The following is a 55,947-nucleotide window of genomic DNA, read 5'->3' on the forward strand; positions in this document are numbered from 1 at the left end:
GTCGGGATCGATGAGGGGTTTGTCGGGTTCGTCGGACAGGGCCTGTTCGACGCGATCGAGGACCTGCCGGCGGTCGAGGCCGAGTTTCCTGGCCGCCTCGAGCAGGCCGGCGAGTTGCGACTGGAATTCCTGGGCGGCGAGCATCTGCGTGGCGTCGAGACTCTCGGCCACGAACGAGCCTTTGCCCTGCCGCGTCACGATGACGCCGGCCCGTTCCAGTTCCAGGTAGGCCCGCTTGACCGTGATCACGCTGACCCTGCTGCCCGCTGCCAGCTCGCGGATGGACGGGAGCGGCGCGCCGGCCTTCCATTCGCCGGCCATGACCTTGGCGACCACCTGCGCGATGATCTGCTCGTACATCGGCGTGATCGAATGGGGAGACAGCAGCAGGTCCGTATCCATTCAACCCCCGTGCGCGTGAGGCACGCTGCGTGGCGATGCAGCGGTGGCGAGGGAAGCCCCCCTATCGGTTTCGCGAGCCAAGCGTAGAAGTCCCAAGTCGGCATCTGTGTATAGTGAGTATACACAGTAGTTCATTGCCGTCAATGCATCGCTCGCCGGCGGATCGCTGCCCGCGGCCGACGTGCTGAGGCGTGGACCGGGTGGGGTGGGTGCGACCCGGCTGATGCACAATGCGACCCCCTGCCGGACCCGGACGCACCATGGACCTCGAGACCCTCCTGACCGCCGCATTGCGTGAAGCCGGCTATGGCCAGGACGCCATCGGTTCGGCCATGCCGAGGATCCTGCGCATCCTGGAAGCCGAAGACGTGCGCATCGAGGTCGGTCGCGCGCTGTCGCGGAAGGAGCGCGAGTACGTGCGTCTCCAGCTCGAACTCGGACTGAGCGTGCGGGAAGTGGCTGCCGGGCTGAAGAAGTAAAGCGGCGCCATGCCTGGCCCTGCGCCGCGCTCCGGGCGGCGTGTTCGCCCCCCCGACATCGACGGACTGTCGCCCGGCACGCTGCAGTTGCCGCCCGGCGCATGGCCGACGGTACTGGATTGCCTGTGCGAACGTTTTCCCGCCATTCCACGCGTGCAATGGATCGAGCGGATGGCGCGCGGGCGCGTCGTGGATGGCGACGGGAACCCGGTGACCCCATCCCGCTCCTATCGTGTGGGGCTGGACATCCATTACTACCGCGAAGTCGCCGACGAGCCCGTCATTCCGTTCGACGAAATCATCCTGCACCTGGATGACGACCTGCTCGTTGCGGACAAGCCGCACTTCCTCCCCGTCGTGCCCGCGGGCCGGCACGCCCGTGAAACGCTGCTGGCGCGCCTGGTCCGCCGCACCGGCAATCCCGCACTGGTGCCACTGCACCGGATCGATCGCGAGACGGCGGGGGTGGTGATGTTCTCCACCCGGCCGGAAAGCCGCGCGCGTTACCAGGCGCTGTTCCGCGAGCGAAGGATCGAGAAGCGCTATCAGGCGATCGCGCCGGCGCTGCCGCACCTCGTGTTCCCCTGCATCCGCACCAGCCGGATCGTCGCCGGCGAACCGTTCTTCCGCGTGCAGGAAGTCCAAGGGGTGGCGAACAGCGAAACACGCATCGATGTCATCGCGCGCGGCGGCAATCGCTGGCGCTACGCGCTGACGCCGGTCACCGGCCGCAAGCATCAGCTGCGCGTGCACATGGCGGCACTCGGCGCGCCGATCGCTGGCGATACGTTGTATCCCTCAGTGCGCCATCGCGCTGTCGGCGACCATGCGGCGCCCTTGCAACTGCTGGCCGAGCGGCTTGCGTTCATGGATCCGCTCCTCGGGATCGAGCGCTGTTTCACCAGCGGCTTTGCGCTTGACGCGTGAGCACCATCGTCACGGGCCCGCGGCGCTTGCTCGCTTGCTGCCCAGCCAAGGCAGGGCGAACAGCCAAAGCCCGGTGATCAACTGCAGGAACAACGGCGGCAGGGGCGAGTACGTCACCCACGCCGGTGGTTCGCCCGTCATCGCCGCCCGCCAGGCGAAGTTGAGCACGACAGTCAGGGTGAACACGATGGATAGCCCGCGATGGCTCTGGCGGGAAAGACGCGCGATGCTCACGGCATCTCCTTGTGCTGGCGTTCAATCATCTTCCAGCCGTTGCCGGAAGGATCGCGGAAGCCCGCATCGACCTGGCCGTAGCGGCTGATGGGCGCCTGGATGAACTCAACGCCGTTCGCGCTCAGGGCTTCGTAGGTGGCCTTGCAGTCCTTCACTGTCAGCACCAGCGGCGGCATCGCGCCCTTGGCGACCAGGCTGTCCAGCGCGGCGGTGGTGGCGGCGTCGTGCAGCGGCGGGCCTGGCATGAACAGACCGAGTTGCACCGAGGGCTGTTCGGGATGCTGCACCGTCAGCCAGCGGTAGTCGCCGTTGCGTATGTCCGCCTGCACGCGGAAGCCGAGCTTGTCCACGTAAAACGCGAGCGCCTCGTCCTGGTCGCGGACGTACACGCCGATCACATCGATGCCCTGGATCATGGGACCTCCTTCGTTGGTGGCGCCACCGTAGCTGCGACGGCCTGCCTGCGCTTCTCCAAAACTGCGGTCTTCAGGTCAGGACGTTCGGCCGCACGCAGCACGCACTCGGGGATGGCGCCGGCCAGGGTCGCGGATGCGCGTGCGCGCTGGCGATACTCGCGCGGGCTTTCACCGGTGATGTCGCGGAAGATGCGGCCGAAGGTGCCGATGCTGGTCCAGCCGGTCTTCAGGGCGATGTCGATGACCGGCGCGTCGGTATCGCGCAGCAGGGATGCCGCGCGTTCGATGCGCCGCGTCAGCAGGTAGCGGTGCGGCGGCAGGCCGAAGGCCTGCTTGAACGAACGCGCGAAGTGCGCGGGCGAAACGGCGCTGACCTCCGCCAGCCGCTCGACCGCCCACGCCTGGTCGGGGAAGGCATCCATCCGGTCCTTGGCGCGCAACAGCCGGCGCAGCAGTTCTGGGCTCTGGGTCATGGGCAACAGGCTACTGGAGGTGATCACGAGGCGAGGGTGGCCGGACGTGATGGCTGCGCATAGTCTGCCCCCTCGTTGTCGCTTGGAGCGGTCGCTGGTCGCCATAATGGGCATCGCCGCAGGGCACGGCCGTGATGGAAATTCCGCATGATCCGCTGCACGATCCTCTTGTTCGCAGGGCTGCTGACGATGGCGGTGTCGACGGCCCGCGCAGCGCCGCCCGCGGCCGCGTCTCATCCTCCGGCGACTCCGCTGGAACACCTCCCCGCCCTGAAGGGCGACTACTTCCCGCTGACCGATCCGGGTTCCGGTCGCGTGCACCACGTCTACGTCCGCTATCCCGAGAGCTATGACGCCCGATCGGCCACGCGCTACCCGGTGGTGTACGTGCTGGACGGCGACAGCCTGTTTCCGCTGCTGGCGCCGACGCATCTGTTCCTGCATTATGACGAGCGATTGCCCGAAGCGATCATCGTCGGCATCGCCTACGGTGGCTTCGACCCGGCCATCAACAAGCGCCACGTCGATTTCACGGCGCCGGGCAGCGATCCCACCGCAGAGCAGGGTGGAGCGCCGGGCTATCTCGCGTTCCTGCGCGCGCACCTGGTGCCCGAAGTCGAGCGTCGCTATGCCGCCGACCCGGCGCGGCGCGTGCTGGTGGGACAGTCGCGCGCCGGTTACTTCGTGCTGTGGTCCGCATTACAGGATCCGGACCTGTTCTGGGGACGAATCGCCAGCAATCCCTCACCCGGGCCGGCGCGTGAAGCGCTGTTTGTCGCAGCGCGCCCGCACACGCGCGCCGACCTGAGGGTGGCAGTCGCCAGCGGCACGCGCGATACGGCCGAGCGCCAGCGCATCGCGCGCGACTGGACCACGCACTGGTCCACAGCGTCGATGGGTGCACCATGGCGGGTGACCCTGCTGACGATCCAGGACGGCACACATGCGGCGACGATCGGCGAAACCTACCGGCGCGCGATGCTGTGGCTGTTCCGCGAAGACATCCCCACGCCGTGACCGCGGTGCCCCGGCGTGGCGCAGCGCGTCATTCCTGCGTACAGCGGTCGCGATTCGGATGCATCGCCGGGCGCGATCCGTAACCGGCTTCACAGAACCGCGCCGATCGTCGGAAATCGACGTCTCGTGTCACACGATGGGCATCCAAGCGGCTTAGTCTCGAGGCATGGAGACCTTGGCGGACATTCGGGCCATCCTGGCCGCGGCGGGTCAGCGCATCGAGCGCGGGGCGCTGCGCGAGGATCCGCGCGCGTTCATGGATGCGCTGTGGCGGCAGGTCTACGACCGCGCGCCGGATGACCTGCAGCCCTATGTCTGGTCGCGGCTGGCGGATTTCTCGGCGCAGCTCGGCGTCATCGAGGATGTCGCGGCCGAACGCAGCCCGGTACGCGCGCCGCCCGAGGTGTTCGCGCGACGCTAGCCGTGCTCTGGTGAGCCCCTGGTCTCGGCTGGTGAAGGTGCGCTGACCTCTCCGTGTGCGTGCCTGCGTTGTCTTGGGGATGGAAACAGGCAAGACTTACGGCATGAAAGCCGGTATCACCGTTCGCCCCGCACGCCCTTCCGAAGCCGCCGCCCTGTCCACGATGATGCGGCGCACGTTCCTTGCCACCCACGGCCACTGCAGCACGCCGGAGAATGTGGCGGCGCACGTGGCGGCGATGTATTCGCCCGAGCGCCAGGCCGAAGAGATCCGCGACCCCGACACGCTGACCCTGATCGTCGAACAGGACGGCGTGTGGGCCGGCTATGCGCAGCTGCGGTGGGGCACGGTGCCGCCGACCGAGGTGGTGCTGCGGCCCACCGTGGAACTGGCGCGCATCTACCTTGACGAGGCCTTCCACGGCAAGGGCATCGCCGCCGTGCTGGTCTCGCACCTGCTGGCGGCGGCCAAGCTGCGAGGCTCGCGTTCGGCATGGCTTACCGTCTGGCAGGAGGCGCCGCAGGCAATCCGCTTCTGGCGCAAGCACGGCTTCCAGAGCGTCGGCCGGTCCATCTTCTACATCGGCGACGACCCGAAGGAAGACTGGGTGATGACGCAGGCGTTGCCTGAGGGCTGACATCTTCGCCCCACGCTGGGCGCGGGAAGAGAAAGGCCGCTCGGGAGCGGCCTTTTTCATGCGCGGATCAGACCGTTGGCTGACGGAGTGCCGGGTTGTCCCAGCCCGGGCGCGGCGCGAAGCGGTCGCCGTGGCGCGCCTGCAGTGCCTTGAGCTTTTCCCGCAATGCGTCGGGGCCGACCGCTTTCACGTGCTCGATGGGGCCGCCGCGGAACGGAGCGAAGCCGGTGCCGAAGATCACGCCGGCATCGAGCAGGTCGGCATCGGCGACCACGCCGTCGTGCAGGCAGGCGACCGCTTCGTTGAGCAGTGGGAGGATCAGGCGGTCTTCCAGATCGTCAGGCGCCTTGTACTCCTGCGGCACCTGCGGCTTGACGGCCTTGCCGTTCTCCCACTTGTACAGGCCCTGGCCGTCTTTCTTGCCGCGCTTCCCGGGTTCCACCGTGGCCAGTGCCGCGGGCAGTTGCAGGCCGAGGAAGGGCGACAGTTCCGCACCCACGCCCTGCGCCACGTCCAGGCCCACGGTGTCGATCAGTTCGATCGGGCCCATCGGCATGCCGAACTTCACCGCGGCCTTGTCGATCACCGGGCCGGGGATGCCTTCGGCGTAGGCGGTCGCGGCTTCCAGCATGTACGGGAACAGCACGCGGTTGACCAGGAAGCCCGGCGTGCCGGCGACCGGCACCGGGAACTTGTCCAGCGCCTTGCAGAACGCGGCAAGGCGTTTGACGTTCGCTTCGTCCAGCGCGTCGTGCTGCACGATCTCCACCAGCGGCATCAACGCCACCGGGTTGAAGTAATGCAGGCCGGCGAACTGCGCCGGACGCTGGATGTGCTCGCGCAATTCGGTCAGCGGAATCGACGAGGTGTTCGTGGTCAGCAGCGCATCGGCTTTCAGGCGCGGCTCGACGGTCTGGTAGAGATCGCGCTTGGCCTCGGGGTTCTCGATGATCGCCTCGATCACCAGATCGGCCTGCGGCACGCCGTCGCCGGCCAGGTCGCCCTTCAGGCGGGCGGCCACGGCGGGGCGCTTGCTCTCGTCCTTCACCTTCTTGGCGAACAATTCCTGCGCACGCGAGAGCGCGCCATCGATGAAGCGCTGCTCACGGTCCTGCAGGGTGACGTTGAAGCCCTTGTAGGCGGACCACGCCGCGATGTCGCCGCCCATCACGCCGGCACCGACGACATGCACATTCGCGATGCCGTGGTCCCTTCCACCGAGGCCCTTGAGCCGTTCGGTGAGGAAGAAGATGCGGATCAGGTTGCGCGCGGTCGGCGTGCCGGCCAGCTTCACCACCGCCTTGCGCTCGGCATCCAGGCGCGCCTGGATGCCCTTGCCGCCGGCGGTCTTCCAGACGTTGATCAGTGCGTAGGGCGCAGGGTAGTGTGCCTTCGGCGCCTTGCGAGCGACCTGCTTGAGCATCTGCGGCGCCAGCAGTTGGCGCGCGAGCCAGCTGTTGCTGATCCAGCCGGTGAAGCGCTGCTTGAAGGGGCGTTGCGGGCGCGACGCGATCAATGCGACGGCGGCGTCGACCAGCACGGCCGGTTCGGCGATCTTGTCGACCAGGCCCATCGCCTTGGCCGAGCTCGCCGACAGGGTGCGGCCGGTGAGCATCATGTCCATCGCCTTCGGCGCACCCACCAGGCGCGGAAGGCGCGCGCTGCCACCCCAGCCGGGGAAGATGCCCAGCTTCACTTCGGGCAGGCCGATGCGGGTGGACGGATCGCTGCTGGCCACACGGTAGTCGCACGCCAGCGAAATCTCGGTGCCGCCGCCCATGCAGAAGCCGTGGATCGCTGCCACCGTTGGGCAGGGCAGGTCGGCCAGTTTCTGGAAGACGGCCTGGCCGCGGCGGATCGCATCGTTGACGGTGCCCTTGCGGTCGAACTCCTGGAATTCCTTCAGATCCGCGCCGGCGATGAAGCCCGACGCCTTCGCCGAACGCAGCACCACGCCCTTGGGCGGATCGATGGCCAGGCGTTCGATGATGTCGGCCAGTTCGATCAGGACATCCTGCGAGAACGCATTGACGCTGGCGCCCTGGCGGTCGAACGCGAGCACGACGATGCCGTCGGCGCGCAGCTCGGTCTGCCAGTGACTGAATCGCAGCCCATCGAAGTTCGCGGCCATGCAGGGGACCATCCGTTCACGTATGGAGAAGGCCGCTATCATCCCGAGGTTGTTTCGTCCCCGTCAAATCCACATATGGAAAGGGAACGCCGTCACGGGCGTGACCACGGCACCGGGGATGTTCCCGTTGCGCCGGTTAAATTCTTGATAGGGCAACGGTTTGGACAAGGCGTTGAACTTTCCCCCGCTAGCGCGGTCACAGGGCCCGGCCACCGCCGAGCCGACAGGAGTGCGGCCCGGCATGGCCGAAGTTGATCCAACCCAGGAGCTGGACCTCGAGCTGGTCAGGCGCGTGCAACGCGGCGACAGCGCGGCCTTCGACCTGCTGGTGCGCAAGTACCAGCATCGCGTGGTGGCGCTGATCGGGCGTTACATCCATGACTGGAGCGAGTGCCAGGACGTGGCCCAGGAGACGTTCCTGCGTGCTTATCGCGCGCTGGGCAATTTCCGGGGCGATTCCCAGTTCTATACGTGGCTGCACCGCATCGCCGTGAATACCGCCAAGAACCACCTGGTCGCGCACAATCGACGCCCGCCCACCGCGGACGTGGATGCCGCCGACGCCGAGCAGTACGACATCGGCTCAAGGCTGCGCGACACCGACACCCCAGAGCGCGAACTGATGCGCCAGGAGATGGAGGCGACGGTGATGAAAGCGGTCGATGGCCTGCCGGAGGAACTGCGGACCGCGATCACCCTGCGCGAGGTCGAAGGCCTCAGCTACGAGGAGATCGCGCAGAAGATGGACTGCCCGATCGGCACCGTGCGTTCCCGCATCTTCCGCGCGCGCGAGGCGATCGACGAACAACTGCGTCCCTTGCTGGACGTGGACAGCACAACCCGGGAGCGTGCCCGCTCATGACCGCCCGCAACGAGACACCGATCATCGACAAGCTCGACATCCACCATCGCCAGCAGCTCTCCGCCCTGATGGACGGCGAGCTGATCGCCGACGAGGCGCGCTTCCTGCTGCGCCGCCTGCAGCACGACCACGAACTGGCAGGCTGCTGGGAGCGCTGGCAGCTGTGCGGCGATGTACTGCGCGGGCGGGGCCGCGCACCGGCGCCAGCCGGTTTCGCCGGGCGCGTGGCGCAGGCGATCGCGGCGGAAACCGCGCCTGCGGCCGCAAGCGCGCCCCAATCCATGCCGACGCGTCCGCGCGGCCTGCTCGCGCGCTGGGGCGGCGGCGCCCTGGCGGCGTCCGTCGCGCTGGTCGCGCTGTTCATGGCGCGCCAGCAGTCCCCGCAAGAGGTTCCCGTCAGCAGCGGCACGTCGATGGCGTCGGCCCAGGCCACATCGCCAGCCGCAATGCCCGAAGCGCCTTCCGCGCCTGCGCCGGATGCCGAAGCCTATGCGGCGGCGGCCGTCGCGGTGGCGGCAAGCGTGCCGCGCCGGCAGGAAGCGGCGCGTCGCAGCGCGACCCGCAACCAGCAGGCCGCACGAAGTGCCCAGCGCGTGGCGCGTGCCGACGCCCCGGTTCGCGCAAGCGCCACCTCGCGTGGCGTGTCTTCCGACCCTGTCGCCGCCCTGGCGTCCGCCTCGCCGCTGCCGTCGACAATCAATCCGTTCTCCCATCGCAGCCAGGAGACCGCGTCCGTCGCCTCGCGTCCCTGGCCGCGATCCGCCCTGTCCGCCTATCCGTCTGCAACCGGTGGCGTGACGACGGGTTACGCCTCGGATTCGGCCATGCGGACGTTCTACCCCTTCGAGCCCCGCCTGCCTTCCGCGCCCCCGGTCTTCGCCCCGGTCGACGCGCCGCGCGACTGACACGCGCGCATGCGGCGATCTGCCGGATGCGAGTTCTCCCGTACTTCCCACTTATCGAGGCATGCGTTCGATGACTCCTCACGCCCGTAACGGCCTGCTGGCCATGCTGATACTCACCGCGCCACTCGCTGCCTGCGCGCAACAAGCGGAGGCGCCTGCCTCCGTGGCGGCGGCCCCGGCGGTCGCGCAGTCGGCGGCGCCGCAACTCGTGACCGGGCTGCCCGATTTCACTCAACTGGTCGAGCAGGTGGGCCCGGGGGTGGTCAACGTCGAGGCCAGGATCGGCACGCGGCGCAGCGCGGGCACGGACGAGGAGGCCGATATCCCCGAAATCTTCCGCCGCATGCTGCCGCCCGGCTTCCAGATGCCGGGTCCGGGCCCTCAGGGGCCGCAGCGTAGGGGCACCTCGATGGGGTCGGGCTTCATCATCTCGGCCGACGGTTACGTGCTGACGAACCACCACGTGGTCGATGGTGCGGACGAGGTGAAGGTGACCCTGCCGGATCGCCGCGAGCTGACCGCCAAGGTGGTGGGCAGCGACCAGCAGTACGACGTCGCCCTGCTGAAAGTGGATGCCAAGGGCCTGCCGACCGTACGCATCGGCAACTCGACCACGCTCAAGCCCGGTCAATGGGTGGTGGCGATCGGCTCGCCGCTGGGGCTCGACCACTCCGTCACCGCAGGCATCGTCAGTGCTGTCGGCCGCAGCGCATCCCCCGAACAGCGCTACGTGCCGTTCATCCAGACCGACGTGGCGATCAACCAGGGCAATTCCGGCGGTCCGCTGCTCAATACGCGTGGTGAAGTGGTCGGCATCAATTCGCAGATCTTCTCGGTGTCCGGCGGCTACATGGGCATCAGCTTCGCGATCCCGATCGACCTGGCGATGAGCGCGGTGGAGCAGCTGAAGTCAACTGGCAAGGTTAGCCGCGCCATGCTTGGCGTCAGCATGCAGAACATCGGTGCCGACGAGGTCAAGGCGTTCGGCCTGCCTGATGCCAACGGTGCACTGGTGGTCACGGTGGAGCCGACCAGCGGCGCCGCGAAAGCCGGCATCGTGCCGGGTGACGTGATCACCGCATTCAACGGACGCAAGATCGGAACCCGCGAAGAGCTCCCGCCGTTGGTGGGACCGCTGGGTGCGGGCAGCAAGGCGGTCGTCACCGTGTTCCGGGATGGCAAGGCGCGCGACATCAATGTAATCCTCAGTGCGCTGGAAGAGTCGACGGAAACGGCCGGAACGCCGCAGACCCTCCCGGACCAGCCGGCGGCGCCTTCGGGCACCAATGCGCTGGGCATCCAGACCCAGCCGCTGGACGCGGCGACCCGCAAACGCATGGGGCTGGAGGGGCAGGGAGGCGTCATCGTCAGTCGGGTCGATGGTGCGGCTGCGCGCGAGGCGGGCCTGTCTCCCGGCATGGCGATCCTGCAGGTGGGCCGCACGAAGGTGGAGACGCCCGCTGAGCTGGACCGCGAACTTGCCCGGGCGAGGGCCGGCGATACCGTCATGTTGCTGGTCCAGCACCCGAACTACGGGACGCGGTTCCTCGCCATCACGCTCGACAAGCGCTGAGGCCCTGCGCAGGCGGTCGCCCCGCCCCACGGCGGGGCGTCGCCATTTCGGTCTGTCTGCCCCTTGGATCGGGAAGCCGAGCCGCCGTCCGTGCGATAATCGCCCGTTATTCCTGACGACGGCACAGGCCGCCGCCCCCCATGTCCTCCGATTCCATGCGGAATATCCGCAACTTCTCCATCATCGCGCACGTCGACCACGGCAAGTCGACCCTGGCCGATCGCATCATCCAGCTCTGCGGCGGCCTCGAGGCCCGCGAGATGGAAGCGCAGGTGCTCGACTCCAATCCCATCGAGCGCGAGCGCGGCATCACCATCAAGGCCCAGTCCGTGTCCCTGCCGTACAAGGCGAAGGACGGGCTGGTCTACCAGCTCAATTTCATCGACACTCCCGGCCACGTCGACTTCTCGTACGAAGTCAGCCGCTCGCTGGCCGCCTGCGAAGGCGCGTTGCTGGTGGTGGACGCCGCCCAGGGCGTGGAAGCCCAGTCGGTCGCCAACTGCTATACCGCGGTGGAGCAGGGGCTGGAAGTGGTGCCGGTGCTCAACAAGATCGACCTGCCGACCGCCGACATCGAGCGTGCCAAGCGGGAAATCGAGGCGGTCATCGGCATCGACGCGGACGATGCCGTCGCCGTCAGCGCCAAGACCGGCCTCAATGTCGACCTGGTGCTGGAAGCCATCGTCCAGCGCATCCCGCCGCCTCAGCCGCGCGACACCGACAAGCTGCAGGCGCTGATCATCGACTCGTGGTTCGACAACTACCTGGGCGTGGTCTCGCTGGTGCGGGTGATGCAGGGCGAGATCGGGCCGAAGAGCAAGATCCTGGTGATGTCCACCGGCCGCACCCACGAGGTGGACAAGGTCGGCGTGTTCACGCCCAAGCGCAAGGAGCTGAAGAAGCTCGGCGCGGGCGAGGTGGGCTGGATCACCGCGTCGATCAAGGACGTGCACGGTGCGCCGGTCGGCGACACCCTGACGCTGGCCGGTGATCCCGCGCCGGGTCCGCTGCCCGGTTTCCAGGAAATGCAGCCGCGCGTGTTCGCCGGCCTGTTCCCGGTCAATGCCGAGGACTACCCGGCGCTGCGCGAGGCGCTAGAGAAGCTGCGCCTGAACGATGCCGCGCTGCGCTTCGAACCGGAAAGCTCCGAGGCCATGGGGTTCGGCTTCCGCTGCGGCTTCCTCGGCATGCTGCACATGGAGATCGTGCAGGAGCGGCTGGAGCGCGAGTACGACCTTGACCTGATCAGCACCGCCCCGACCGTGGTGTATGAAGTCCTCAGGACCGATGGCACGGTGCTGTCGCTGGACAATCCGGCGAAACTGCCGCAGTCCAACCTGATCGACGAGGTGCGCGAGCCCATCATCCGCGCCAACATCCTGACGCCCGAAGCCTACATCGGCGCGATCATCAAGCTGTGCGAAGAAAAGCGCGGGGCGCAGATCGGCATCCAGTACCTCGCCAGCCAGGTGCAGATCAGCTACGAGTTGCCGATGGCCGAAGTGGTGCTGGATTTCTTCGACAAGCTGAAGTCGGTCAGCCGCGGCTACGCCTCGCTGGATTACTCGTTCCTGCGCTTCCAGCCCGGCCCGTTCGTGCGCCTGGATACGCTGATCAACGGCGACAAGGTCGATGCGCTCAGCCTGATCGTGCACCGCAGCCACGCCGATCGGCGCGGTCGCGAGCTGTGCGAGAAGATGAAGGACCTGATCCCGCGGCAGATGTTCGACGTGGCCATCCAGGCCGCCGTCGGCTCGCAGATCATCGCGCGCAGCACGGTCAAGGCCATGCGCAAGAACGTGCTGGCCAAGTGCTATGGTGGCGACATCACCCGCAAGAAGAAGCTCCTCGAGAAGCAGAAAGAGGGCAAGAAGCGGATGAAGCAGGTGGGCCGCGTGGAGATTCCGCAGGAAGCCTTCCTGGCGGTGCTGCAGGTGGATAGCAAGTAGCGTCTTCCTTCTCCCGCGGGAGAAGGTGGCGCGTAGCGCCGGATGAGGGTACGGCGAAGTCCGCGAAGCTGTGAGCGCGAGGACTTCGACTTAGCCTCACCCCAACCCCTCTCCCGGCGGGAGAGGGGCCATTCAACGGAGTGTGTATGGTCTGGTTCGAAACGATCCTCGTGGTATTGACGCTGCTGACCGGCGTGGTGTGGCTGGCCGACAAGCTTTTCCTGGCCAAGCGGCGCCAGGCCAGGGGAGGGCTGCTGGACGAGGAGCCCGTGCTGGTCGACTACTCGCGCGCGTTCTTCCCGGTACTGGCCGTGGTGCTGGTGCTGCGCAGCTTCATCGCCGAGCCCTACAAGATCCCGTCCAGCTCGATGATGCCGAACCTGCTGATCGGCGATTTCATCCTGGTCAACAAGTTTTCCTACGGCCTGCGCCTGCCGATCACCAACCAGAAGGTCGTGGCCCTCGGCGAGCCGGCGCGCGGCGACGTGGTGGTCTTCAAGCCGCCGCACGACCCGAAGAACAACTGGATCAAGCGCGTCATCGGCCTGCCGGGCGACAGGATCGGGTTCCATGGCGATACCGTCTCGATCAACGGCCAGCCCCTCGCGTACCAGAAGCTGGGCGACTACGTGGGCAAGGGCAGCGGTGCAGGCGAAACGGGGGCTTCGCTGCTGAAGGAGGAGCTGCCGGGGCGCCCGCACACCGTGCTGGAATGGCTGGGCAGCGCCCGTCCCGAAGGCCAGGGCGAGTGGGTGGTCCCGCCGGGGCACTACTTTGTCATGGGCGACAATCGTGATAATAGCGAGGACAGCCGGTTCTGGACCCAGACCCACTTCCTGCCGGAAGAGAACCTGCGGGGCAAGGCGTTCCTGGTCTGGCTGAACTGCGAGGGCTGGGTCTGCAAGAATGGCTTCGATGCCTCGCGCATCGGCAATGGCATCGAGTAAGCAACCAACGCTAACGGGGATCGACGGGGGAATGACGATGAAGCGCAATCAGAATGGCATGACGTTGTTGAGCTTTGTGATCGTACTGGCTGTGGTCGGTTTCGCCGCCTATATCGCCATGCGCCTGTTTCCGATGTACCAGGAATATTACGCCGTCAAGTCCTCACTGAAGGGACTTTCAAACGAGCCGGGGGTTGCCGACATGGATCCTGCCCGTATCCAGGAGTTGTTCTTCAGGCGTCTGGACATCAACTACTCCGACAACGTCAAACCCTCCCATGTGAAGATCGAGCGTATGGAGGGGGGTTGGAACATGAAGGTCAGCTACGAGGTGCGTCGGCCGCTGGTGGGCAATCTGGACGTGGTCGGTAACTTCAACACCGAGCAGGCCATGACCAATCGCGGCGCGGACTAAGGGCTTGGCGGTTGATCGCATCGGTCATGCCTTCACCGATCAGGGCCTGCTTGCGCAGGCCCTGACGCATCGAAGTGCGGGGGCGCCGCACAACGAACGCCTGGAATTCCTGGGCGACAGCATCGTCAATTTCCTCGTCGCCGAAACGCTTTTCCAGCGTTGGCCCAAGGCGGACGAGGGCGCGCTGACGCGCGCACGCGCCGAACTTGTGCGCGAAGGCGCGCTGGCGGCCATCGCGCGCGAGCTCCAGCTGGGCGAGCGCCTGACGATGGGGCCCGGCGAAATGAAGTCGGGTGGCCATCGCCGGGATTCGATCCTGGCCGATGCGCTGGAAGCCGTCGTCGCGGCCATTTACCTGGACAGCAGCTTCGAAACCTGCCGCACCGTGGTGCTGCCGTGGTTCGAGGCGTCGCTGGCCGCACTCCCCGTCGGTCGCCCGGAAAAGGATGCCAAGACCCGCCTGCAGGAATGGCTGCAGGGGCGCCAGCGTCCGCTGCCGGTGTACGAACTGGTGTCCGAAAGCGGCGACGATCACGCCAAACTCTTCCTCGCGCGCTGTACCACGCTCGACCCGCCGCTTGCCGCGGACGGCGAGGGGACCTCGCGCCGCAATGCAGAACAGGTCGCCGCGGCGGCGCTGCTCGAGAAGCTCGACATTTCGAAATGAGTACGTCAGGTGAGTAAATCCTCCTCTTACCGCAGCGGCAGCGTCGCCGTCATCGGTCGCCCCAACGTCGGCAAGTCCACCCTGACGAATGCGCTGGTGGGCGCCAAGGTCAGCATCACGTCCAACCGGCCGCAGACAACGCGGCATCGCCTGCTGGGCATCGCGACCTTCGCTGCGGGCAAGGACCGTCCCGCCGGCCAGATCGTGCTGGTGGATACGCCCGGCCTGCACAGGCAGCAAGGCAAGTTCTCGGCGTCGGCGATGAGCCGGGTGATGAACCGCGCCGCGCGCGGTGCGCTGGAAGAGGTCGATGCCGCCCTGATGGTGGTCGAGGCCGGCCGCTGGGACGAGGAAGATACGCTGGCCTACAACGTCCTGCGCGACGCCGGCATTCCCGTGGTGCTGGTGGTCAACAAGGTCGACCGGATCAAGGAGAAGGCGGCGCTGCTGCCGTTCCTCGCCGAGGTCGGGCAGGGCCGCGAATTCGCGGCGCTGCATCCGGTGTCGGCGTTGAAGCGGAATGGCCTGGACGCCTTGGTGAAGGACGTGCTGGCACTGCTGCCGGAGCAGCCGCCGATGTTCGGCGAGGACGAGATCACCGACCGCAGCGAACGCTTCCTCGCCGCCGAACTCGTACGCGAGCAGCTGATGCGCCAGCTCGGCGCCGAACTGCCGTATGCCACCACCGTCGAAATCGAGAATTTCACCACCGAGGCGTCGCCGAAGGGCGACCTGGCGCGCATCGGCGCGGTGATCTGGGTGGAACGCGAAAGCCAGAAGGCCATCGTGATCGGCAAGGGTGGGGCGCGCCTGAAGGACATCGGCAGCAAGGCGCGCCAGCAGATGGAGCACCTGTTCGGCCGCAAGGTCTTCCTGGAAACCTGGGTACGCGTGCGCGAAGGCTGGTCCGACGACGAGACCGCGCTGAAGGCCTTCGGGTACGAGTGAACCTCCGGCGACACCCGGCTCCATGCGCCTGAGCGACACCGCCTTCGTCCTGCACGCGCGTCCCTGGCGCGAAACCAGCCTGCTGGTCGAGGTCTTCGGTCGCGACCACGGGCGCCTGGGCCTGATCGCTCGTGGAGTACAGGGCCCGAAGAAGCACGTGGTGCGCGCGGCACTGCAGCCCCTGCAATTGATCCGTCTGGAGGGCGATCAGCGTGGCGAACTGGCCAGGCTGGTCAGTGCGGAAGCGCTCGATGCCGCCCCGCAGCCTGCCGGCGACGCGATGCTGGCCGCGTTCTACCTCAATGAAGTGGTGCTGCGCCTCGCGCCTCGCCATGATCCCTTGCCCGACCTGTTCGACGCCTACGCCCGCACGCGCGAGCAGTTGCGCCAGCGCGACGGGCTGGCGTGGTCGCTGCGGCGCTTCGAGCGCGACCTGATCGAAGCGCTGGGCTTCGGCTTCGCCCTGGATTGCGATGGCGATGGCGAACCGGTCGACCCCGCCGCACGCTACCGGCTTGATCCGGAGCATGGCCCGCGCCGCCTGCACAGCGATCGCGGGCACCACGAGCGAAGCCAGACGGCCACCGGTCGGGCGTTGCTGGCGCTGGCCGATGATGTCGCGCCGCCCCCCGACGACCTGGCCAGCCTGCGGCTGCCGATGCGATCGGTACTGGCGCACCACCTGGGGCCGCGCGGGCTGAAGTCGTGGGAGATGATCGGCGATCTGGGGCGGCTGAAGCGCGCCGAGCGCACGAGCGACTGACGCCGTCAGGACCCGGTCGCCAACAGGCGATCGGTGGCGGCGACGAACGCGTCGCGCAGGCCTTCGTCGCCGGGGGCCGCATGCCAGCGCGATGCGACGCCCGACAGCGCCGTGGCGCCGGCGAAGCCGCAACTGGCCTGCAGCCTGTGCAAGTGCGCGCACAACGCGGCGCGGTCGCCACGTCCGAAGGCATCCAGGCAGGACGACCGGGTGGCGGGCAGTTCGGACAGGAACAGCTGCCTCAGCAGGGCCACATGGGCATGGTTGCCACCGAGCGCGCCGAGCGCCGCGGTATCGTCCCAGTCCGGCGATGCAGCGCCTCCTCGCGGATCCAGCGCAGCGCGAACGGCGTCCCGCAGCGCCTGCGCGGCCAACGGCTTCGTCAGGACGTCGGCGAAGCCTGCCTGAAGCAACCGGTCGCGCATGGCGGGCGTCGTATCGGCCGTATGCGACAGCGCGACCGCGGACGCGTCGCGCATGCGCAGGTGCTGCAGCAATACCGTGCCGGTACCGTCCGGCAGGTTGGCATCGATGAGCCAGACATGGAACGCGTCTTCGAAGGCCAGCGCCTCCGCGCAGCTGCCGGCGACGCGCACGTGGGCGGGCAGCGCTTCGAGTGCCGCCGACAGGAAGAGGGCGCTGACGGGATCGTCTTCCACCAGCAGTATCGACGGCATCGTGCCGGGGAGGGCGGGCATGGTCGGGCTTCCTGCGGGACTGGCCCATCTTAGCGTCGGCGGACGCTGCCGATGGCCATGCGACAATGCGGCCCCGCCAAACACACGCAGCCTGACGCCACGTGGCACGACCCCGCTCCCCCCGCATCGACAAGACCCCTTTCGAAGCCCTCATCACCGACCTGACCCACGACGGCCGCGGTGTCGCCCGTCGCGAGGGGAAGGCCGTCTTCGTGTCCGGCGCCCTGCCCGGCGAGCGCGTGATGGCCGAGCAGACCGCCAAGAACCGCCACTTCGACGAAGCGAAGGCGCTCCAGGTGCTCGACGCCTCGCCCGACCGCGTGACGCCGCGCTGCCCGCACTTCGGCACGTGCGGCGGCTGCGTATTGCAGCACCTGGATGAAGCGCGCCAGATCGAAGCCAAGCAGCGCGTGCTGCTGGAGAACCTGGAACGCATCGGGCACGTGGCACCCAAGACCGTGCTGCCGCCCCTGACCGGCGCCAACTGGGGTTACCGGCGCAAGGGGCGGTTCTCGGTACGCCGGGTCAACAAGAAGGACAAGACGCTGGTCGGTTTTCGCGAACAGGATCCCCGCTTTGTCGCCGACCTGCGCGAATGCCACACCGTCATTCCCGAGATCGGGGGCAAGGTCGCCGATCTCGCCACGCTGGTCGAAAGCCTGGACGCGCGCGAACACATCCCGCAGATCGAGTTCATCGCCGGCGATGCCAGCGAAGGCGCCAGTGGCGTCGCCCTCGTGTTCCGCCACCTGCAGCCCCTGAGCGACGGCGACCGCGAGAAACTCGTCGCCTTCGCACGCGCGCACCGCTTCGCCATTTTCCTGCAGCCCGGCGGGCTGGAGAGCGTGCATGCGCTGTGGCCCGAGGCGCCGCAGCTGGCGTTCGCGCTGGCGCCGTGGGACGTGTCGCTGGCATTCCGTCCGCTGGACTTCATCCAGGTCAACGCGGCGCTCAACGAGAAGATGATCGCGCGTACGTTCGACCTGCTCGATCCGCAGCCGCAGGACCGCGTGCTGGACCTGTTCTGCGGGCTCGGCAACTTCACGCTGCCGATGGCGCGCCGGGTGGGCGAAGCGGTCGGCGTCGAAGGCGATGCCGGGCTGGTGGCGCGTGCGCGCGAGAATGCACAGCGCAATGGCCTGGCGAATGCGCAGTTCCATGCCGCCGACCTGACCCAGGACCAGCGCGGCACGGCCTGGATGCGGCAGGGTTTCGACAAGCTGCTGCTGGACCCGCCGCGTTCCGGCGCCATCGAGGTGCTGCAGCAGCTGCCGCTGAAGCAGTTCGACCGTATCGTGTACGTCAGCTGCCATCCTGGCTCGCTGGCGCGCGATGCCGGCTACCTGGTCAACGAGCAGGGTTATGCGCTGGTGTCGGCGGGTGCCATGGACATGTTCCCCCACACGGCGCACGTCGAGTCGATCGCCTTGTTCGAGCGGCGCTGATGGGCATCGAGATCGAGCGCAAGTTCCTGGTCGCGAGCGATGCCTGGCGCGAGGCCGCGCATGACGTCGTGCCGATGGCGCAGGGCTATCTCAACGACAGCGGCGCGATCGAACGCGGCGAACAGCAGGCGTCGGTGCGGGTGCGCATCCAGGGGGGCGGAGCCTACCTCAACCTCAAGTCGCGCGAACTCGGCCCAACCCGGCAGGAGTTCGATTACGCCATTCCGGTGGAAGATGCCCGTGCGCTGCTCGCGTTGTGCGTGGGCGGACGGATCGAGAAGCATCGACACCTGGTGCGGCATGCCGGACATCTCTGGGAAGTGGATGAATTCCTCGGCGACAACGCCGGCCTGGTGGTGGCGGAGATCGAGCTGGGCCACGCCGACGAGGCCTTCGAGCGGCCCGGCTGGCTGGGCGCCGAGGTCACCGACGATCCGCGCTATTACAACCTCGCGCTGGCCAGCTACCCGTATGGGCGCTGGCCGCGCGAGTGAGTCCGCCGTTGCCGCATCCATCGGCGGCGCGCCCACGTACGAGCGGTGACACGCCACCGTCCCGACCATGCGCCGCAAATCCGACCTGCCCAGCAAGCCCTGCCGCACGTGCGGTCGTCCCTTCACCTGGCGGCGCAAGTGGCGCGAAATCTGGGACGAAGTCGCCCACTGTTCTGAGCGCTGCCGGCGACAGCGCAAGGCGCGTGCATGATGCCGCCCGGGCAGGACACGTCGCCGGCCCATACGCTGAGGCTGGTGCTCCGCGACCAGTTGGATCCGCAGCACTTCTGGTTTTCCCGCCTCGATCCGGGCGTGGTCCATGTGCTGATGGAGATCCGGCAGGAAACTGACTACGTGCTGCATCACGCGCAGAAGATCCTTGCGATCTTCGCCGCCATGCGCGCATTCGCCGCGCGCCTGCGCGCCGCTGGCCACCGCGTGCACTACGTGGCGATCGACGATCCCGGCAATCACCAGCACCTGACCCGCAACCTGGATGCGCTGCTCGCGCGCCATGGCGCCAGCACCTTCGCCTATCAGCCCGCGGACGAGTGGCGTCTGGATGCCCAGCTCCTGGCGTGGACGGCGTCGCTCGATCTGGCCGTCGAACGCGCACTCGATGTCCACTTCCTGGCCGCCCGGGACGAGGCCGCCCGGCAGTTCGGAGCGCGACGGCAGTGGCGCATGGAGACCTTCTATCGCGCCATGCGGCGACAGCATCACGTGCTGCTGGAGCCCGACGGCACGCCCGCCGGAGGACGCTGGAATTTCGACCACGACAACCGCGCGGCCTGGCCGGGCACGCCTGCCGAACCCGCGGACTGGCGCCGGCCGCACGACCATCGCGGGCTGTGGGCGACCATCGAGGCGGCCGGCATCGCCAGCTTCGGCGAGCCGCAGGCCCGTGCGTTGAGGTGGCCCCTCGATCGCGACGAGGCGCTGGCCGACCTGGAGGCATTCGTCGTCCACGCGCTGCCGTGGTTCGGCCAGTACCAGGATGCCATGAGCACGCGGGCGCCGCGGCTGTTCCATTCGCTGCTGTCCTTTGCGCTGAATACCAAGATGCTGCGACCGGCCGAGGTGATCGCGCGTGCGGAAGAGGCCTGGCGCGAGGGGCACGCACCGCTGGCGTCCGTCGAGGGCTTCATCCGCCAGATCCTGGGATGGCGCGAGTACGTGCGCGGCGTCTACTGGGCCAGGATGCCGGACTATGCGGCAATGAACCACTTCGGCCACGACACGCCACTGCCGGACTGGTTCTGGACCGGGCGCGTGCGCATGCGATGCCTGGCCGAGGCCGTGGGCCAGTCGCTGTCGCAGGCGCATGCGCACCATATCCAGCGATTGATGGTGATCGGCAATTTCTCGCTGCTGGCAGGGCTGGACCCGCAGGCGTTGCACCGCTGGTACCTGGGCGTCTACATCGATGCCTTCGAATGGGTGGAGCTGCCCAATACGCTGGGCATGAGCCAGTTCGGCGATGGCGGCCTGCTGGCCAGCAAGCCGTACGTCGGCGGCAGCGCGTACCTGGATCGCATGAGCGACTATTGCCGGGGTTGCCCGTACGACCGTCGGCAGCGTACCGGCGCACGTGCCTGTCCGTTCAATGCGCTGTACTGGGATTTCCTGGAGCGCAACCGCGCCTCGCTGGCACGCAACCCGCGCATGGCGTTGCCCTATCGCCAGTGGGCGCGGATGGACACGGTGACCCGTGAAGCACTGTCCGCGCACGCACGCCACGTGCGCGGCGCGCTGGCATCGCTCTGAGGCGACGCGGCCGCCGTGTGAACGGCGCGGTCTGACGGCTGCACGGGCATCTGCGACAATGCAGGCCCCGCGCCCCCGGGCGCCGCCCATGAGGCTTCCACCGCAATGCTCGTCATCGGCATCGCCGGCACCGAACTCACCGCGCAGGAGCGCGACTGGCTGCAGCACGACGCCGTCGCCGGCGTCATCCTGTTCACCCGCAACTTCGCCTCGCGCGCACAGGTGGCGGAACTGTCGCAGGCCATCCGCGCCGCCGCGCCGCGTCCGCAACTGGTCTGCGTGGACCAGGAAGGCGGCCGCGTGCAGCGCTTCCGCGAGGGTTACAGCGACCTGCCCGCGCTGGAAGGCTTCGGCAAGCTCTACGCGCAGGATCCGTCGCTCGCCCTGCAGCGGGCGGAGGAACACGCCTGGCTGATGGCCAGCGAGATCATCGCCAGCGGCGTCGACCTGAGCTTCGCGCCGGTCGTGGACCTGGCGCGCGGCAATCGCGCCATCGGCAACCGCGCGTTCGATGCCGATCCGCAGGTCGTGGCCGAGTTCACCTGCGCCTACGTGCGCGGCATGCACAGCGCCGGCATGGCCGCCACGCTGAAGCATTTCCCGGGCCATGGCACGGTGCTGGAAGATACCCACTTCGACGATGCCGTCGATCCGCGCCCGCTGGACGTGCTGCGGGCCGAGGACCTCGTGCCCTTCGTCGCCGGCATCGAGGCCAAGGCCGATGCGGTGATGATGGGGCACGTGAAGTATCCCGCCGTCGCCCCGGAACCGGCCGGCTATTCGCCGTTCTGGATCCAGCAGGTGCTGCGCGAAGAGATGGGTTTCCGGGGCGTGGTGTTCTCCGACGACATCGGCATGGCCGCGGCGTTCTCCGCCGGTGGCGTGAAGCAGCGCATCCACGACCACCTCGATGCCGGCTGCGACGTGGTGCTGGTCTGCTCGCCGAAGCTGGTCGACGAATCGCTGAAGGCGGTGGAAGGCCGCGCGCTGAACACCGCCGCCGTCCTCGGCGTGCTGGGGCGCGGTGCGCTGGGATGGGACGGGCTGATCGCGGATGACCGCTACGGCCAGACGCAATCGCGCGTCATCGACAGTCTGAAGGGAGTGGCTTGATGGAAACGCTGGGCAATCCGCGGCCGAAGCTGGTCGACGCGCTGGCCAACGCCGACCTGTTGGTCGACCGCGCGACGATCGACCGCGCCATCGCGCAGATGGCCGCGCCGATCGCGCGCGACTACGCCGGCGAAGTGCCGGTCTACCTGACCATCATGCATGGTGCGCTGCCGTTCGCCGGCCAGCTGTCGCTGGAACTGGGTGCGTTGGGGCTGGACCTGGAATTCGATTACCTGCATGCCACCCGCTACCGCGGCGAGACCACCGGTGGCGAACTGGTGTGGAAGCACCGCCCGGCGACGGCGCTGTATGGCCGCCGCGTGCTGCTGGTCGACGACATCCTCGACGAGGGCCACACGCTGCTTGCCGTGAAGCAGTGGTGCCTGGAGCAGGGCGCCACCGACGTGCGCATCGCCGCGCTGACCACCAAGCAGCATGACCGCTGCGTGGCGGGCATCTGCGCGGACTACGTGGGGCTGGAGGTGGCGGACCGGTATGTGTTCGGGTTCGGCATGGACTACCACGAGCAGGGCCGCAACCTGCCGGGCATCTACGCATTGAAGGACTGAGCCATGGGCGACATCGCGCTCGCCGTCATCGGCGGTACCGGCGTCTACAAGCTGGCGGACCTGCAGGACGTGCAGGCCCATGACCTCGACACGCGCTTCGGCGCGCCGTCCGGTCCGGTCCGTGTCGGGCTGCTGGACGGCCAGCGTGTGGCCTTCCTCGCGCGCCATGGCGAGGGTCATTCGGTGCCGCCGCACAAGATCAACTACCGCGCGAACCTGCAGGCGCTGAAGGACCTCGGCGCGACGCGCGTGCTGGCGTTGAACACCGTGGGCGGCATCACCGATGCCTGCGGTCCGCGCGTGCTGGCATGCCCGGACCAGCTGATCGACTACACCTGGGGTCGTGTCTCGACCGTTTGCGAGGAGCCCGGGACGGACGTGCTGCATGTGGACTTCGGTGATCCGTACACGCATTTACTTCGTCAGCAGATCCTGGCGGCCGCGCATGAGGCGGGTGTCGCCCTGGTCGATGGCGGTTGCTACGGCGCTACCCAGGGGCCGCGCCTGGAGACGCGTGCGGAGATCCGTCGGATGCGTCGCGACGGATGCGACCTGGTCGGCATGACGGGCATGCCGGAAGCAGGCCTGGCACGGGAAATGGGCCTGGAATACGCCTGCCTCGCGATCGTCGCGAACTGGGCCGCCGGCTGCGGCACCGATGAAGAGATCACGATGGAGGAGGTGCTGGCGAACGTCGCCGCCGCCTCTGCCGGCATCCCCGCCCTGGTGGCCGCGTTGGCGCGAGGGTGATTGTCAACGCGCGCCGGGCTTTGCATACTCGGCGGGTGTGACGTCATGCCACACATTCCACCCGCATCCAGATAAAGGAAATACAAGCGCTATGCCGTACGGTACCGTGAAATGGTTCAACGATGCCAAGGGCTTCGGATTCATCGCGCCAGAAGATGGCAGCGCCGATGTCTTTGCGCACCACACCGCCATCAACAGCAAGGGCTTCCGCAGCCTGCAGGAAGGCCAGCGCGTCAGTTACGAGCTGACCCAGGGCCCGAAGGGCGCACAGGCATCCAACATCACGCCGGCAGCCTGATCCAAGACGATTTTCTTGAACCCCGCTCCGGCGGGGTTTTTTAACGCCTGTCGTTTCCGCTGCACCGGTTCGCCGCACGACCAAGGGACGCTTCGCGCCATGGATGCCCAGCACATCGCGATCATCGGCTACGGCACCGCGGGCCAGGCCGCAGCCGTGCTGCTGTCGCGTGACGGACACCGGGTGGAGGTGTTCGAGCGCGCACCGGAACTGGGGCCGGTCGGCGCCGGTTTCCTGCTGCAGCCCACCGGACTGCAGGTGCTGTGGGAACTGGGGTTGCTGCAGGACGTGATGGCGCACGGCCGACGGGTGAACCGCCTGTACGGTGAGACGCCCTGCGGTCGCGCGGTGATGGACATGCGCTACGCCGGGCTGGATGCCCGGCTGTTCGGCCTGGGCATGCAACGTGGCGCGTTGTTCTCGCTACTGTCGGAGGCCTGGGCGGCGCACGGTGAGGTGCATCGGGGCCACGCCATCGAAGCGGTCGGTGACGATACCCGCCGCATCCGCGACCAGCACGGCCGCTGGCATGGTCCGTTCGATCTGGTGATCGCGGCGGACGGATCGGCGTCGAAGCTGCGCGGCGCCACCGGTGCGGTGAAGCGCGAAGCAGTCTACCCCTGGGGCGCACTGTGGCGGCTGGTGCCGCAAGGCGACTGGGCCTGGGGCGATGAGCTTCGGCAGCGTTACGTGGCGGCACGCAAGATGATCGGCCTGCTGCCGGTAGGCACGCGGCCCGGTGACGACACGCCGCGGCTGAGCTTCTTCTGGAGCCTGCCCATCGCCGATTTCGATGACTGGCGCACGCGTGGACTGCCCGCCTGGCGCGACGAGATCGCTCAGCTGTGGCCCGAGGCGGACGCGCGCCTCGCCGACACCCTCGATCCCGACCAGTTGGCGCGCGCCAGCTATCGCGACATCACCCTGGGCCGGTGGCACCGCGACCGGCTCGTCGTCGTGGGCGATGCGGCCCACGGGATGAGTCCGCAGCTCGGGCAGGGCGTCAACATGGCCTTGATGGATGCGATGGCGTTGCGCGACGCGCTGCGCACGCACACCGGTGTTCCCGCCGCGCTGCACGCCTACCAGCGGCAGCGGCAGGCGCATGTCGGGGTCTATCAGTTCTGGAGCCGCTGGCTGACCCCGATCTTCCAGTCCGACCGCGACTGGGTAGCGCACGCGCGTGACGTCGCCTTCCTGCCGGCCGGTCGACTGCCTGGCGGGCGGGGACACATGCTGCGGGTGTTGAGCGGCACGCAGCACGGATTCTTCGGCACGTTGAAGCTGAAGGCGGATTTCCTGCGTGCACTCGGCGACGTGGCGCCATCGGTCTAGGCAGGACGGCGGCGGCCCGCCTGCCGGCCGCGCCACGCGGTGATTTGCGCGAGAATCGGACGCGTCAGCAGGAGCCGGTGATGGACGAGTCCCCCTTCGAAACGCATCGTGTCGACAACCAGCCGCCGCCGTTCGAGCCGCGCGACCTGTGGAAGGACGACGTGGTGCTGCGTGAGGCCGCGGTACGCGAAGGAGGTGGGGCGTTCGCTGCGCGGCTTGCCGGCTACGGCGCACTCGCGGGCGACGAGCTGTATCGGCTCGGGTTCGACGCGAACCGCGACCGGCCGCGCCTGCGCACGCATGACCGTTCGGGCCGTCGCATCGACCTGGTCGAGTTCCATCCCGCCTATCACCGGTTGATGGACGTGGCGAAGACGCACGGTGTCGCCGGGCTGTCGTGGCACGCGCCGGCCCCCGGCGCGCATGTCGCGCGCGCTGCACTCAGCTATCTGCACCATCAGGCGGAGGCGGGCACCAGCTGTCCCCTGACGATGACCCACGCCGCCGTGCCCGTGCTGGCGCGCGAAAGCCGCCTTAGCGAATGGGCAACGAAGGCCGCCGCACCCCATTACGACCCGCGCGATGTGCCCATCGTCGACAAGGCCGGCATCACCCTCGGCATGGGGATGACGGAGAAGCAGGGCGGCTCGGACGTGCGCACGAACGCCACCGTCGCCACCCTGCAGGGGGACGACACGTATGCGCTTGTCGGCCACAAGTGGTTCTTCTCGGCTCCGATGTCCGACGGTTTCCTGGTGCTTGCGCAGGCGCCGGGGGGCTTGACCTGTTTCCTGATGCCTCGCCGCCGCGACGACGGCAGCAAGAACGCCTTCAGGCTGATGCGCCTGAAGGACAAGCTGGGCGACTGGGCCAACGCGTCCAGCGAGGTGGAATTCACGGGTGCGCGAGCGTGGCGCGTGGGCGAGGAGGGGCGAGGTGTCGCCACGATCATCGAGATGGTGATGCTGACGCGCCTGGATTGCATGGTGGGGTCGGCCGCGGAAATGCGCATGGCGCTGGCGCAGGCCCTGCACCATGCGCGTCATCGCATCGCATTCGGCAGGCCGCTGGCCGACCATGCCGTGATGAGCAACGTGTTGGCCGACCTCGCGCTGGAATCCGAGGCTGCCACGGCATTCTCGCTGCGCGTCGCACGTGCGGTGGATGCCGCTGCGCACGACGCGCACGAAGCGGCCTTTGCGCGCCTCGCTACCGCAGTGGGCAAGTACTGGGTCTGCAAACGCGCGCCCGGCGTCGTCAACGAGGCGCAGGAGTGCCTGGGCGGTGCAGGGTACGTGGAGGAGTCGATCCTGCCGCGGCTATATCGACAGGCGCCGCTCAACTCGATCTGGGAGGGTAGCGGCAACATCCAGTGCCTGGACGTTTTGCGTGCCTTGGCACGTGATGCCGGCGTGTCCGATGCGGTCACCCGCGAACTGGCGTCCGCCGGCGGCATCGACCCGGCCTACGACGTCTTCGTCGAGCGACTGCGCACCGGTCTGGCGTCCATGCAGGAGGCGGGCGCACGGATGCTCGTCGAGCGGCTGGCGCTCGCGCTGCAGGCCGCCGTGCTGCTGCGGACCGGCAGCCCGGCGGCACCGCTGTTCGTCCGCAGCCGCCTCGGTGGCGAGCATGGCGCGGTATTCGGCACGCTGCCCGCCGACGTCGATGCGGCCGCACTCCTCGCACGGGCATTGCCGGCATGAGTCGCTGGCTGCTCATCCTGCTGTCGTCGTTCGGGATGACAGCGCAGGCGCATGAAGCCGGGACATCACCGCCCGCCCTGGTGCCTGCCGCGCAGCGGGCAGACGCGATCCGTGTCTACAAGGCGCAGCGGCGCCTCGACCTGCTGCGCGCCGGCCACGTCATCGCCCGCTATCGGATCGTGCTGGGCGGCGCGCCGGTCGGGCACAAGCGGCAACAAGGGGACCAGCGGACGCCCGAAGGCGATTACCGCATCACCTACCGCAACGAGCGCAGCCGCTTCCACCTGTCGCTGCGCATCTCCTATCCGGACCACGCCGACCGACAGCAGGCAGAGGCCCGCGGCGTCGATCCCGGCGGCGACATCATGATCCACGGCGCGACGCCACCCGGTTCGCGGGTGGACTGGACGGAAGGCTGCATTGCCGTGACCGATGAAGAGATGGACGCCATCTGGCAGCGGGTGCCGGTCGGTACGCCGATCCGCATCCTGCCCTGAGATGGTGGCGGATCAGCGGGCGCCGCCGCGCGCAGCGAGGGCGCGCGATCCTGTGATGATCAGGCGGACCATTTCCGAGAGCTGCTCGATCAGCTCCGGATCCTTCTCGGGGGGCAGGTCCATCGCGGTGGCGCCCATCGCGAACACCAGGCGTGTGATCGCCTTGGAGACCAGCGCGGGTTCGTGCAGCGGGGCGTTGTCGCGCGCGGCGAGCCGCACCAGGTCCATGCACAGTTCTTCCTCGAAGAACTGCAGTTCGCGCTCCACCGCATGCTTGAACGCATCGGAACCGACGTTGCCCTCCCGCAGCAGCACGTGCAGCAGCTTGTCGTCGGCGCGCAGCTGCTCCATGAACGCCTCCACCGAGCCGCGCACCACGCTGCGGTCGCTGCTGGTGGCCCGGTGGCGCGCCTCGCCGATGATCTTGCGCAGCGAACGGCCGGCCAGGTCGATCAGCGCCACCGCCAGTTCGTCCATGTCGCGGAACTGGCGGTAGAAACTGTTGGGCGCGATGCCGGCCTCGCGGGCCACCTCCCGCAGGCTCAGGGTGGAGACACTGCGGTGCGGGCCGACCAGTTTCAGGGCGGCCGCCATCAGGTCCTCGCGCGAGATGGACGCCTTGCGGCCGGGGCCGTGGTCGTCCTGGAGCTGCGGTTGCGGGTTCGGGATCACGCGAGGGCGCCGGGCATACGGAAGGGTAGGGGCATCATAGCCCCGTAAATTAATATACAAGTGTATACACATGCGTCTTCACAGCGGTATAGTGAGGCCATGAATGCTCAGATCCGTCCGACCCCCCGCCGGCCCGGTCCCCTGAAACGCCTGCTCCGCCCGTTGGTGAAGCCGGATATCTTCGATTTCTGGGCCAGCCGCTTCCACCGCACCTGGACATGGGAGCGCCCGCTGGCCCGGCTGGTGACGCGCGAGGTCGAATCGGCCGATGCCGTGACGCTGCTGTTCAAGCCCAACCGTCACTGGGCCGGCCACCGCGCCGGGCAACACGTGAACCTGGGTATCGAAATCGACGGCATCCGCGTGACCCGCAGCTACAGCCTGACCTCACCGCCGCGCGCGGACGGCCTGTTGCCGATCACCGTGAAGGCCATCGAAGGCGGCCGCGTCAGCCAGTACCTGAGCCGCGACGCCCGCATCGGCGACATCGTCGATCTGGGACCGGCCTTCGGCGAGATGACGCTGCCAGCCTCGCCCCGCGGGTCGTTCCTGTTGCTGGCGGCGGGCAGTGGCATCACGCCGCTGATGGCGCTCGTGCGCGAGCTGGCCGGGCAGGGCATGCCGGTCGACCTGACCCTGCTGTACTGGGTGCGCCGACGTGAGGAAGCCTGCTTCCTCGACGAGCTGCGTGCACTGGCGTCGGCGCATCCGGCGTTCCGCTTCCGCCTGCTGCTGACGCGGGATGCCGCAGCGGCCGGCGACGAAGCGGAAGGCCGCATCGACGACGCGCTGCTCACCGCGCAGGCCGGCGACCTGTCCGCGCAGCAGGTCATGGCCTGCGGCCCCGGCGGGTTCGTCGACGCCGCTCGCCACCTGCTGGCCTCCCGCGTGGCCAGCTTCCAGGCCGAAGCCTTCACGGCGGCGCCGGTGACGGTGGTGGATGAAGGCGAGGTCGACATCCGCCTGCAACGCAGCGGTCGCACACTGCGCGTGCCGCGCGGCGAATCCCTGCTGGTCGCTCTGGAGCAACAGGGCCTGAAACCGCCGTCGGGCTGCCGCATGGGCATCTGCAACACCTGCGCCTGCGGCAAGTCCGCCGGCAGCACGCGCCACCTGCCCAGCGGCGCGCTGATCCACGAACCCACCCAGGCATTGAAGCTGTGCATCCACAGCGCCGCCACCGACCTCGAGCTGGATCTCTGATGGCCACGTCCTCCTTTCCCCGCAACCGCAAGCTCAGCGCCGACGAACTGGATCGGTTCGGCGAGGAGCTCGACGCCCTGCGTGCGCAGACCGTCGCCACGCTCGGCGCACGTGACGCGCGCTACATCCGCAACGTCGTCAAGGCGGTGCGTTTCGCCAACCTGGGCGGCCGCGTGCTGTTGTTCGCGGCAGCGGTGGCGGGTGGTCTGTGGCTGGCCGACAGCGCGGTGGGCTGGCTGTTCTGGGTGCTGTGGGCATTGGGCGCGCTGTCGCTGGGCCTGGGCAAGATCCTGGAAAACATGGAGCTGGGCCACAACGTCATCCATGGCCAGTACGACTGGCTCGGCGACCCGCAGCTAGACGGCAAGACCTACGATTGGGACATCGTCGGTACGGCCGACAACTGGCGGCACACCCACAACTTCCGCCACCACACCTATACCAACGTGCGCGGGCTGGACGACGACATCGGCTACGGCCTGCTGCGCATCTTCCCCGAGCAGAAATGGCGCCCGTTCTACCTGATGCAGCCGGCGATCGCGGTCGTGTTCGCGCTGCTGTTCCAGTGGGGCATCGCCATCCAGGACCTGAAGCTGGGCCGCTGGTGGAGCGGCAAGATGACCAACACGCAGCTGCGCCGCAAGTCGGCGCCGGTCGTGCGCAAGATGGGCAAGCAGTTGGCGAAGGATTACGTGATCTATCCCGCGCTGGCCGGTCCGTTCTTCCTGCCGGTGCTGCTGGGGAACATGGTCGCCAACGGCCTGCGCAACGTGTGGACGTACGTGATCATCTTCTGCGGGCATTTCACCGCCAATGCGGAGACGTTCCCGAAGGAATGCATCAAGAACGAGTCGCGCGGCCACTGGTACCTGCGCCAGCTGCGGGGGTCGTCCAACCTGCGCGGCGGCTTCCTGATGAACGTGCTGTCGGGCAACCTGAGCCACCAGATCGAGCACCATTTCTTCCCCGACATCCCGGCCAACCGGTATGCGGAGATGGCCAAGGAAGTGCGCGCCATCTGCGCGCGATACGGCCAGCACTACAACACCGGTACGCTGCTCACGCAGTTCGGCCAGGTGTGCTGGCGCATCGTGCGGCACGCGTTCCCCAGCCGGCCGACGAAGTTCGTGCCGCTCGTTCAGGCCGACGCGGCAGCGTAAGCAGGAATCCTCTTTCGCAGGGCATCGCGGGCATCGCCCGCTCCGGCACGGCGACAACACCGCCTCGGCAGGCGCGGGCCATGTCCGCGTACCGGCTCAGTCGAGGAACTGCAGCCGCGCCAGCTCCGCGTACAGGCCATCCTCCGCCAGCAGGGCTTCGTGCGTGCCCTGCGCCACGATGCGGCCACGGTCCATCACCACGATCCGGTCGGCCTTCAGCACCGTCGCCAGGCGGTGGGCGATGACCAGCGTGGTGCGCCCGTCCATCAGACGTTCCAGCGCGTGCTGCACGGCGCGCTCGCTCTGTGCATCCAGCGCGCTCGTGGCTTCGTCCAGCAGCAGGATGGGGGCATCCTTCAGCAGCGCGCGCGCGATGGCGATGCGCTGCTGTTGGCCGCCGGACAGGCGCGCGCCACGTTCGCCGAGCTGGCTCTCGAAGCCGCCCGGCAGTTCGCGGATGAAGTCGTCGGCTTCGGCGGCTTCGGCGGCGGCCTGCAGTTCCGCGTCGGTCGCGTCGAGCTTGCCGTAGCGGATGTTCTCGGCGGCGCTGGCAGCGAAGATGGTGGGCTGCTGCGGCACCAGGGCGATCTGTTCGCGCAAGTGCGCCGGGTCAAGCTCGCGCAGGTCGACGCCGTCGATCCGTACGCTGCCGGCCTGCGCATCGTGGAAGCGCAGCAGCATCGAGAACACCGTGCTCTTGCCGGCACCGGAGGGACCGACCAGTGCGACGGTTTCGCCCGGGTTGACGGTTAGGTCGAAATCGTCGAGCGCGGGCAGGTCGGGACGCGAGGGGTAGTGGAACGCGACGTGGTCGAACCGGATCTCGCCCTTGACCGGCGCCGACAGGGCGCGGGGCGCTGCCGGCGCGCGGATGGCCGGGGTTTCATCGAGCAGTTCGGCGATCCGGCCCATGCCGCCAGCGGCGCGTTGCAGTTCGTTCCAGACTTCGGCCAAGGCGCCGACCGAGCCGCCGCCGATCAGGGCGTACAGCACGAACTGCCCCAGCGTGCCTGCGCTCATCGTGCCGTCGATGACATCGTGCGCCCCGGACCACAGCACCAGCGTGATCGCGCCGAAGATCAGCGTGATGGCCGCAGCAGTCACCCACGCCTGCGCGCGGATACGGCGGCGCGCCGTGTCGACCGCGGTCGCGATGGCGTCGCCGAAGCGGCCGCGCTCGTACGGCTCGCGGGCGTGCGCCTGCACCGTGCGGACTGCACCGAGCGTTTCGCTGGCCAGCGTATTGGCGTCTGCGACACGGTCCTGGCTGGCGCGGGAGGCCTTCTCCAGTCGGCGTGCCCCCAGCACGATGGGCAGCACCGCCAGCGGAATGCCGATCAGCGCGAATGCGGCCAGCCGAGGGCTGGTGAAGAAGAGCATCGCCAAGCTGCCAATCACGGTGACACTGCTGCGCAACGCGACCGACATGCTGGTGGCAACGACCGTGCGCAGCAGTTCGCTGTCCGCGGAAAGGCGGGACACCAGCTCGCCGCTGCGCGTGCGGTCATGGAACTCGGCATCGAGGCCGATCAGGTGGCCATACAGCTGCCCGCGCAAGTCCGCGACCACTTTTTCGCCCAGCAGCGACACGAAATAGAAACGCGCCGCGCTCGCCAGGGCCAGCACCACCGCTACTACGAACAGGAAGAGGAAGGCCCGATTGATGTTCGCGCCATCGGTGAATCCGTTGTCGATCATCTGGCGGAATGCGACCGGCAGGCTCAGCGTCGCCGCCGACGCCAGAGCCAGAGCCAGCAGCCAGGCAGTGAACAGCCCGGCATGCCGGCGCACGAACGGCCACAGCGCGCGCAGCGTGCCCAGCTTCGCTTTCGGTCCGGCAGAGGCGCTGTCGGGGGTCTCGCTCGGTGTGCTCATCGGGGATCCGTCTTCAAAGCGGTTGTGGGAGAGGCTTCAGCCCCAGCCAGGCCGCCCCGCCTCCGCCGTACCGGAAGCCCCTTCCACAAACACCTGATGCGCACCGCCGGGTTCAGGCGGGCTCCACCACGCGCACCCGGTTACGGGTGGCGTCGCGCAGCTGGGTTTTCAAGGCTTCCACACGATCCGCGGGCAATTGCACCCTCAGGCGGGCGCCTGTCTCGTCGAAACTTTCGTCCTGCTTCGTCGCCTGATGGGCGATCAGGGCCGCGTGCACGTGCCCGAGATCGTCGAACGGGCAGGCCAGCGCCAATGTCGCCAGTGCGACCAAAGGCTCGCGCGGCGCAAGCCGCAGGCACTCGGCCGCCGCCCCGCCATAGGCGCGCACCAGGCCGCCTGCGCCCAGGTTGATGCCGCCGTACCAGCGCGTCACGACCACCATCACGCGATCGAAGCCCTGGCCATCGATCGCGGCGAGGATCGGCCGGCCCGCCGTGCCGGCCGGCTCGCCGTCGTCGCTGGAACGGTAATCCTGGCCGATGCGGTAGGCCCAGCAATTATGGGTGGCGGCCGGGTCGGCGACGTCGCGCAGGAAGGCGAGGGCGGCCTCGGCCGACGGGACCGGCGCACCCTGTGCGAGAAAACGGCTGTGCTTCACCTCGAGCCAGTGCGAGGCGCGTGCGGCGAGGGTATCGCTCACGGATTGCCGAGCAGGGGGCGAAGGTCGTCCGGCACGCGCTGGAACGGATGCTCCTGCACGAACAATTGCAGGCTGCGCAGCGCATTCGCGTCGTCGCCCAGATCGCGGCGCAGGCGGATGCGGTCCAGCCACTCCTCCGGTGGCAGCCGCGTATCCGCGTCGACCGGCACCTGCAGGTCGGTGCGGCGCAGGGCGTTGCGCGCGGCACTGGGCTGGACGCTGCCGGCGCTCGCGGCCGGGGGGGGCGGGGGCGGGGGGGCGGCAGCGACCGGCGCCTGGACGGTGCCCATGTCGCGGGTCTTCGTTTGGTTCTCGCGCCGTTTCACCCGACTGCCGGTGACCGAGATGGTGTCGAGGGTGGCGCCATCGTCAACCTTGGTGGTGGCCTCACGCCGTTCCTCGTTGTCTCGGGCACGAAGCTCCTGCTGTTGCTTCACGGCGATGCGCTGCTCGCGCTCCTGCTCACGCGCCACGGTCTCGGCGATCGCCTCGTTGCTGTCGGCGGCGGACGTGCGCGCATAAGCATCCGCTGTTTCGGCCGGAAACGCCTGGGGGGGCGCGGCTGGCGCGGGTGGGCTGGGGGGCATGGGGGTGGGAAGCAGCGCACGCGGGGTACGCTTGGGCGCGGCCTCCTGGCGCGCGGCCGCTTCCGCATTCTGGCGTGCGGGCCCGCTGGCCGGGCGTCCGGCAGGCGGGGTGAGTACCTTCGCCGGCGGCGGGGGCAGGAGTCCTTCGGCGACCCGGGCAGGTTCCGCCGCTGCGGCATCGGCAGCCGGGTTAGCTCCCGCGTCCGCTGCCGCAACCTCCTGATCCGCGGATGCGCCGCCGCTCGGATAGTCGGGGGTGGAAGGCATCTCGCTGGCGACCGGAACCTCGTGCGTGGGACGGAGCTGCCACGCGATGCCGGCGGCAAGCAGGACCGACGCCGCCACGCCAATGCCCAGCGGCCAGCGCCGGCGTGCCGTCGGTACGCGGTCGCCGCGGGTGCGTGCAGGCTGCACGGCGGCGCGCGCGGCCCCCAGGATGCGTGCGTCCAGGTCGGCCGAGGGGCCACCCTGCGGTCCCACGCGGGACAGCGATTGCGCGAGGGCGCGCTCTTCCGGGGTCAGGGGCTCGGGGGGCATGCTCATTCGTTCAACCTCGTGCGCAGCCGGTCCATCGCATACCGCAGGCGCGACTTCACGGTTTCCCGGCCTACGCCGGTGATCTCGCCGATCTCCTCCAGGGTCAATTCCTGTTCCAGGCGCAGCAGCAGCACTTCGCGCTGCTCCGGCGGCAATTCATCCATGGCCAGCTGCAACCGCCGCCGTTGCTCGAATTCGGACAGCTGGCGCTCCGGCGTATCGGGATCGGGTACGCGCGCCGTCCGTTCCTCCGCATCGTGGGGCGCGGCAGGACGGTGCTTCGATGCCCGCCAATGGTCGTTCAGGCGATTGTGCGCGATCCGGTACAGCCAGGTCCCGAACGGAGCGTCCGGTTTCCAGCCCTCGCGCGCGCTGATCACGCGCTGCCAGGTGTCCTGGAAGAACTCGTCGGCCAGCGCGGCATCGCGAAGATGCCGCAGCAGGAACCGATACAGCGGGCCACGGTGCCGCGCGTACAGCTGTTCGAACGCCGACGCTTCGCCAGCGGCGTAGGCCAGCATCAGGGTCTCGTCGGCGGGTTCTGCGAGGTCGTTCACTGCCGCCAGCGTAAGCGGTCCACGTACGCGCGTGAAGTCGGCGCGACGCGCGACGGTCGCCGCGTTCATCCCTGCGTGCCCGGATGGTGCCGGGCGCGGGGTGGCCATGGCAGCGGGGGCAGGGACGGCGCGCATGCGGGAAACGAACGGCCCATCGCGCTGCACGGGGTTGTGTCGCCCGTTTCCGTTCAGGGGGTGGCAGGCGGTATGCTCGGCACGGGGGACTTCCAGACACTACGCACCGACTCGATCGGGACCAGGGCATGCTCACGCCATCGATCAGCGCCGACAACACGGCAAGCGCGGACGCTTCGCCGGCGGAACGCATCGCGCTGATCCTGCGTGGGCTGTTGCCGGCCGGCGCCGAGCTGGCGGTCTGCTGGCGCGACTGGGCGCTGGGGAACGGCAACGGCGCGACGCCTGGCGCCTCGGCTGCGTTGAAGCGGCGGGCGGAACACGCGCTGGTGGACGCCACGGGCGACGGCGACGACGCGGACCTGCGCGTGCACGCCTGGGACAACGCCGACGGCAATGCGCGCGTCGCCCTGGCCTTCTCGTTGCCGCAGCCGCTGGCGGCGGCCGACGAGGCGTCCTGGGTGCTGCTGGCGCGCACGCTGCTGGTGACCTCGCTGGACGCGTTGCGCGCACAGGCCCGCGTGGTGTCGCTCGAGAAATCCAAGCGCCTGCAGCAGGCGCTGTACGAGATCGCCGACCTGGCCGGTGCCGACCTGGAGATGCCGGAGATGCTCCGGCGCATCCATGCGGTGGTGAACTCGCTGATGTATGCAGAGAACTGCTACATCGTGCTCTACGACGACCAGCGCCGCACGGTGCGGTTCCTGTATTTCGCCGACCAGCGCGACCCGTACATCGCCGAGCCCGAGCGCGAGTTCGGCGAAGAGGAAATGGCCAACAGCATGACGTTCGCGATGCTGCGCCACGGTCAGCCGTTGCGCGGCCCTTCTGCGGTGATCCGGCAGAAGCTGGGCGTGGTGCGCGATCCCTCGCACGGGCCGGACAGCCTGGACTGGCTGGGCGTGCCGATGCGGCGCGACGACCGCGTCTGCGGCGCCATCGTGGTGCAGAGCTACGACACGCCGGCCAGTTACGCCGACGAGGACCGAGCGCTGCTGGGGTACGTGGCGCAGCACATCCTCACGGCGCTGGACCGCAAGCACGCGCACGTCGAGCTGGAGCACCGGGTGGCGGTGCGCACCCATGAACTGCAGCGCGCCAACCGCGAACTGCAGGCGGAGATCATGGAGCGCAAGCGCGCCGAGAAGCTGCAGCGCGCACTGTTCCGCATCACCGAGCTGGCGATCACCTCCGAAAGCCTCGAGCGCTTCTACGCCGACGTGCACGTGGTGGTGGACGAGCTGATCGACGCGCGCAATTTCTACATCGCGCTGGTCTCGGACGACGGCGGCCAGTTGAACTTCCCGTACTCGATCGACGAACGCGACCCGATGCGCAAGGCGCGTCGCATGACCAACGGCCTGACCGAGTACGTCATCGCCACGGGCCGCCCGTTGCTGGCCGATCGCGAGGTGATCGGCGAACTGGCGAACGCCGGCAAGCTGCAGCAACATGGCCCGCCGGCGTACAGCTGGCTGGGCGTGCCGCTGTTCCGGGGCGAGGACGTCGTGGGTACGGTGGTCGTTCAGAGCTACTCCCAGGAAGCCAAGTTCACGTCCCACGACCAGAACCTGTTGACGTTCGTGGCGCACCATATCGGCAACGGACTCGATCGCCAGCGCACGCAGGAACGGTTGCGCAGCGCGCATGCCGAGCTCGAGCGCCGGGTCGACGAGCGTACCCGCGAACTCAACGAAGCCAACCACCAGTTGCGTGCGCAGATCGGCGAGCGCCTCCGCATCGAGCAGCAGCTGACCCACCAGGCCACGCACGACGCGCTGACCGGCCTGCCCAACCGACCGCAGTTGCTGGACCGGCTCGCCGCTGCCATCGAGCGCGCCCGCCACGGCGACGGGCAGGCGTTCGCGGTGCTCTTCCTCGACCTGGACCGCTTCAAGCTGGTCAACGACAGCATGGGCCACGCCGCCGGCGATGAGCTGCTGGTGGAAGTCGCGCGCCGGATCACCATGAGCGTGCGCGAAGAGGACATGGTGGCGCGCCTGGGCGGCGACGAATTCGCGTTGCTGGTCGAGTACGCCGAGGGCGTGGAGAACGTGCGCGATTTCGCCCAGCGCCTGCTGGCGGTGCTCGGCCTGCCGATGTGGGTGGCGGGGCGCGAGCTGTTCCCCTCCGCCAGCCTGGGTATCGCGGTCTGGCACCCGCGCTATCGCAATGGCGAAGAACTGCTGCGCGACGCCGACGCCGCGATGTACCGCGCGAAAGAACAGGGACGCGACCGCTGCGCCATGTTCGACGAGGCGATGCGCGAAGCCGCGATGCAGAGCCTGGACCTGGAAGCCGACCTGCGCCGGGCGATCAACCATCGCGATTTCCTGCCGTTCTACCAGCCGATCCGCCGCATGGACGACGGGCGCGTGATCGGCCATGAGGCATTGCTGCGTTGGCAGCATGAGCGACGCGGCCTGTTGTTGCCGGCCGAGTTCATCGGCCTGGGCGAGGACAGCGGGTTGATCGAGCAGGTCGACTGGTTGCTCTACGAGCAGGTGGTGCGCCAGATCGCGCGCGGCGTGGAAGGCTACATCTCGGTCAACGTGTCGCCGCGGCACTTCCGCTCGCCGGACTTCGGGGACCGCCTGCTGGCCATGTTCGAAGCGCAGGGCGCCGATCCGTCGCGGTTGCGGCTGGAGATCACCGAGGTCGCCCTGCTCGACGACGCGCCACGCACGCTGCGCATCCTCCGTACGTTGCGCCAGCACGGCATCCTCGCGCAGCTGGATGACTTCGGCACCGGGTTCTCGGCGTTGTCCTACCTGCACCGGTTCCCCATTTCCGTGCTGAAGATCGACCGCAGTTTCGTGTCGGGGCTGGGCAGCGAGGCGCGACCGGAGAGCCTGGCGCTGGTGCGTGCGATCCTGGCGCTGGCCAGCACGCTGGGGATCGAGACGATCGCCGAGGGCGTGGAAACCGAAGAGCAGCGCCAGTCGCTGATCGAACTGGGCTGCCACCTCGGGCAGGGCTACCTGCTCGGCAGGCCGGCGGCGAGCCTCGAGCAGACCCACGTGACCGACCCCGCGTGATGCAGCGGGGGAGGGCGGGATGGTTCCGCCCTCCCGGCCCGCTCACTCGCCCGCGATGGCCGGCCTGCCGGTTTCCGCGCTGACCAGCCGGTGGGCCTGGTCGATCATGTCGACGAACTCCCCCTTCAGCCCATACGGGTCGCGGCCTTTCGCTGCACGCGCCGCGCGCGCGACGTCACCCCAATTCCAGCCATCGATGCGCTGGCCACCGCGCAACAGGTCGGCATAGGCCGCAACGGCGCTGGCGAACCGGAAGGCGTCGCTCGGTTGCGAGGTCAGCGCGTTGCGTGCGATCGGTGTTTCGATCAGGCGGCTGCTGTCCTGGCCGGGCAGCTTGTAGCGCAGGCGCACGTGCGCGACCTCGGTGGCGGACGCCCGTTCGCCTGCCTGCTTGCCGCCATAGCGCAATGCGGGAAGCCGTTCGGCACCGCTGCCCACCGGGGTGATCTCGTACAGCGCGGTGACTTCATGGCCTGCGCCGATGTCGCCGGCATCCACCTTGTCGTTGGCAAAATCCTCGTTGGCCAGCACGCGGTTCTCGTAGCCGATCAGCCGGTACTCGGATACGACGGCGGGGTTGAACTCCACCTGGATCTTCACGTCGCGGGCGATGGTCAGCAGCGTGGACTGCATTTCGTCCACCAGCACCTTGCGTCCCTCCTGCAACGTGTCGATGTAGGCGTGATTGCCGTCGCCGACATCGGCCAGCTTCTCGGCGAGCGCGTCGTTGTAGTTGCCGGTACCGAAGCCGAGCGTCGTCAACGCGATGCCGGACGCGCGCTGGTCGGCGACCATCGTCTCCAGCGCATCCTGGCTGACCGTGCCTACGTTGAAATCGCCGTCGGTGGCGAGGATCACGCGGTTCACGCCGTCCCTCACGAAGGCCTGCTTCGCCATCGCATAGGCCAGGCGGATGCCGTCGCCTCCGTTGGTGCTGCCGCCGGCCTGGAGGCGGTCCAGCGCGCCGAGGATCTCATCGTGCCGGTTGCCGGGGGTCGGTGGCAGCACCAGGCCCGCCGATCCCGCGTAAACCACGATGCTGACACGGTCCTGCGCACGCAGTTGCGGGACCAGTTGGGCGAAGGACTGCTTCAGCAGCGGCAACTTGTCGGGCGACTCCATGGAACCGGACGTGTCCAGCAGGAACACGAGGTTGGCCGGCGGCAAGGTCGCCTTCGGCACGTCGTAGCCCTTGATGCCGACCATGAGCAACTGCCGCTGCGCGTTCCAGGGCGCGGGCGCGAGTTCGGTGGTCACGTTGAACGGGCGGCTGCGGTCGGTCGGCGCGGCGTGGCCATAGCGGAAGTAGTTGATGAATTCCTCCGCGCGCACCGCATCGGCCGGGGGTCGTTGGCCCTCGCGCAGCATGCGGCGCACATTGCTGTAGCTGCCGGTGTCCACGTCCACCGAGAAGGTGGACACGGGTTCGTCCACGGTGCGGCGCACCGGATTGTCGTTGCGTTCCGCGTAATTCTCGGTGTTGGCCGCGTCGGCCTGCGGCGCCAGGACGGCGGCAGCGTGCGCGTACTGCACCGCCATCGGCGGGGCTGGCGGGGGAGGCGGCGATGCAGGCGCATAGGCCTGCACGCCGGCGATGGCGGTCTTGGCCTGTTCACGGCGCAGGCGCTCCCCGGTGACCACCACGCTGTCGAGCGTGGCCTGTTCGTTCGAAGCCGCCTCCGCTGCCTGGCGGGCGAAACGCGCCTCATCCGAGGCTGCGGCCGCCTCGGCGTCGGACGTGGAGTGCGCGGTGGGGCTGGACTGGCACGCGGCCAACAGGGCGACGGCCAGCAGGGTGAGGGTCAGACGGTGCGACATGGCGTGACTCCGTGAGTGGGACGGGGAGTCGAACGCATGGGATACGGAAACGGGGTTGAAGGGTGGCGCTCGGCGATGCTGCGACATCGGCCACAACACCGCGATGTCAGTCGATCGCGCCCACGTCCATGCCGTCATACGCATCCAGGCCATGCTCGCTGGCGAACCGGTAGAGCGCCTGGTTGCGCTCGTGGAGGCTGTCGGGCGTGTGGACTTCGGTCTTCTCGACGTGCAGCCACCACAGGTCCGGATCCTTGCGGCTGTCCTTGTCTTCCAAGTACAGCGCAATGACACGGTAACCCTGTCCTTGCAGCACCGGCACCACCGCCTCCAGCGCAGGCCGCGCATGGTGGGTGAAGAAGTAACCCCACACCAGCGGCTTGCGCAGGTCCCAGGGCGTCTCCCTGGCCATGTTGTCGAACATCTCGACCAGTTGTTCGTGGGTGATCATGGTGAAGCTCCTGTAGATGGGGGCAGCCCGTCGTCGGGACGACGGGAAAAGAATCCGCAGTGACGTCGAGGGTGAGCGAAGGCGCTAGTCGGCGCGCAGCGTCAATCGGCCATCGCTGACCTGCGCTTCGAGCCGGTCGCCTGGCCGCACCTGCGCCACCGAGCGCACCAGCGTGCCGTCCTCCTTCGTCACCAGTGCGTAGCCGCGGGCGACGGTGGCCAAGGGGCTGATGGCTTCCAGGGAGCGGGCGAGTGCACGCAGGCGCAAGGTGTCCCGCTGCAGTGCGCGCACGGCGGCGGCCTGCGGACGCGGGGCCAACGCGAGCAGGCGGGCGCGCAGTTGCTCGAGGCGGCGCTGCGGCGCATGCGCACGCAGCACCGCATCGGCATGGCGCAACGCGGCCAGGCGGCGCGCGTGGCGGTCACGCCAGAGGGCGTGGAGGCGACGGACGGCATCCTGCTGGCGGCGCCCGAGCATCTGCAGCCGTGCTTGCGGGCGCTGCGCGTGGAGCCGCAGGGCGGCGCGGTCCGCGCGCTGCATGGCATTGCGCATGCGATGTGCCTGGGTGGTCGCGAGCCGGCGCTGCAACGTGCGAACGCGCGACAACAGGTCGCGCCGGTCCGGCACCAGCAGCTCGGCCGCGACCGAGGGCGTGGGTGCGCGCAGGTCGGCAGCGAAGTCGGCGAGGGTGAAGTCCGTCTCGTGTCCGATGGCGGACACCACGGGGACCGGCGAGGCCGCGATGGCGCGCGCGAGGCGTTCATCGTTGAAAGCCCAGAGATCTTCCAGCGAGCCGCCGCCGCGGGCGACCAGCAACACGTCGTAACGCCCGCTGCGCGCGGCGCGCTGCAGCATGTCGACGATCTGCGCCGCCGCTGCCTCGCCCTGCACCTGCACGGGCAGTACATCGACCTCCACCAGTGGGTAGCGCCGTTGCAGCACGCTGAGCACGTCGCGCACGGCCGCGCCGGTGGGCGACGTCAGCACGGCGAGGCGTCGCACATGGGCGGGCAGGGCACGCTTGCGTGCGTCGTCGAACACGCCTTCCGCTGCGAGCCTGGCCCGCATCTCCTCGAAGGCGCGGCGCAGCGCGCCTTCGCCGGCCTCCTCCAGGCTGTCGATCACCAACTGGTAATCGCCGCGCGCTTCATAGAGCGTCAGTCGGCCGCGCGCGAGGACGCGCAGTCCTTCGCGGGGTGCGAACTTGAGCCACTGGCTCTTCGGCTTGAACATCACGCAGCGCACCTGCGCACGCGCATCCTTCAGCGTGAAGTACAGATGGCCCGAGGCCGGACGGGTGACATTGCCCAGCTCGCCTTCCACCCACACGAGCGGAAACGCGCCTTCCAACAGGTCGCGCGCCAGCGTGTTGAGCTGGGTGGGCGTGAGGATGTCGCGGGCGGTGTCGGTCATGGTGCAAGGATAAACGCTCGCGACGAAGCGCACCGCGAATGCCTGCGACAGACGGTCGCACCCAGTGAGGCGGCTTCCGTGCTGGAATGGCGCGGTCCCGTCGGCCGGAATCGTCCCTCATGCTGAAGTCCCGCTGGTCCCGTCCGTGGTTGCCGGTGTTGCTCGCCTCGCTGGCCGCCTGTTCGCCCCCGGGCGAACCTGTGCCCGTGGCCGTTGTGCCGTCACCGGTCGTGGACGTGGCGGACCTCCCTTCGCCGCTGGGCGCCGCACAGCCCGACCTCGTCTCCACGCCGGACGGTGCGCTGCTGTTGAGCTGGATCGAACCGATGGATGGCGCAAGCCATCGCCTGCGTTTCAGCCGTCGGCCTGCCGGAACGCAGGGCTGGGAGTCGCCGCGCACGATCGCCGAAGGCGACGCATGGTTCGTCAACTGGGCCGACACCCCGCATGTGTATGCCCTGCCGGACGGTTCGCTGTGGGCGCACTGGCTGCGCAGTACCGGGCCGTCGCGGATGGACTACGGCATCGACCTGGTGCGTTCCGGCGATGGCGGCGCGACGTGGAGCACGCCGCAGCGGGTGCATCCGTCCGGCACGCCCGGTGACCATGGTTTCGTGACGTTCTGGCCGCAGGCGCGCGACCGGCTGGGTATCGCATGGCTCGACAGCCGGCAGAAGGCGGCGTCCGGACATGCGGGGCACGACGGCGGAGGACACGACCACGCAGGCGGTGCGGCGATGATGCTGCGTGCCGCGACCTACGATCCGAGGGCGACGCAGGTGGGAGAGTGGCCACTGGACGCATCCACCTGCGATTGCTGCACCACTTCGTCCGCGGTGACGGATCGTGGCGTCGTGGTCGTCTATAGAGGACGTGGCGATGGCGAGATCCGCGATACGCGCATCGTTCGCTTCGACGGTCAGCGCTGGACGTCGCCTCGCGACGTGCATGCGGATGGCTGGAAGATCGCCGGTTGTCCCGTCAACGGGCCGATGGCGGTGGCGGACGGTGCCACGGTCTGGGTCGCTTGGTACACGGAAGCAGGTGGCGTGCCGGAACTGCGTGCGGCACGTTCGGACGACGCCGGCGATACGTTCGGTGCGCCGGTGACGCTGGCGAAGGGCATGCAGGTGCTGGGTCGCCTGGGTTTGGTCCATGGCGATGGCCATCTCCTGGTGAGCTGGCTGGAGCAGGCGCAAGACGAACGCCAGACGCTGGTACTGGCACGCTACGACCACGCCTGGGCCGGAGCGCGGCGCGTCGATGTCGCCACCCTGTCCGCACGTGGACGCGCGAGCGGCATCCCGCGATTGCAATGGCACGACGATGCCGCGTGGCTGGCGTGGACCGATGTGGCCGGCGAAAAGCCACGGTTGCTGGGTGCGCGCGTCGTATTCCCCTGACGCGCCAAGGTGCGGCACTTCGTCGCACCTGACTCCGATGATCTGTCCCGCATAAAATCGCGCGGTGATCCGTTCGTCCGCCTTCCTCCGACCGATGCTGCAGCTGGCCTTGCTGGCGGCGCTGCTGATGGCGTTCGCGCCGTCGGTAACGCGGTGGGTGACCGCCACGGGATCGCAGATGCTGGCAGGCTGGACCGAGTTGTGTACGACCGATGGCATCAAGTGGGTCGATACGCGGGCCGAATCGCCGGTCGCCAAGGCGCCGTTTGGCAAGGCGCCGTCGCCCGCCGGCATGGCGATGGGTGCCGACTGCGCGTACTGCACCCTCGCGGCGGTGTTGCCGTTGCTGCTGCTCTGCATCGCGCTGCTGTTTCCCCGTCTTTCGGGCGGCATCCTCTCCAGCGTCCCTGCGCTACCGCCCGCGCGTCGCCTGCGGCTGCGCGGCCTCGGCGGACAAGGACCGCCGATCCTCCTCTGAACCACAAGACCCTTCGTTGATCGTGCGGCCCGTGCGCCGTGTCCTTGTGCTTTGGAGTTTCCATGTTCCTGATATCCCGGGCGACGCCGCGCGCGTCGTGCCTGTCCGTGGCCATTGCCGCGACCCTCTCGCTTTCCCCCTCCGCGCGTGCCGCCGACGCTGTCGTGCTGCCCGATGGCTCCCGCGTCACCCAGCTCGACACGGTCGAGGTCAAAGGCCACCAGGCCGGCCTCGAGCAGGTCTCCGGCACCGGCACGCGCCTGTCGCTGACGCTGCTGGAAACCCCGGCGTCGGTCACCGTCATCGACCGCGCTGCGCTCGATGCGCGTGGCGTGCGCACCACGCAGGAAGCGCTGGCCGGCATTCCCGGCCTCACCGTCGCGTCGCCGCCGGGCAATGGCAATGCGGTGACATACCGCGGTTTCTCCGGCAGCCAGATCACGCAGTTGTTCAATGGCATCGATGTGCAGTACGCCAGCATCGCCGCCCGACCGGTGGATGCGTGGCAATACGAGAGGGTGGAAGCCATCGGCGGTCCGTCGAGCTTCCTGTATGGCGCGGGTGCGGTCGGTGGCACGATCAACTACGTCACCCGGCTGGCGCGACTGGACCGCGACGAAGCCGCCGTGCAGGCGTCGTGGGGCTCGTTCCGCGACGGCACGCTGGCGATGGGGGCCAACCTTCGCATCGGCGGCGGAGATGCGCGCCAGGCGATCCGTGTCGATGCCAGCACGCGTGATGGCGAGAGCTGGATCGACGGTCAGCAGCGCGAGGCATCGACACTCGCCGCTTCGTGGCTGGCGCAACTGGCGCCGACCCTGCGACACACCCTGGCGGTGGAGGTCCAGCAGGAGGACAGCCATCGTCCATACTGGGGCACGCCGGTGCGCCAGCCCGCCACCAGTCGCCTGTCGGTGCTGCCGCAGACCATCGGCCGCAACTACAACGTCGCCGACGGCTACTACGGACAGGACGTGCGCTGGGCGCGTTCGCTGCTGGAGTGGACGCCTGGCGAGCACGACACCGTGCGCAACACCCTCTATCACTACGACGCGCTGCGAGACTATCGGAACGTCGAGAGCTACCGCCTGACCGCCGGCAACGACGGCGTGATCCGTTCCGGCACGCTGCTGCAGCGGCACGACCAGCAGGTCTACGGCAACCGGCTGGAATGGAGCCACGAAGGCGAACTGTTCGGCCTGCCGACGCAATGGGCGACCGGCCTGGACGTCAGCTACAACCGGCAGACGCGCTTCCCGCTGTCGCTCCCGGCCACGGTGGATACGGTGCGGCTCGATGCGGTCACGCCGGGACGCTTCCTCGATGTACCCGGCACGGCGATCGTCTACACGCCCGACCGCACCAACCGGCTGCACACGCAGGCGGTTTACACGGAGAACCTGACCGAACTGACGCCGTCGCTGTCGCTGCTGACCGGCCTGCGCCATGACCGCATCGTGCTGGACGTGGTGAACCATCGCGCGGTCAGTGCGACCAATCCCGCCCGATTCGAGCGCGAATACTCGCCCACCACCGGACGTGTCGCGCTGAACTGGGCCATCACGCCGCAGGCGAGCGTCTACGCGCAGTACAGCACCGCGGCCGATCCGCCGGCAGGCATCCTCAGCACCGCGAACTTCGCGACGCTACGCGACTTCGACCTGACCACGGGTCGCCAGGGCGAGATCGGCGCGAAGTTCCAGTCGCGCGATGCGCGGAACTTCGCGACGCTGGCGGCATACCGCATCGTGCGCCGCAACCTCGCCATCACCGATCCCTCCAATCCGGGGCAGACGCTGCCGGTCGGCCAGCAGTCGTCCCGCGGCATCGAAGCGACCTTCGGCTGGCGGCCGACGGAGGCGCTGAAGGTCGAGGGCAACCTGGCCTGGGTGGATGCCACGCTGGATGATTTCTACGAGAACGTTGGCGGCGTACCGGTATCGCGCGCCGGCAATCGCCCCACCAACACCCCATCGCGCGTGGGCAACGTGTGGCTGGACTACCGCTTCACGCCACGCTGGTCTGCCGGCGTGGACATGCGTGGCGTGTCGTCGCGCTTTGCCAATGCCGCCAACACGCTGTCGACCGCAGGCTACGCGACATGGGGTGCGCACGTGGGCTTCCGCTGGAACGACAGTACGGAACTGACCGTGCGTGGCCGCAACCTCGGCGACCGCACCCATGTGGTGTACGCGCTGGGCAGCACGATGGCCTACCTGGGCGATCCGCGCAGCTGGGAAGTGGTGCTGCGGAAAACGTTCTGAGGGCCATGCACGGCGGCAACACGGAGTTGGGTAAGGTAGCGGCCGGACACTCGGAGGATGGCTGCCATGCGCGGTCTCGACTTCAGTTCATGGCAGGGCCTGTTGACTACCCTGGCGGGGCTGGCGCTGATCACGGTGATCGGCGTCGGCATCCGCCTGCTGGTGATGCAGACGGTGCAGGAGCGGCGGGCGCGCGAGAATCGGCAGATCAACGAACGGCTGCGCACGCTGATCGCGGCCTACAAGGTGCTCGGCGGTTCGTTCACCGGGTCGCTGGACGTCGATCCTCGCCACTTGCGCGACCTGCGTGCGCAGGCGCGCGACGCGGGCGTCGAGCTGGTCGACGACGGCAGCGACCGGTCACGGCGCATCCGTGATGCCGTCGAGGCGGCGCTGTCGGACATCATCCTGCTGGGCACCGACGAACAGGTGCGGCTGGCCGTGCAGGCAGCCACCGATCTGGCGGCGGGCCGGCCGATCCGCACCGATGCGCTGGTGGTGTCGCTGCGCGACTTCATCCGCGGCGTGCTGGACCTGGAACCCATCCCGCCCTCGTTGGCGATACCGCGGCAAGGTCCGGCGCGGCCGGTCGCCTCCAAGGGCAAGGGCGAGGGCGCGAAAGGCGAGGGACGGCAGGGCGGAGGGGGCGGTGCAGGCGGCGCCGGGATGGGCATGGCCGGCATGGGCGCTGGCGCGGGTATGGGTATGGGGATGGGCGCGGGCAGCGAACCTGATCGCGAGCCGGCGCCCTGACGGTCATTCGTCGATCCAGCGGCGCTCGGGGCCGGGACGCTTGGCCAGCTTGCGCTGCAGCGATCGGCGGTGCATGCCCAGCAGCCGTGCGGCGGCGGAGATGTTGCCTTCGGTTTCGGCGAGCGCCTGCTGGATGTGCTCCCACTCCAGCCGACTCAGCGGGGTCATGGTGTCTTCTGCCGCATCCGCCTCGTCGCCCGGCACGGCGGGGGTCTCCAGCCCCAGCGCACGCAGGATGGTCGGCACGGTGGCCGGCTTGGGCAGGTAGTCGTCGGCACCGCGCTTGATGGACTCCACCGCGGTGGCGACGCTGGCATAGCCGGTGACGAGCAGGATCTGCATGTCGGCGCGCAGCGCACGCAGCGGCTCGATCAGTGACAGGCCGGAATCGTTGCCCAGCTTCAGGTCGACCAGCGCGAAATCCGGTATGCACTCGCGCGCTTTCGCCAACGCGCTGGCGGCGTCCAGCGCGATCTCGGTCTCGATGCCCTTGCGCGCCAGGCTGCGTTGCAGGGTGCGCGCATAGAGTTCGTCGTCGTCGACCAGTAGGCCTTTCATCGGATGCCTCTCATCAGGGAGATTCGTCATTGCCCGCCACCGGCAGGCGGAACTGCACCTGCACGCCCTTCGGCGGCACCGCGCGCATGGTCATGCGTCCACCCAGTCGCTCGATGGTGGCGTGCGACAGGGCCAGGCCCACGCCCATGCCCTCCGGCTTGCTGGTGCGGAAGAGTTGCTCGGACTGGAACGGCAACGCTTCGTGGAAACCGTTGCCATAGTCGCGCACGGTGCCGACCAGCTCGTCGCCTTCGCAGCGCAGGTCCAGGTCCACGCGTTGCGAGCCGGCCTGGCGGCTGGCGTCGGCGGCATTGTTCAACAGCGCCTGCAGCAGGTGACCGGTGGAGGCATCGGTCGCCAGCCACGCCGGCAGGGCGCCGGTGCGCTGCAGTTCCACCGTCGGGCGGATCAGTTGCCAGCGCTGCACCACATCGTCCAGGTCGACGCGCTGGCGCACGCCCATGTCGGCCGAGGCGGCGAGTGCGCGCACGCGGTCGCGGCAGAGGTCGATCAGCTGGCGCATGGTGCCGGCATCCTCGCGGATGTCGGGCTCGCTCGCGTGTTCGCGGATGTCCTCGGTCAGCAGCGTCATCGTCGCCAGCGGGGTGTTGAGCTCGTGCGCGACGGCGGCGGCGTGCGTGGCCAGCGCGACGATGCCCTCGTTGCGCGCGAAGCGCTCGCGCAGGCGGGCCAGTTCCTGTTCGCGCAGGCGCAGCGCGGCGACCAGGCGCGTGGAAAAGTACAGCACGACGCCGGCGGAAAGCACGAAGTTCACCGCCATGCCCCAGAGGTGCACGTTGAAGTGGTCGCCATGCAGGTGCGGCAGTGGCCGGCCGAAGACGGCGGTCAGCACGTAGCCCAGCAGGCACGCCACGCCCGTGGCCAGCACCCAGCGCAACGGCAGGGCCAGCGCGGAGACCGCGATCAGCAGCAGGAACATCGAGCTGAACGGGTTGCCGATGCCGCCGCTCCACGCCACCAGCCAGGACAGCACCGCCACGTCCACCAGCATGTGGGCGAAGGCTTCGGCGGCGCGCTCCTCGCCGGGCCGGCGGCTGCGCCAGGTGGCGTAGACGTTGAACAGTCCCAGCGCACCGATCCCGGCCCACAGCGGCCAGCGCGGCAGATCGATGCCGAGCGGACCGAGCGCCACCAGCACGGTCACCGCCTGGCCCACGATCGCCACCCAACGCAGGTTGCAGAGCGTGCGCAGGAACGAGGGCGACAGGGTCAGCAGCGTATTCGGCATGGTCACATGCTAGTGCAAGCGCGCGGGCCGGGCCTGCGGCATGGCGTCGCAGGGGCGTGCACGAGCCCCCCGGGCGGCCCACGCTACAATGCCGCCATGCACGACGCCGTCACCCGCCCCACTCCTCCCACCGACGCCGCGCCCTGGCCGCGCCGCATCACCCAGGCCGTCCAGATCGGCAATGCCGTCGTCGGCGGTGGCCGCCCGGTGGTGGTGCAGTCGATGACCAACACCGATACGGCCGATGTCGCCGGCAGCGTGAAGCAGGTCGCCGAACTCTGGCGGGCCGGCTCGGAAATGGTCCGGCTGACCGTCAACAACCCCGAATCCGCCGCCGCCATCCCGCGCATCCGCGAAAAGCTCGAGATGATGGGCATCTCGGTGCCGCTGATCGGCGACTTCCACTACAACGGACACCAGCTGCTGGCGGGCGAGCCGGCCTGTGCGGAAGCGTTGGCCAAGTACCGCATCAATCCGGGCAATGTCGGCTTCGGCAAGAAGAAGGACACCCAGTTCGCCCAGCTGATCGAGTTCGCGATCCGCTACGGCAAGCCGGTGCGCATCGGCGCCAACTGGGGTTCGCTGGACCAGGCGCTCGCGGCGCAGCTGATGGACGAGAACCACACGCGCGACATCCCGTGGGACGCCGGCCGCGTACTGCGCGAGGCGCTGATCCGCTCGGCGGTGGATTCGGCCGAACGCGCTGTCGAGATCGGCCTGCCGCGCGACCGCATCGTGCTGTCTGCCAAGGTCAGCGGCGTGCAGGAACTGATCGCGGTGTACCGCGACATGGCGGCCCGCACCGATTTCGCGCTGCACCTGGGCCTGACCGAGGCCGGCATCGGCAGCAAGGGCATCGTGGCGTCGAGCGCCGCGCTGGCCGTGCTGCTCCAGGAAGGCATCGGCGACACCATCCGCATTTCGCTGACGCCGGAACCCGGCCAGTCGCGCACGCAGGAAGTGATCGTCGCGCAGGAACTGCTGCAGACCACCGGCCTGCGCGCGTTCACGCCCATGGTTACCGCGTGTCCGGGTTGCGGGCGGACCACGTCCGAATTCTTCCAGGAGCTGGCCAAGGTCGTGCAGGAACATGTGCGCGGCAAGATGCCGGAGTGGAAGGTCACCCATCCCGGCGCCGAGAACATGACCCTCGCCGTGATGGGCTGCGTGGTGAACGGGCCAGGCGAATCGCGCCACGCCAACATCGGCATTTCGTTGCCAGGCACGGGCGAGGCGCCGGCCGCGCCGGTGTTCGTCGACGGCGAGAAGAAGGTCACGCTGCGTGGCGAGAACATCGCCCACGAGTTCGTCGCCCTGATCGACGATTACGTCGAGGCCAAGTACGCGCGTGCTGCCGGCTGACACGCTGGCGAACGGCCGGCGCTTCATCGCCGGGCTGTTTCGCGAACATGGCGGGCGCTTCGTCCTCCTCTTCCTCTGCCTGCTGGCCCCGTTGTGGCTGTTCGTCGAACTGGCGGACGAAGTCCACGAACTTGAAGCCTTCTACTTCGACGATCCGCTGCTGTGGCGCGCGCATGCGATGGCGGGGCCGGCGCTGGACCGGTTCTTCATTTTCATCTCTGCGATCGGCTACCAGTGGGGCGTGGTGCCGGTCGACATCGCACTGACGGCCGGCCTGCTGATCGCGCGACGCTGGCGTGAGGCCACCTTCGCCGGCGTGTCGTTAGCAGGTTCGGCGCTGTTGAACATGGCCACGAAGCAGTTCTTCCAGCGCGACCGGCCCACCTTGTGGGAATCCATCGCGCCCGAGCACACCTTCAGCTTTCCCAGTGGCCACGCGATGGGTTCGGCCACCTTGGCCATGGTGGTCGTGCTGCTGTGCTGGCACACGCGCTGGCGCTGGGTGGCGGTCGCCCTGGCGGGCAGCTTCGCGGTGCTGGTCGGCGTCTCGCGCATCTACCTGGGCGTGCATTATCCGTCCGACATCCTCGGCGGATTCGCCGCCGGCATCGCCTGGGTGTCGGGTGTCTACCTGGTGCTGTACCGCATCCGCGAGCGGCCGTGGCAGGTAAAAGGCTAGGGCTCCTGTGGGAGCGACGTAAGTCGCGATGAAACGATGCCGGTGGTCTCTCGCGACTTACGTCGCTCCCACATCCTTCTTCATGCTTTTCAAGGCGCGTACGCGCGCTCGCGCTCTTCCTGCAGCCGCTGGCGCAGGTACTGGTCGCGGGTGAGGCCGGCGGGAATCGTGGTGGCGGCCATGACCTCGGCAACGACCTGCGCCTCGCGTGCCTTGTAGGACTGGAAGCGTGGGTCGTTGGCCTGCTGCGCGGCGAAAGCGGCCATGCGCTGGTCAGCGTGTGCGCGATAGCGGTCGGCGATCACGGCCACCTCTGCCGCCTGCTGCGCGGGGTCGTCCACGGTCGCCTTGACCAGCGCAGTCCGCAACAGCAGGGCTTCGCCCGCGGACAATCCGGCGGCGGCCTCGTAGCGGTCGATCTGCCGCTTCAGCGCGTCCGCCCGCTCGCTGCGCTCCACGGCGCGCAGGGAGGCGGCGCGCGCGAAGAAGTCCTTCGCCTCGGCCTCGAAGCGCTGGCGCTCGCGATAGGCCTGCGCTTGCGGCGTGGCCTGCAGGGTGTCGAGCGCCGGGGAGGGGGCACCTGCGGAACCCGCAGGGGCAGGGGGCGTCGTCGGCACTCCCCCGGACGCGGCGTGCGTCCACCAGAGCGCGGCGGCGGTGAACACCAGCAGCGGCACCAGCAGTGTCAGCAGTTTCCTCATGCGTACTCCTCGTGCACCGGGGCCGTCGCCTCACGACGGCCCTCGGGCGCGGACCTCAGCCCATCAGCTGGTCGACCAGCCAGTACAGCAGGTTGAACGGCTTGGCCTTGTCGTCCTTGTCGTCCTGTTCGCTCGCATCGAGCACCTTGCCCTGGCCGTCGAGCACGCTGTCGATGAAGTGCTTCAATTCCAGGTTCTGCGCCTGAACGTCGGCGTTCTTGAAATCGACGATGGTGGTGCAGTGGCTTTCGTTGAGCGCGCGGTACTGCGGGAAGTAGCCGCCGACATTGTTCAAGCCATTGAGGCGATCCCGCAGGCGTGCCGTATCCGTGTTCCAGCGCGCATGGATGCGTGCTTCCTTGGTGGCCTGGTCCGGTGCGTTGGCGATGTCGGGATAGAAGCGTTCGTACGAGTACGACGAGTAATTGAGGTCTTTCCAGAAGTGCGTATGGCCCATGCGGTCGCTGGCGTACTTGCTGGACAGGGCGGGATACAGGGTGCCGAGTTCGTTGAGGTCGAACTGCGGCAGGCCGCTGGCGAGATAGGGCAGCGGGCCGTTCGGCTGGTCGAGGCCCCACGCGCTGCGGATCAGCGCCATCAGCGGCTGCGAAGGGTAGTCGACCGGATTGCCGTTCTTCGGCGTGGGGAAAATCGGGCCGGAATCGTCGATCAGGAAGCTGCGCGTGGGCGCCATGTCGCGCCGCAACGGGTGGTAGCTGGTCAGGCTGCCGGCGCCGCCGGCGCTGCAGCCGGTGGACAGCATCTGCGTCGGGCGGGGCAGGTTGTCCTTCAGCCAGCCGACCACCGCGCGCACGTTGCGTGTGCCGTTGTGGTGCCACACCAGGGGGGCATTGTGCCCGCTCGGGTCGTTGTAGACGGCCACCTTGTCGCCGCTGTAGATGTCGCCGGTGCAGTAGGGCACGTAGACCATGTTCCAGCCCTGCGTCTTCACCGACTCGAACGGGCTGACCCGGGTGACGAACGGACTGACCAGGCTCGCGCCGGGATTCAGCAGGCTCATGTAGTCGTCGGGGATGCCGTTCGGATTGCGTGCACCGCGGATGCCGCCCTGGCCGCTGCAACTGGCGTAGTCCCAGCACGCGCCACCGCCCTCCATGTAGATGATGGTGTTGCGCGTATCGGCGACGCGGTTGACGAAGAACTTGAACGGCGAACCGTCGCCGCACACGGCGCCCGTCGACGGCGCCAGCTGGATGGTCTGCCACGCGTCGTAGCGGCCCGGCTGGAAGCCGTCGTTGAAGCCGGAGGGATTGGACAGCAGCGGATAGTGGCCGGTGCGCTGGGCGGCGGTCACCTTGTTGTCCGCCTTCGGAGGCGAGACCAGGTTCACCAGGGTCTGCCAGAAGCTGTAGTCGCCTTCCTCCGCTTTCAGGGGGGCGGCGACCGCCAGCGTCAGCGTGGCGGCCGCAAGGGCGAGCGGCAGGCGGGCGGGTCGTACGGGTGCAACCATGATCGGATCCTCCGGCGAGAGTCAGGCGGGACGTTCAACGGGATGGACTGCCTTGGCGTGCGGCACGCGTGGGGGCGGCGACCGTACAGGGGCGGATGGTGGTGCGTCGCGACGCCGGCGGCATTAAGCCGGCGTGATGGCGCCGGGTTTGGCTGCCGATACCCCCGACATTGGCCGCGATGCCCCCCTTCCTCGGCGCCGTCGCCGCTGAGGTAAATGCAGCGATCTCGCGTCGCAGCACGTGGCACGTCCGGCATCGGCGGTCATCGCGGCCCGGCAACGCATCGTTGCGGGCCGGTGCCTTGCCGCCGCGCGGGCGTGGATCGAACATGGCCGCTCGCCGACACGCGCGGCGATGATGAGGGGGACGGGGAGCGCGATGCAGGACGTGGTGGACAAGTACGGCGTGGCCCTGGTCTTCGTCAACGTGCTGGCGTTGTCGCTGGGCCTGCCCGTGCCGGCGATGCCCACGCTCATCCTCGTCGGCGCCGGACTGGCGCTGCAGCCGGACACGATGTGGCTGCCGCTGCTCGGCGTGCTGGCCGTCTCGGTGGCCGCCAGCCTGATCGGCGACAGCGCGTGGTTCTACGCGGGTCGCCGTTATGGCAACCGTACACTGCAGTCGCTGTGCCGGCTGTCGTTGTCGCGCGACACCTGCATGAAGCGCACCGAGCGCTTTTACGGCCGTTTCGGCATCCGCGTACTGTCGGTGGCCAAGTTCATTCCCGGGCTGTCGATGGTGTCGGTGCCGCTGGCAGGCGCCATGCAGGCGCGACTGCCGTCTTTCCTGCGCTACGACGGGCTCGGCGCCACGCTGTGGGCCGCGCTGGGGCTGGGGTTGGGCGTGGTGTTCTCGCGGCAGGTCGAAACGGTGATCGACACGCTGTCGCAACTGGGCGCCGGCGCCGGCGTGCTGGTCGGGACCGTGCTGGCGATCTATGTCGCGTGGCGCTGGTGGCGTCGACGCAGCCTGCTGAAGTCGCTGGACGCCGCGCGCATCGAACCGTCGGACCTGGATGCGCTGATGCAGTCGGGAAATGCCCCGGCGCTGTTCGACATCCGTGCGCCAGGCTTCCGCGCGGTGGATCCCTACATCATCCCGGGGGCGATCTTCGCCGACGAGCGCCGGCTCGACGGCATCCTCGCCGGCTATCCGCGCGACGGAAAGATCGTCATCTACTGCGCGTGCCCCGAGGAAGTGTCCGCGGCGTGGATGGCCGGCAAGCTGCGCGCGGCCGGCTTCCACGACGTGCTGCCGCTGCGTGGCGGCATCGACGCATGGCGCGCAGGCGGCTTCGGCGTGGATCCGCTGGCCCGCTGAGCCGCGCCCCGGTCAGTGCTCGATGCAGACGCGGTTGCGGCCTTCGCTCTTGGCGCGGTACAGGGCGGCATCGGCCGCGGCCATCATGCGGCTCACCGTGTCGCGGTCGGGCGTCAGCGCGGCGATGCCGATGCTGACGGTGATCGTCTGCGCGTGGCCCCCGGGACGGAACACCACCGCTTCCACCGCCTCGCGCAGGCGCTCGGCGAATCCGTAGGCGGCGTCCGGTCCGCACTCGGGCAGGAGCACCGCGAATTCTTCGCCGCCGATGCGTGCGGCGGCATCGTCGTTGCGCACGTGCCGGCGCACCAGCGCCGCGATCTGCTTGAGTACGTGGTCGCCGGAGATATGGCCGTAACGGTCGTTGATCGGCTTGAACAGGTCGACGTCGATGATGCACATGGTCAGTTCGCGCTGGTGCCGCATAGCGCGCGCGATCTCCTTCTCGACGGTCTCGATGAAATGCCGGCGGTTGTACATCTCCGTCAGCGCATCGTGGGTGGCGAGCTGGTAGATCTCCTCGTGGTAGTGCGCTTCCACGCTGCTGTGGCTGATGAACTTCAGGATGCTTTCGCCCAGCGTGATGTGGTCGCCGTCGGCGAGCACCGCCTCGCCAACCGGGTCGTCGTTGACCCGCGTTGTATTCGTGGCGCCGAGGTCGCGCACGCGGTAACTGTCGCCCTCGCGCCAGATTTCGCAGTGCAGGCGCGAGACGCTGTTGTGCGGAATGTGCAGGTCGGCTTCCTGGGAGCGGCCCACCCGCACGCGCGCGGTGTCGATGTCGGCCCGCCGGCCCAGGCCTTCGCCATGGATGACCACCACGCACGCGGACCGGTGCGACGCCGGGCGCGGGCCGTCGCTCAGGATGGTCCGTTGCGTGGTCGGTGGATCGTGGGAATCCCGGGACATGCGAAGACGGCTGACAGGTGCGGGCCCGAGTGTAACGGATAGGTCGGTCAACTCACGCTTCCGCTACCATGGCCGGGCGCACCGGGGAAAGTGGCATGACATCGCAACCTTACGACGACCTCGCACCCACCGAGAGCCTGGCCACGCGCCTGCAGGACGCCCCGACGGCGCCCGACGGCACGCTGGCGCCGGGCGCGCGGCTGGGGAGGTACCGCATCGAGGACCTGCTGGGGCGGGGCGGCATGGGCGAGGTCTACCGGGCTGCGCAGCTGGAGCCGGTGCGCCGCGACGTCGCCCTGAAGCTGATGCGCTCCCAGCGCCTGCAGGCGCGCCACCTGGCCTGGTTCGAGGTCGAGCGGCAGGTGCTGGCGCAGATGCGCCATCCCGCCATCGCCCAGATCTACGACGCGGGCACCACGGAGGAGGGCTACCCGTTCTTCGCCATGGAGCTGATCGACGGCAGCCCCATCACGCGCCACTGCCGCGACCATCAGCTGTCGCTGGACGAGCGCGTGGCCTTGTTCATCCGTGTCTGCGAGGGCGTGCAGCATGCGCACCACAAGGGCGTGGTGCACCGCGACCTCAAGCCCGGCAACCTGCTGGTGGATACGGTGGACGGGCGGCCGGTGCCGAAGATCATCGATTTCGGCATCGCCATGGCCGCGTCGCTGGCCGGCGACGCCGCGCTGGAGCGTGCAGGCACTCCCGAGTACATGAGCCCCGAACAGGCGCAGGGCGACGCCGCCCAGGTCGACACCCGCAGCGATGTCTATTCGCTCGGCGTAGTGCTGTGCGAACTGGTGACCGGCGTACGCCCGGAGGCCGTGGGCGAAACCTGGGCGGCGGACACGCCGACCGCGGTGGCGCCGTCGTCGCGACTGGCGGCGCTGCCCGCCGACCAGGCCCGGCAGATGGCACAGGAACGCGGCCTGTCGCTGGCGCGGATGCGCGCGCGGCTGCGGAGCGACCTGGACTGGATCGTGCTGAAGGCCATGCAGCACGACCGTGACGCGCGCTACGACGCGGTCGCGGCGCTGGCCGACGACCTGCAGCGCTATCTGGATGGCCGTGTGGTGGCGGCGGTACCGCCGAGCCGGCGCTATGCGTGGCGGAAGTTCCTGCGCCGCCATCGCACGGCAGCCGTGGCGGCGGGCTTCGGCTTGCTGGCGCTGCTGGGGGGGCTGGCGCTGTCGCTGTATGGCCTGCAACAGGCGCGGACGCAGCGCAGCGTCGCCGAGGCGCGCAGCGCGGAGCTGGAGAAGGTCGCCGCCTTCCAGCAGTCGATGCTGGAGGGCATCGACATCGAGACCATGGGTGTCGGTCTGTCCGAAGGCCTGGTGCGCCAGGTGGCGAGCGTGGATCCCGGCGCCTCATCGGCGTTCGGTGCGACGCTGGCGAAGGCGAGCACCGGCGACCTGGCGCGCGACCTGGTGGATCGCCAGTTGCTCGCCAACGCGGAAGAGGCCATCGCCCGCGATTTCGCCGACCAGCCCGACGTGGCGGCCAGCCTGCGTGAATCGGTCGCCCGCGTGTACGCCGCCATCGGACGTTACGACAAGGCGGCCGAGCATTTCGGCCGCGTCGCCGAGCATCGCGCGGCCGCGCTGGGCGAGGGTGCGCCCGAGACGCTGCGTGCGCGCAACGAACAGGTGCAGGCGCTGCTCGAAGGCGCGCACATCGACCAGGCCGAGACCGTGTTGCAGAAGGCGCTGCCGCGCGCGTTCGCGCTGCCCGTGAACGACCGCGTGCGGGTCAAGCTGGAACTGGCGCAGGCGCAGGTCATCTCCGCACGCGGCGATCGCCCGCGCGCCAAGG

General features: G+C 68.7%; 55 protein-coding genes (2 of these 55 running past the window's edge). 36 read left to right on the top strand and 19 right to left on the bottom strand.

The features are described 5' to 3' along the window. Positions 1-402 carry the 5' portion of a GntR family transcriptional regulator gene (locus Q0907_RS04140; RefSeq protein WP_299341805.1) on the bottom strand. It extends 18 nt beyond the left edge of the window, so 402 of the gene's 420 nt are visible here — the first part of the coding sequence; it begins with the start codon at positions 400-402; its stop codon lies off the left edge, out of view. Between the two features lie 260 nt (positions 403-662). Here Q0907_RS04140 and Q0907_RS04145 point away from each other — a divergent pair, with 260 nt between their 5' ends. Together Q0907_RS04145 and Q0907_RS04150 are read left to right on the top strand one after the other, a co-directional pair. Then, positions 663-881 carry a polyprenyl synthetase gene (locus Q0907_RS04145; protein ID WP_296280139.1) on the top strand — a complete coding sequence of 73 codons (219 nt, stop codon included), beginning with the start codon at positions 663-665 and terminating at the stop codon, positions 879-881. 9 nt (positions 882-890) lie between these two features. Further along, positions 891-1,808: a pseudouridine synthase gene (locus tag Q0907_RS04150; RefSeq protein ID WP_299341809.1), complete on the top strand. Its 918-nt coding sequence runs from the start codon at positions 891-893 to the stop codon at positions 1,806-1,808. 9 nt (positions 1,809-1,817) lie between these two features. Here the strand turns inward: Q0907_RS04150 and Q0907_RS04155 are convergent, their stop codons facing one another. From Q0907_RS04155 to Q0907_RS04165, 3 genes are read right to left on the bottom strand one after another with little or no spacing between them, the layout of a single operon-like run. Beyond that, the gene (locus tag Q0907_RS04155) at positions 1,818-2,042 is read right to left on the bottom strand and encodes a hypothetical protein (RefSeq protein ID WP_299341812.1); all 225 of its coding nucleotides are present in this window, start codon (positions 2,040-2,042) and stop codon (positions 1,818-1,820) included. Next, a complete protein-coding gene (locus Q0907_RS04160) occupies positions 2,039-2,458 on the bottom strand; it encodes a VOC family protein (protein WP_299341815.1) in 420 nt (139 codons plus the stop codon). Before Q0907_RS04160 ends, Q0907_RS04155 begins: the two co-directional genes overlap by 4 nt. Next, positions 2,455-2,931, bottom strand: a complete 477-nt coding sequence (locus tag Q0907_RS04165; protein WP_299341818.1) for an AraC family transcriptional regulator — start codon at positions 2,929-2,931, stop codon at positions 2,455-2,457. Before Q0907_RS04165 ends, Q0907_RS04160 begins: the two co-directional genes overlap by 4 nt. Positions 2,932-3,078: 147 nt before the next feature. Here Q0907_RS04165 and Q0907_RS04170 point away from each other — a divergent pair, with 147 nt between their 5' ends. The 3 genes from Q0907_RS04170 (at position 3,079) to Q0907_RS04180 (ending at position 5,006) form a co-directional block, all read left to right on the top strand. Beyond that, positions 3,079-3,948 (top strand): alpha/beta hydrolase-fold protein, encoded by an 870-nt coding sequence (locus tag Q0907_RS04170; protein WP_299341821.1) that lies wholly within the window; start codon positions 3,079-3,081, stop codon positions 3,946-3,948. Between the two features lie 166 nt (positions 3,949-4,114). After that, complete coding sequence (locus Q0907_RS04175) at positions 4,115-4,369, top strand: hypothetical protein (RefSeq protein WP_299341824.1); 255 nt, start codon at positions 4,115-4,117, stop codon at positions 4,367-4,369. Between the two features lie 103 nt (positions 4,370-4,472). Continuing rightward, positions 4,473-5,006 (top strand): GNAT family N-acetyltransferase, encoded by a 534-nt coding sequence (locus Q0907_RS04180; RefSeq protein ID WP_296280144.1) that lies wholly within the window; start codon positions 4,473-4,475, stop codon positions 5,004-5,006. Positions 5,007-5,073: 67 nt separating this feature from the next. On the opposite strand, the gene Q0907_RS04185 is transcribed toward Q0907_RS04180, so the two are convergent. Continuing rightward, positions 5,074-7,137, bottom strand: coding sequence for a 3-hydroxyacyl-CoA dehydrogenase NAD-binding domain-containing protein (locus Q0907_RS04185; RefSeq protein ID WP_299341827.1), 2,064 nt, complete (start codon positions 7,135-7,137; stop codon positions 5,074-5,076). Between the two features lie 241 nt (positions 7,138-7,378). Between Q0907_RS04185 and rpoE the strand changes: the two genes are divergently transcribed. The 9 genes from rpoE to recO all read left to right on the top strand — a co-directional run bounded on the left by rpoE (position 7,379) and on the right by recO (position 16,166). After that, positions 7,379-7,999, top strand: a complete 621-nt coding sequence (gene rpoE, locus Q0907_RS04190) for an RNA polymerase sigma factor RpoE (RefSeq protein WP_299341831.1) — start codon at positions 7,379-7,381, stop codon at positions 7,997-7,999. Beyond that, entirely contained in the window at positions 7,996-8,904 is a 909-nt protein-coding gene (locus tag Q0907_RS04195; RefSeq protein WP_299341832.1) for a sigma-E factor negative regulatory protein, read from the top strand. The genes rpoE and Q0907_RS04195 overlap by 4 nt, the downstream gene beginning before the upstream one ends. Before the next feature lie 70 nt (positions 8,905-8,974). Next, entirely contained in the window at positions 8,975-10,477 is a 1,503-nt protein-coding gene (locus tag Q0907_RS04200) for a DegQ family serine endoprotease (protein WP_299341835.1), read from the top strand. Between the two features lie 140 nt (positions 10,478-10,617). Further along, positions 10,618-12,426 carry a translation elongation factor 4 gene (lepA, locus tag Q0907_RS04205; protein WP_299341837.1) on the top strand — a complete coding sequence of 603 codons (1,809 nt, stop codon included), beginning with the start codon at positions 10,618-10,620 and terminating at the stop codon, positions 12,424-12,426. A 146-nt stretch (positions 12,427-12,572) separates the two neighbouring features. After that, positions 12,573-13,373 (top strand): signal peptidase I, encoded by an 801-nt coding sequence (gene lepB, locus Q0907_RS04210; RefSeq protein ID WP_299341845.1) that lies wholly within the window; start codon positions 12,573-12,575, stop codon positions 13,371-13,373. 37 nt (positions 13,374-13,410) lie between these two features. After that, positions 13,411-13,788 carry a DUF4845 domain-containing protein gene (locus Q0907_RS04215; protein ID WP_299341848.1) on the top strand — a complete coding sequence of 126 codons (378 nt, stop codon included), beginning with the start codon at positions 13,411-13,413 and terminating at the stop codon, positions 13,786-13,788. Further along, a complete protein-coding gene (gene rnc / locus Q0907_RS04220; RefSeq protein ID WP_299342619.1) occupies positions 13,772-14,455 on the top strand; it encodes a ribonuclease III in 684 nt (227 codons plus the stop codon). Before Q0907_RS04215 ends, rnc begins: the two co-directional genes overlap by 17 nt. Positions 14,456-14,464: 9 nt before the next feature. Beyond that, the gene (era, locus tag Q0907_RS04225; protein WP_296280153.1) at positions 14,465-15,403 is read left to right on the top strand and encodes a GTPase Era; all 939 of its coding nucleotides are present in this window, start codon (positions 14,465-14,467) and stop codon (positions 15,401-15,403) included. A 22-nt stretch (positions 15,404-15,425) separates the two neighbouring features. After that, positions 15,426-16,166, top strand: coding sequence for a DNA repair protein RecO (gene recO / locus Q0907_RS04230; RefSeq protein WP_296280154.1), 741 nt, complete (start codon positions 15,426-15,428; stop codon positions 16,164-16,166). A 5-nt stretch (positions 16,167-16,171) separates the two neighbouring features. Here recO and Q0907_RS04235 read toward each other — a convergent pair whose 3' ends face one another. After that, positions 16,172-16,864 (bottom strand): response regulator, encoded by a 693-nt coding sequence (locus Q0907_RS04235; RefSeq protein ID WP_299341853.1) that lies wholly within the window; start codon positions 16,862-16,864, stop codon positions 16,172-16,174. A 101-nt stretch (positions 16,865-16,965) separates the two neighbouring features. Here Q0907_RS04235 and rlmD point away from each other — a divergent pair, with 101 nt between their 5' ends. The 11 genes from rlmD to Q0907_RS04290 all read left to right on the top strand — a co-directional run bounded on the left by rlmD (position 16,966) and on the right by Q0907_RS04290 (position 26,838). After that, positions 16,966-18,309 carry a 23S rRNA (uracil(1939)-C(5))-methyltransferase RlmD gene (gene rlmD / locus Q0907_RS04240; protein WP_299341879.1) on the top strand — a complete coding sequence of 448 codons (1,344 nt, stop codon included), beginning with the start codon at positions 16,966-16,968 and terminating at the stop codon, positions 18,307-18,309. Next, a complete protein-coding gene (locus Q0907_RS04245; protein ID WP_299341882.1) occupies positions 18,309-18,803 on the top strand; it encodes a CYTH domain-containing protein in 495 nt (164 codons plus the stop codon). Before rlmD ends, Q0907_RS04245 begins: the two co-directional genes overlap by 1 nt. A 67-nt stretch (positions 18,804-18,870) precedes the next feature. Further along, on the top strand, positions 18,871-19,014 hold the full coding sequence (locus Q0907_RS04250) for a DUF2256 domain-containing protein (protein WP_296280158.1): 144 nt from the start codon (positions 18,871-18,873) through the stop codon (positions 19,012-19,014). Then, positions 19,011-20,570 (top strand): cryptochrome/photolyase family protein, encoded by a 1,560-nt coding sequence (locus Q0907_RS04255; protein WP_299341885.1) that lies wholly within the window; start codon positions 19,011-19,013, stop codon positions 20,568-20,570. Before Q0907_RS04250 ends, Q0907_RS04255 begins: the two co-directional genes overlap by 4 nt. A 105-nt stretch (positions 20,571-20,675) precedes the next feature. Continuing rightward, complete coding sequence (gene nagZ / locus Q0907_RS04260; RefSeq protein WP_299341888.1) at positions 20,676-21,683, top strand: beta-N-acetylhexosaminidase; 1,008 nt, start codon at positions 20,676-20,678, stop codon at positions 21,681-21,683. Next, positions 21,683-22,252, top strand: a complete 570-nt coding sequence (locus Q0907_RS04265) for a hypoxanthine-guanine phosphoribosyltransferase (protein ID WP_296280161.1) — start codon at positions 21,683-21,685, stop codon at positions 22,250-22,252. Before nagZ ends, Q0907_RS04265 begins: the two co-directional genes overlap by 1 nt. Positions 22,253-22,255: 3 nt before the next feature. Then, positions 22,256-23,002, top strand: a complete 747-nt coding sequence (locus Q0907_RS04270; RefSeq protein WP_296280162.1) for an S-methyl-5'-thioinosine phosphorylase — start codon at positions 22,256-22,258, stop codon at positions 23,000-23,002. A gap of 91 nt (positions 23,003-23,093) precedes the next feature. Then, positions 23,094-23,300, top strand: a complete 207-nt coding sequence (locus tag Q0907_RS04275; protein ID WP_055942196.1) for a cold-shock protein — start codon at positions 23,094-23,096, stop codon at positions 23,298-23,300. Positions 23,301-23,399: 99 nt separating this feature from the next. Continuing rightward, positions 23,400-24,635, top strand: a complete 1,236-nt coding sequence (locus tag Q0907_RS04280) for an NAD(P)/FAD-dependent oxidoreductase (protein ID WP_299341892.1) — start codon at positions 23,400-23,402, stop codon at positions 24,633-24,635. Positions 24,636-24,715: 80 nt separating this feature from the next. Continuing rightward, the gene (locus Q0907_RS04285) at positions 24,716-26,341 is read left to right on the top strand and encodes an acyl-CoA dehydrogenase family protein (protein WP_299341899.1); all 1,626 of its coding nucleotides are present in this window, start codon (positions 24,716-24,718) and stop codon (positions 26,339-26,341) included. Continuing rightward, positions 26,338-26,838: a L,D-transpeptidase family protein gene (locus Q0907_RS04290; RefSeq protein ID WP_296280165.1), complete on the top strand. Its 501-nt coding sequence runs from the start codon at positions 26,338-26,340 to the stop codon at positions 26,836-26,838. The genes Q0907_RS04285 and Q0907_RS04290 overlap by 4 nt, the downstream gene beginning before the upstream one ends. Positions 26,839-26,850: 12 nt before the next feature. On the opposite strand, the gene fabR is transcribed toward Q0907_RS04290, so the two are convergent. Then, the gene (gene fabR / locus Q0907_RS04295) at positions 26,851-27,507 is read right to left on the bottom strand and encodes an HTH-type transcriptional repressor FabR (RefSeq protein WP_296280255.1); all 657 of its coding nucleotides are present in this window, start codon (positions 27,505-27,507) and stop codon (positions 26,851-26,853) included. A gap of 102 nt (positions 27,508-27,609) precedes the next feature. Between fabR and Q0907_RS04300 the strand changes: the two genes are divergently transcribed. Beyond that, positions 27,610-28,713: a ferredoxin reductase gene (locus Q0907_RS04300; RefSeq protein WP_299341902.1), complete on the top strand. Its 1,104-nt coding sequence runs from the start codon at positions 27,610-27,612 to the stop codon at positions 28,711-28,713. Further along, entirely contained in the window at positions 28,713-29,873 is a 1,161-nt protein-coding gene (locus Q0907_RS04305; RefSeq protein WP_299341903.1) for an acyl-CoA desaturase, read from the top strand. Before Q0907_RS04300 ends, Q0907_RS04305 begins: the two co-directional genes overlap by 1 nt. 96 nt (positions 29,874-29,969) lie before the next feature. Here the strand turns inward: Q0907_RS04305 and Q0907_RS04310 are convergent, their stop codons facing one another. The 4 genes from Q0907_RS04310 to Q0907_RS04325 form a co-directional block, all read right to left on the bottom strand. After that, on the bottom strand, positions 29,970-31,748 hold the full coding sequence (locus Q0907_RS04310) for an ABC transporter transmembrane domain-containing protein (protein ID WP_299341906.1): 1,779 nt from the start codon (positions 31,746-31,748) through the stop codon (positions 29,970-29,972). A 112-nt stretch (positions 31,749-31,860) separates the two neighbouring features. Beyond that, a complete protein-coding gene (locus tag Q0907_RS04315) occupies positions 31,861-32,448 on the bottom strand; it encodes a YigZ family protein (RefSeq protein WP_299341908.1) in 588 nt (195 codons plus the stop codon). Beyond that, positions 32,445-33,572, bottom strand: a complete 1,128-nt coding sequence (locus Q0907_RS04320) for a hypothetical protein (protein ID WP_296280170.1) — start codon at positions 33,570-33,572, stop codon at positions 32,445-32,447. Before Q0907_RS04320 ends, Q0907_RS04315 begins: the two co-directional genes overlap by 4 nt. A 2-nt stretch (positions 33,573-33,574) precedes the next feature. Then, a complete protein-coding gene (locus tag Q0907_RS04325; protein WP_299341909.1) occupies positions 33,575-34,129 on the bottom strand; it encodes an RNA polymerase sigma factor in 555 nt (184 codons plus the stop codon). Positions 34,130-34,392: 263 nt separating this feature from the next. Between Q0907_RS04325 and Q0907_RS04330 the strand changes: the two genes are divergently transcribed. Beyond that, positions 34,393-37,302, top strand: coding sequence for an EAL domain-containing protein (locus tag Q0907_RS04330; RefSeq protein WP_296280172.1), 2,910 nt, complete (start codon positions 34,393-34,395; stop codon positions 37,300-37,302). Positions 37,303-37,344: 42 nt separating this feature from the next. On the opposite strand, the gene Q0907_RS04335 is transcribed toward Q0907_RS04330, so the two are convergent. From Q0907_RS04335 to xseA, 3 genes are all read right to left on the bottom strand, one after another. Next, on the bottom strand, positions 37,345-39,120 hold the full coding sequence (locus Q0907_RS04335) for a VWA domain-containing protein (RefSeq protein WP_299341911.1): 1,776 nt from the start codon (positions 39,118-39,120) through the stop codon (positions 37,345-37,347). A gap of 106 nt (positions 39,121-39,226) precedes the next feature. Further along, positions 39,227-39,571 (bottom strand): ribonuclease E inhibitor RraB, encoded by a 345-nt coding sequence (locus tag Q0907_RS04340; protein WP_296280174.1) that lies wholly within the window; start codon positions 39,569-39,571, stop codon positions 39,227-39,229. Between the two features lie 84 nt (positions 39,572-39,655). Continuing rightward, on the bottom strand, positions 39,656-40,984 hold the full coding sequence (gene xseA, locus Q0907_RS04345; protein WP_299341914.1) for an exodeoxyribonuclease VII large subunit: 1,329 nt from the start codon (positions 40,982-40,984) through the stop codon (positions 39,656-39,658). A gap of 119 nt (positions 40,985-41,103) precedes the next feature. Between xseA and Q0907_RS04350 the strand changes: the two genes are divergently transcribed. The 4 genes from Q0907_RS04350 (at position 41,104) to Q0907_RS04365 (ending at position 45,882) form a co-directional block, all read left to right on the top strand. Then, the gene (locus Q0907_RS04350; RefSeq protein ID WP_299341918.1) at positions 41,104-42,387 is read left to right on the top strand and encodes a sialidase family protein; all 1,284 of its coding nucleotides are present in this window, start codon (positions 41,104-41,106) and stop codon (positions 42,385-42,387) included. A gap of 64 nt (positions 42,388-42,451) precedes the next feature. Further along, on the top strand, positions 42,452-42,865 hold the full coding sequence (locus Q0907_RS04355; protein WP_296280177.1) for a DUF2946 family protein: 414 nt from the start codon (positions 42,452-42,454) through the stop codon (positions 42,863-42,865). A gap of 62 nt (positions 42,866-42,927) precedes the next feature. Continuing rightward, a complete protein-coding gene (locus Q0907_RS04360; protein WP_299341922.1) occupies positions 42,928-45,129 on the top strand; it encodes a TonB-dependent receptor in 2,202 nt (733 codons plus the stop codon). Between the two features lie 66 nt (positions 45,130-45,195). After that, positions 45,196-45,882 carry a hypothetical protein gene (locus Q0907_RS04365; RefSeq protein WP_299341925.1) on the top strand — a complete coding sequence of 229 codons (687 nt, stop codon included), beginning with the start codon at positions 45,196-45,198 and terminating at the stop codon, positions 45,880-45,882. Between the two features lie 3 nt (positions 45,883-45,885). Here Q0907_RS04365 and Q0907_RS04370 read toward each other — a convergent pair whose 3' ends face one another. Both Q0907_RS04370 and Q0907_RS04375 read right to left on the bottom strand, forming a co-directional pair. After that, positions 45,886-46,440, bottom strand: coding sequence for a response regulator transcription factor (locus Q0907_RS04370; protein WP_299341927.1), 555 nt, complete (start codon positions 46,438-46,440; stop codon positions 45,886-45,888). Positions 46,441-46,453: 13 nt separating this feature from the next. After that, positions 46,454-47,689 carry an ATP-binding protein gene (locus Q0907_RS04375; RefSeq protein ID WP_299341930.1) on the bottom strand — a complete coding sequence of 412 codons (1,236 nt, stop codon included), beginning with the start codon at positions 47,687-47,689 and terminating at the stop codon, positions 46,454-46,456. Between the two features lie 96 nt (positions 47,690-47,785). Between Q0907_RS04375 and ispG the strand changes: the two genes are divergently transcribed. After that, positions 47,786-49,051 carry a flavodoxin-dependent (E)-4-hydroxy-3-methylbut-2-enyl-diphosphate synthase gene (gene ispG / locus Q0907_RS04380; protein ID WP_296280182.1) on the top strand — a complete coding sequence of 422 codons (1,266 nt, stop codon included), beginning with the start codon at positions 47,786-47,788 and terminating at the stop codon, positions 49,049-49,051. 4 nt (positions 49,052-49,055) lie between these two features. Then, complete coding sequence (locus Q0907_RS04385; RefSeq protein ID WP_299342621.1) at positions 49,056-49,730, top strand: phosphatase PAP2 family protein; 675 nt, start codon at positions 49,056-49,058, stop codon at positions 49,728-49,730. 89 nt (positions 49,731-49,819) lie between these two features. Here Q0907_RS04385 and Q0907_RS04390 read toward each other — a convergent pair whose 3' ends face one another. Together Q0907_RS04390 and Q0907_RS04395 are read right to left on the bottom strand one after the other, a co-directional pair. Beyond that, positions 49,820-50,431, bottom strand: coding sequence for a hypothetical protein (locus Q0907_RS04390; RefSeq protein WP_299341933.1), 612 nt, complete (start codon positions 50,429-50,431; stop codon positions 49,820-49,822). Between the two features lie 55 nt (positions 50,432-50,486). After that, positions 50,487-51,902: a pectin acetylesterase-family hydrolase gene (locus Q0907_RS04395; protein WP_299341936.1), complete on the bottom strand. Its 1,416-nt coding sequence runs from the start codon at positions 51,900-51,902 to the stop codon at positions 50,487-50,489. 379 nt (positions 51,903-52,281) lie between these two features. Here Q0907_RS04395 and Q0907_RS04400 point away from each other — a divergent pair, with 379 nt between their 5' ends. Next, positions 52,282-53,223 carry a DedA family protein/thiosulfate sulfurtransferase GlpE gene (locus tag Q0907_RS04400; RefSeq protein ID WP_299342623.1) on the top strand — a complete coding sequence of 314 codons (942 nt, stop codon included), beginning with the start codon at positions 52,282-52,284 and terminating at the stop codon, positions 53,221-53,223. A gap of 12 nt (positions 53,224-53,235) precedes the next feature. On the opposite strand, the gene Q0907_RS04405 is transcribed toward Q0907_RS04400, so the two are convergent. Beyond that, positions 53,236-54,132 (bottom strand): GGDEF domain-containing protein, encoded by an 897-nt coding sequence (locus tag Q0907_RS04405; RefSeq protein ID WP_296280186.1) that lies wholly within the window; start codon positions 54,130-54,132, stop codon positions 53,236-53,238. A 95-nt stretch (positions 54,133-54,227) separates the two neighbouring features. Between Q0907_RS04405 and Q0907_RS04410 the strand changes: the two genes are divergently transcribed. Beyond that, positions 54,228-55,947: the 5' portion of a serine/threonine-protein kinase gene (locus tag Q0907_RS04410; protein ID WP_299341939.1), read on the top strand. It continues 1,022 nt past the right edge of the window; only the first 1,720 of its 2,742 coding nucleotides appear in the window; its start codon is at positions 54,228-54,230; its stop codon lies beyond the right edge, outside the window.

Source organism: uncultured Pseudoxanthomonas sp. (assembly GCF_947498795.1).
In the GTDB taxonomy this organism is placed as follows: domain Bacteria; phylum Pseudomonadota; class Gammaproteobacteria; order Xanthomonadales; family Xanthomonadaceae; genus Pseudoxanthomonas_A.

Bases quoted from the DNA above. Each gene is read 5' to 3' on its own strand.
- Q0907_RS04145 (WP_296280139.1), top strand. From the start codon at position 663: ATGGACCTCGAGACCCTCCTGACCGCCGCATTGCGTGAAGCCGGCTAT.
- Q0907_RS04150 (WP_299341809.1), top strand. From the start codon at position 891: ATGCCTGGCCCTGCGCCGCGCTCCGGGCGGCGTGTTCGCCCCCCCGAC.
- Q0907_RS04160 (WP_299341815.1), bottom strand. From the start codon at position 2,458: ATGATCCAGGGCATCGATGTGATCGGCGTGTACGTCCGCGACCAGGAC.
- Q0907_RS04165 (WP_299341818.1), bottom strand. From the start codon at position 2,931: ATGACCCAGAGCCCAGAACTGCTGCGCCGGCTGTTGCGCGCCAAGGAC.
- Q0907_RS04170 (WP_299341821.1), top strand. From the start codon at position 3,079: ATGATCCGCTGCACGATCCTCTTGTTCGCAGGGCTGCTGACGATGGCG.
- Q0907_RS04175 (WP_299341824.1), top strand. From the start codon at position 4,115: ATGGAGACCTTGGCGGACATTCGGGCCATCCTGGCCGCGGCGGGTCAG.
- Q0907_RS04180 (WP_296280144.1), top strand. From the start codon at position 4,473: ATGAAAGCCGGTATCACCGTTCGCCCCGCACGCCCTTCCGAAGCCGCC.
- Q0907_RS04185 (WP_299341827.1), bottom strand. From the start codon at position 7,137: ATGGCCGCGAACTTCGATGGGCTGCGATTCAGTCACTGGCAGACCGAG.
- rpoE (WP_299341831.1), top strand. From the start codon at position 7,379: ATGGCCGAAGTTGATCCAACCCAGGAGCTGGACCTCGAGCTGGTCAGG.
- Q0907_RS04195 (WP_299341832.1), top strand. From the start codon at position 7,996: ATGACCGCCCGCAACGAGACACCGATCATCGACAAGCTCGACATCCAC.
- Q0907_RS04200 (WP_299341835.1), top strand. From the start codon at position 8,975: ATGACTCCTCACGCCCGTAACGGCCTGCTGGCCATGCTGATACTCACC.
- lepA (WP_299341837.1), top strand. From the start codon at position 10,618: ATGTCCTCCGATTCCATGCGGAATATCCGCAACTTCTCCATCATCGCG.
- lepB (WP_299341845.1), top strand. From the start codon at position 12,573: ATGGTCTGGTTCGAAACGATCCTCGTGGTATTGACGCTGCTGACCGGC.
- Q0907_RS04215 (WP_299341848.1), top strand. From the start codon at position 13,411: ATGAAGCGCAATCAGAATGGCATGACGTTGTTGAGCTTTGTGATCGTA.
- recO (WP_296280154.1), top strand. From the start codon at position 15,426: ATGCGCCTGAGCGACACCGCCTTCGTCCTGCACGCGCGTCCCTGGCGC.
- Q0907_RS04235 (WP_299341853.1), bottom strand. From the start codon at position 16,864: ATGCCCGCCCTCCCCGGCACGATGCCGTCGATACTGCTGGTGGAAGAC.
- Q0907_RS04245 (WP_299341882.1), top strand. From the start codon at position 18,309: ATGGGCATCGAGATCGAGCGCAAGTTCCTGGTCGCGAGCGATGCCTGG.
- Q0907_RS04250 (WP_296280158.1), top strand. From the start codon at position 18,871: ATGCGCCGCAAATCCGACCTGCCCAGCAAGCCCTGCCGCACGTGCGGT.
- Q0907_RS04255 (WP_299341885.1), top strand. From the start codon at position 19,011: ATGATGCCGCCCGGGCAGGACACGTCGCCGGCCCATACGCTGAGGCTG.
- nagZ (WP_299341888.1), top strand. From the start codon at position 20,676: ATGCTCGTCATCGGCATCGCCGGCACCGAACTCACCGCGCAGGAGCGC.
- Q0907_RS04265 (WP_296280161.1), top strand. From the start codon at position 21,683: ATGGAAACGCTGGGCAATCCGCGGCCGAAGCTGGTCGACGCGCTGGCC.
- Q0907_RS04270 (WP_296280162.1), top strand. From the start codon at position 22,256: ATGGGCGACATCGCGCTCGCCGTCATCGGCGGTACCGGCGTCTACAAG.
- Q0907_RS04275 (WP_055942196.1), top strand. From the start codon at position 23,094: ATGCCGTACGGTACCGTGAAATGGTTCAACGATGCCAAGGGCTTCGGA.
- Q0907_RS04280 (WP_299341892.1), top strand. From the start codon at position 23,400: ATGGATGCCCAGCACATCGCGATCATCGGCTACGGCACCGCGGGCCAG.
- Q0907_RS04285 (WP_299341899.1), top strand. From the start codon at position 24,716: ATGGACGAGTCCCCCTTCGAAACGCATCGTGTCGACAACCAGCCGCCG.
- Q0907_RS04290 (WP_296280165.1), top strand. From the start codon at position 26,338: ATGAGTCGCTGGCTGCTCATCCTGCTGTCGTCGTTCGGGATGACAGCG.
- Q0907_RS04300 (WP_299341902.1), top strand. From the start codon at position 27,610: ATGAATGCTCAGATCCGTCCGACCCCCCGCCGGCCCGGTCCCCTGAAA.
- Q0907_RS04305 (WP_299341903.1), top strand. From the start codon at position 28,713: ATGGCCACGTCCTCCTTTCCCCGCAACCGCAAGCTCAGCGCCGACGAA.
- Q0907_RS04310 (WP_299341906.1), bottom strand. From the start codon at position 31,748: ATGAGCACACCGAGCGAGACCCCCGACAGCGCCTCTGCCGGACCGAAA.
- Q0907_RS04320 (WP_296280170.1), bottom strand. From the start codon at position 33,572: ATGCCCCCCGAGCCCCTGACCCCGGAAGAGCGCGCCCTCGCGCAATCG.
- Q0907_RS04330 (WP_296280172.1), top strand. From the start codon at position 34,393: ATGCTCACGCCATCGATCAGCGCCGACAACACGGCAAGCGCGGACGCT.
- Q0907_RS04335 (WP_299341911.1), bottom strand. From the start codon at position 39,120: ATGTCGCACCGTCTGACCCTCACCCTGCTGGCCGTCGCCCTGTTGGCC.
- Q0907_RS04340 (WP_296280174.1), bottom strand. From the start codon at position 39,571: ATGATCACCCACGAACAACTGGTCGAGATGTTCGACAACATGGCCAGG.
- xseA (WP_299341914.1), bottom strand. From the start codon at position 40,984: ATGACCGACACCGCCCGCGACATCCTCACGCCCACCCAGCTCAACACG.
- Q0907_RS04350 (WP_299341918.1), top strand. From the start codon at position 41,104: ATGCTGAAGTCCCGCTGGTCCCGTCCGTGGTTGCCGGTGTTGCTCGCC.
- Q0907_RS04360 (WP_299341922.1), top strand. From the start codon at position 42,928: ATGTTCCTGATATCCCGGGCGACGCCGCGCGCGTCGTGCCTGTCCGTG.
- Q0907_RS04365 (WP_299341925.1), top strand. From the start codon at position 45,196: ATGCGCGGTCTCGACTTCAGTTCATGGCAGGGCCTGTTGACTACCCTG.
- Q0907_RS04370 (WP_299341927.1), bottom strand. From the start codon at position 46,440: ATGAAAGGCCTACTGGTCGACGACGACGAACTCTATGCGCGCACCCTG.
- Q0907_RS04375 (WP_299341930.1), bottom strand. From the start codon at position 47,689: ATGCCGAATACGCTGCTGACCCTGTCGCCCTCGTTCCTGCGCACGCTC.
- ispG (WP_296280182.1), top strand. From the start codon at position 47,786: ATGCACGACGCCGTCACCCGCCCCACTCCTCCCACCGACGCCGCGCCC.
- Q0907_RS04390 (WP_299341933.1), bottom strand. From the start codon at position 50,431: ATGAGGAAACTGCTGACACTGCTGGTGCCGCTGCTGGTGTTCACCGCC.
- Q0907_RS04395 (WP_299341936.1), bottom strand. From the start codon at position 51,902: ATGGTTGCACCCGTACGACCCGCCCGCCTGCCGCTCGCCCTTGCGGCC.
- Q0907_RS04400 (WP_299342623.1), top strand. From the start codon at position 52,282: ATGCAGGACGTGGTGGACAAGTACGGCGTGGCCCTGGTCTTCGTCAAC.
- Q0907_RS04405 (WP_296280186.1), bottom strand. From the start codon at position 54,132: ATGTCCCGGGATTCCCACGATCCACCGACCACGCAACGGACCATCCTG.